Source organism: Rhodoflexus sp., assembly GCF_053489755.1.
This window is the reverse complement of record NZ_JBRCHD010000035.1, coordinates 1-55,402: the sequence shown is the minus strand read 5'-3', so window position 1 is coordinate 55,402 and position 55,402 is coordinate 1. Positions and strand designations below refer to the sequence as shown.

63 protein-coding genes are annotated in these 55,402 nt (G+C 46.4%); 22 read left to right on the top strand and 41 right to left on the bottom strand.

The features are described from left to right. A partial coding sequence (locus ACWIP2_RS07800; RefSeq protein WP_448519356.1) for a PD-(D/E)XK nuclease domain-containing protein occupies positions 1 to 808 on the top strand: 808 nt, incomplete at its 5' end. Here the strand turns inward: ACWIP2_RS07800 and ACWIP2_RS07795 are convergent. Beyond that, the gene (locus tag ACWIP2_RS07795) at positions 805 to 2,130 is read right to left on the bottom strand and encodes a neutral/alkaline non-lysosomal ceramidase N-terminal domain-containing protein (protein WP_448519355.1); all 1,326 of its coding nucleotides are present in this window, start codon (positions 2,128 to 2,130) and stop codon (positions 805 to 807) included. The genes ACWIP2_RS07800 and ACWIP2_RS07795 overlap by 4 nt on opposite strands. 413 nt (positions 2,131 to 2,543) lie before the next feature. Here ACWIP2_RS07795 and ACWIP2_RS07790 point away from each other — a divergent pair, with 413 nt between their 5' ends. The 5 genes from ACWIP2_RS07790 (at position 2,544) to ACWIP2_RS07770 (ending at position 7,880) form a co-directional block, all read left to right on the top strand. Then, positions 2,544 to 2,888 (top strand): TM2 domain-containing protein, encoded by a 345-nt coding sequence (locus ACWIP2_RS07790; protein WP_448519354.1) that lies wholly within the window; start codon positions 2,544 to 2,546, stop codon positions 2,886 to 2,888. After that, the gene (locus ACWIP2_RS07785) at positions 2,878 to 3,279 is read left to right on the top strand and encodes a DUF2752 domain-containing protein (protein ID WP_448519353.1); all 402 of its coding nucleotides are present in this window, start codon (positions 2,878 to 2,880) and stop codon (positions 3,277 to 3,279) included. Before ACWIP2_RS07790 ends, ACWIP2_RS07785 begins: the two co-directional genes overlap by 11 nt. Before the next feature lie 64 nt (positions 3,280 to 3,343). Continuing rightward, positions 3,344 to 3,511, top strand: a complete 168-nt coding sequence (locus ACWIP2_RS07780) for a hypothetical protein (RefSeq protein WP_448519352.1) — start codon at positions 3,344 to 3,346, stop codon at positions 3,509 to 3,511. A gap of 197 nt (positions 3,512 to 3,708) precedes the next feature. Further along, positions 3,709 to 6,282 carry a TonB-dependent receptor gene (locus ACWIP2_RS07775; RefSeq protein WP_448519351.1) on the top strand — a complete coding sequence of 858 codons (2,574 nt, stop codon included), beginning with the start codon at positions 3,709 to 3,711 and terminating at the stop codon, positions 6,280 to 6,282. 59 nt (positions 6,283 to 6,341) lie between these two features. Then, positions 6,342 to 7,880, top strand: a complete 1,539-nt coding sequence (locus tag ACWIP2_RS07770) for a glycosyltransferase family 39 protein (protein WP_448519350.1) — start codon at positions 6,342 to 6,344, stop codon at positions 7,878 to 7,880. A gap of 9 nt (positions 7,881 to 7,889) precedes the next feature. Here ACWIP2_RS07770 and ACWIP2_RS07765 read toward each other — a convergent pair whose 3' ends face one another. Beyond that, positions 7,890 to 8,351: an Lrp/AsnC family transcriptional regulator gene (locus ACWIP2_RS07765; protein WP_448519349.1), complete on the bottom strand. Its 462-nt coding sequence runs from the start codon at positions 8,349 to 8,351 to the stop codon at positions 7,890 to 7,892. 128 nt (positions 8,352 to 8,479) lie between these two features. Here ACWIP2_RS07765 and ACWIP2_RS07760 point away from each other — a divergent pair, with 128 nt between their 5' ends. After that, positions 8,480 to 9,679 carry an aminotransferase class I/II-fold pyridoxal phosphate-dependent enzyme gene (locus tag ACWIP2_RS07760; protein WP_448519348.1) on the top strand — a complete coding sequence of 400 codons (1,200 nt, stop codon included), beginning with the start codon at positions 8,480 to 8,482 and terminating at the stop codon, positions 9,677 to 9,679. A gap of 149 nt (positions 9,680 to 9,828) precedes the next feature. Further along, a complete protein-coding gene (locus ACWIP2_RS07755; RefSeq protein WP_448519347.1) occupies positions 9,829 to 10,230 on the top strand; it encodes a DUF983 domain-containing protein in 402 nt (133 codons plus the stop codon). A 149-nt stretch (positions 10,231 to 10,379) separates the two neighbouring features. Here the strand turns inward: ACWIP2_RS07755 and proS are convergent, their stop codons facing one another. Beyond that, entirely contained in the window at positions 10,380 to 11,867 is a 1,488-nt protein-coding gene (gene proS / locus ACWIP2_RS07750) for a proline--tRNA ligase (protein ID WP_448519346.1), read from the bottom strand. A 296-nt stretch (positions 11,868 to 12,163) separates the two neighbouring features. On the opposite strand from proS, the gene ACWIP2_RS07745 reads away from it, so the two are divergent. From ACWIP2_RS07745 to ACWIP2_RS07715, 7 genes are all read left to right on the top strand, one after another. Then, positions 12,164 to 15,286: an efflux RND transporter permease subunit gene (locus ACWIP2_RS07745; protein ID WP_448519345.1), complete on the top strand. Its 3,123-nt coding sequence runs from the start codon at positions 12,164 to 12,166 to the stop codon at positions 15,284 to 15,286. Further along, positions 15,279 to 16,412 carry an efflux RND transporter periplasmic adaptor subunit gene (locus tag ACWIP2_RS07740; RefSeq protein WP_448519344.1) on the top strand — a complete coding sequence of 378 codons (1,134 nt, stop codon included), beginning with the start codon at positions 15,279 to 15,281 and terminating at the stop codon, positions 16,410 to 16,412. The genes ACWIP2_RS07745 and ACWIP2_RS07740 overlap by 8 nt, the downstream gene beginning before the upstream one ends. A 393-nt stretch (positions 16,413 to 16,805) precedes the next feature. Further along, positions 16,806 to 17,534, top strand: a complete 729-nt coding sequence (gldF, locus tag ACWIP2_RS07735) for a gliding motility-associated ABC transporter permease subunit GldF (protein ID WP_448519343.1) — start codon at positions 16,806 to 16,808, stop codon at positions 17,532 to 17,534. A 78-nt stretch (positions 17,535 to 17,612) separates the two neighbouring features. Continuing rightward, positions 17,613 to 18,140, top strand: a complete 528-nt coding sequence (locus tag ACWIP2_RS07730) for a heme NO-binding domain-containing protein (RefSeq protein WP_448519342.1) — start codon at positions 17,613 to 17,615, stop codon at positions 18,138 to 18,140. A gap of 47 nt (positions 18,141 to 18,187) precedes the next feature. Continuing rightward, positions 18,188 to 19,588, top strand: a complete 1,401-nt coding sequence (radA, locus tag ACWIP2_RS07725; protein ID WP_448519341.1) for a DNA repair protein RadA — start codon at positions 18,188 to 18,190, stop codon at positions 19,586 to 19,588. A gap of 215 nt (positions 19,589 to 19,803) precedes the next feature. Then, positions 19,804 to 20,571, top strand: coding sequence for a LysM peptidoglycan-binding domain-containing protein (locus ACWIP2_RS07720; protein WP_448519340.1), 768 nt, complete (start codon positions 19,804 to 19,806; stop codon positions 20,569 to 20,571). Between the two features lie 41 nt (positions 20,572 to 20,612). Then, positions 20,613 to 23,915: a hypothetical protein gene (locus ACWIP2_RS07715; RefSeq protein ID WP_448519339.1), complete on the top strand. Its 3,303-nt coding sequence runs from the start codon at positions 20,613 to 20,615 to the stop codon at positions 23,913 to 23,915. Between the two features lie 72 nt (positions 23,916 to 23,987). Here the strand turns inward: ACWIP2_RS07715 and ACWIP2_RS07710 are convergent, their stop codons facing one another. The 3 genes from ACWIP2_RS07710 to ACWIP2_RS07700 form a co-directional block, all read right to left on the bottom strand. After that, positions 23,988 to 24,932, bottom strand: a complete 945-nt coding sequence (locus tag ACWIP2_RS07710) for a lipid A-modifier LpxR family protein (protein WP_448519338.1) — start codon at positions 24,930 to 24,932, stop codon at positions 23,988 to 23,990. Positions 24,933 to 24,948: 16 nt separating this feature from the next. After that, positions 24,949 to 25,740: an ion transporter gene (locus ACWIP2_RS07705; protein WP_448519337.1), complete on the bottom strand. Its 792-nt coding sequence runs from the start codon at positions 25,738 to 25,740 to the stop codon at positions 24,949 to 24,951. 171 nt (positions 25,741 to 25,911) lie between these two features. Beyond that, positions 25,912 to 26,064 (bottom strand): hypothetical protein, encoded by a 153-nt coding sequence (locus ACWIP2_RS07700; protein ID WP_448519336.1) that lies wholly within the window; start codon positions 26,062 to 26,064, stop codon positions 25,912 to 25,914. A gap of 92 nt (positions 26,065 to 26,156) precedes the next feature. Between ACWIP2_RS07700 and hutH the strand changes: the two genes are divergently transcribed. Beyond that, the gene (gene hutH / locus ACWIP2_RS07695) at positions 26,157 to 27,719 is read left to right on the top strand and encodes a histidine ammonia-lyase (RefSeq protein ID WP_448519335.1); all 1,563 of its coding nucleotides are present in this window, start codon (positions 26,157 to 26,159) and stop codon (positions 27,717 to 27,719) included. A 141-nt stretch (positions 27,720 to 27,860) separates the two neighbouring features. Here hutH and ACWIP2_RS07690 read toward each other — a convergent pair whose 3' ends face one another. Continuing rightward, on the bottom strand, positions 27,861 to 28,253 hold the full coding sequence (locus ACWIP2_RS07690) for a DoxX family protein (protein ID WP_448519334.1): 393 nt from the start codon (positions 28,251 to 28,253) through the stop codon (positions 27,861 to 27,863). 112 nt (positions 28,254 to 28,365) lie between these two features. Between ACWIP2_RS07690 and ACWIP2_RS07685 the strand changes: the two genes are divergently transcribed. Continuing rightward, the gene (locus ACWIP2_RS07685) at positions 28,366 to 28,701 is read left to right on the top strand and encodes a DUF3276 family protein (protein WP_448519333.1); all 336 of its coding nucleotides are present in this window, start codon (positions 28,366 to 28,368) and stop codon (positions 28,699 to 28,701) included. An 84-nt stretch (positions 28,702 to 28,785) separates the two neighbouring features. Next, complete coding sequence (locus ACWIP2_RS07680; protein ID WP_448519332.1) at positions 28,786 to 29,523, top strand: polyprenol monophosphomannose synthase; 738 nt, start codon at positions 28,786 to 28,788, stop codon at positions 29,521 to 29,523. Positions 29,524 to 29,525: 2 nt separating this feature from the next. Here ACWIP2_RS07680 and ACWIP2_RS07675 read toward each other — a convergent pair whose 3' ends face one another. Further along, positions 29,526 to 29,933, bottom strand: a complete 408-nt coding sequence (locus ACWIP2_RS07675; RefSeq protein WP_448519331.1) for a DUF1573 domain-containing protein — start codon at positions 29,931 to 29,933, stop codon at positions 29,526 to 29,528. Between the two features lie 60 nt (positions 29,934 to 29,993). On the opposite strand from ACWIP2_RS07675, the gene ACWIP2_RS07670 reads away from it, so the two are divergent. After that, the gene (locus ACWIP2_RS07670; protein WP_448519330.1) at positions 29,994 to 30,443 is read left to right on the top strand and encodes a hypothetical protein; all 450 of its coding nucleotides are present in this window, start codon (positions 29,994 to 29,996) and stop codon (positions 30,441 to 30,443) included. Here the strand turns inward: ACWIP2_RS07670 and ACWIP2_RS07665 are convergent. Both ACWIP2_RS07665 and murA read right to left on the bottom strand, forming a co-directional pair. Further along, positions 30,432 to 31,214 carry a nicotinamidase gene (locus tag ACWIP2_RS07665; protein ID WP_448519329.1) on the bottom strand — a complete coding sequence of 261 codons (783 nt, stop codon included), beginning with the start codon at positions 31,212 to 31,214 and terminating at the stop codon, positions 30,432 to 30,434. The two genes, ACWIP2_RS07670 and ACWIP2_RS07665, sit on opposite strands and share 12 nt — an antisense overlap. A gap of 51 nt (positions 31,215 to 31,265) precedes the next feature. Then, positions 31,266 to 32,585 (bottom strand): UDP-N-acetylglucosamine 1-carboxyvinyltransferase, encoded by a 1,320-nt coding sequence (gene murA, locus ACWIP2_RS07660; RefSeq protein WP_448519328.1) that lies wholly within the window; start codon positions 32,583 to 32,585, stop codon positions 31,266 to 31,268. A 169-nt stretch (positions 32,586 to 32,754) separates the two neighbouring features. On the opposite strand from murA, the gene ACWIP2_RS07655 reads away from it, so the two are divergent. Both ACWIP2_RS07655 and ACWIP2_RS07650 read left to right on the top strand, forming a co-directional pair. Next, entirely contained in the window at positions 32,755 to 34,089 is a 1,335-nt protein-coding gene (locus ACWIP2_RS07655) for a hypothetical protein (protein WP_448519327.1), read from the top strand. Between the two features lie 105 nt (positions 34,090 to 34,194). Beyond that, positions 34,195 to 35,370: an acetyl-CoA C-acyltransferase gene (locus ACWIP2_RS07650; RefSeq protein WP_448519326.1), complete on the top strand. Its 1,176-nt coding sequence runs from the start codon at positions 34,195 to 34,197 to the stop codon at positions 35,368 to 35,370. Between the two features lie 62 nt (positions 35,371 to 35,432). Here ACWIP2_RS07650 and gldD read toward each other — a convergent pair whose 3' ends face one another. The 27 genes from gldD to rplP all read right to left on the bottom strand — a co-directional run bounded on the left by gldD (position 35,433) and on the right by rplP (position 50,193). Next, positions 35,433 to 36,002, bottom strand: a complete 570-nt coding sequence (gene gldD, locus ACWIP2_RS07645; RefSeq protein ID WP_448519325.1) for a gliding motility lipoprotein GldD — start codon at positions 36,000 to 36,002, stop codon at positions 35,433 to 35,435. A 10-nt stretch (positions 36,003 to 36,012) separates the two neighbouring features. Continuing rightward, positions 36,013 to 37,362: a gliding motility-associated protein GldE gene (gene gldE / locus ACWIP2_RS07640; RefSeq protein ID WP_448519324.1), complete on the bottom strand. Its 1,350-nt coding sequence runs from the start codon at positions 37,360 to 37,362 to the stop codon at positions 36,013 to 36,015. Positions 37,363 to 37,384: 22 nt separating this feature from the next. Then, positions 37,385 to 37,849, bottom strand: a complete 465-nt coding sequence (locus ACWIP2_RS07635; RefSeq protein WP_448519323.1) for a single-stranded DNA-binding protein — start codon at positions 37,847 to 37,849, stop codon at positions 37,385 to 37,387. A gap of 31 nt (positions 37,850 to 37,880) precedes the next feature. Continuing rightward, a complete protein-coding gene (gene mutY, locus ACWIP2_RS07630) occupies positions 37,881 to 39,005 on the bottom strand; it encodes an A/G-specific adenine glycosylase (RefSeq protein WP_448519322.1) in 1,125 nt (374 codons plus the stop codon). Positions 39,006 to 39,017: 12 nt separating this feature from the next. Then, positions 39,018 to 39,431, bottom strand: a complete 414-nt coding sequence (locus tag ACWIP2_RS07625) for a hypothetical protein (RefSeq protein WP_448519321.1) — start codon at positions 39,429 to 39,431, stop codon at positions 39,018 to 39,020. An 84-nt stretch (positions 39,432 to 39,515) separates the two neighbouring features. After that, the gene (rplQ, locus tag ACWIP2_RS07620) at positions 39,516 to 39,989 is read right to left on the bottom strand and encodes a 50S ribosomal protein L17 (RefSeq protein WP_448519320.1); all 474 of its coding nucleotides are present in this window, start codon (positions 39,987 to 39,989) and stop codon (positions 39,516 to 39,518) included. Between the two features lie 8 nt (positions 39,990 to 39,997). Then, positions 39,998 to 40,987: a DNA-directed RNA polymerase subunit alpha gene (locus tag ACWIP2_RS07615; protein WP_448519319.1), complete on the bottom strand. Its 990-nt coding sequence runs from the start codon at positions 40,985 to 40,987 to the stop codon at positions 39,998 to 40,000. Positions 40,988 to 41,042: 55 nt separating this feature from the next. After that, positions 41,043 to 41,645, bottom strand: a complete 603-nt coding sequence (rpsD, locus tag ACWIP2_RS07610; RefSeq protein WP_448519318.1) for a 30S ribosomal protein S4 — start codon at positions 41,643 to 41,645, stop codon at positions 41,043 to 41,045. An 84-nt stretch (positions 41,646 to 41,729) separates the two neighbouring features. After that, on the bottom strand, positions 41,730 to 42,128 hold the full coding sequence (gene rpsK / locus ACWIP2_RS07605) for a 30S ribosomal protein S11 (protein ID WP_448519317.1): 399 nt from the start codon (positions 42,126 to 42,128) through the stop codon (positions 41,730 to 41,732). Between the two features lie 16 nt (positions 42,129 to 42,144). Then, a complete protein-coding gene (rpsM, locus tag ACWIP2_RS07600) occupies positions 42,145 to 42,525 on the bottom strand; it encodes a 30S ribosomal protein S13 (RefSeq protein WP_448519316.1) in 381 nt (126 codons plus the stop codon). Between the two features lie 26 nt (positions 42,526 to 42,551). Further along, on the bottom strand, positions 42,552 to 42,668 hold the full coding sequence (rpmJ, locus tag ACWIP2_RS07595) for a 50S ribosomal protein L36 (RefSeq protein ID WP_189586007.1): 117 nt from the start codon (positions 42,666 to 42,668) through the stop codon (positions 42,552 to 42,554). Between the two features lie 24 nt (positions 42,669 to 42,692). Then, positions 42,693 to 42,911 (bottom strand): translation initiation factor IF-1, encoded by a 219-nt coding sequence (gene infA, locus ACWIP2_RS07590; RefSeq protein ID WP_448519315.1) that lies wholly within the window; start codon positions 42,909 to 42,911, stop codon positions 42,693 to 42,695. A gap of 8 nt (positions 42,912 to 42,919) precedes the next feature. Further along, positions 42,920 to 43,693 carry a type I methionyl aminopeptidase gene (map, locus tag ACWIP2_RS07585; protein WP_448519314.1) on the bottom strand — a complete coding sequence of 258 codons (774 nt, stop codon included), beginning with the start codon at positions 43,691 to 43,693 and terminating at the stop codon, positions 42,920 to 42,922. A gap of 9 nt (positions 43,694 to 43,702) precedes the next feature. Continuing rightward, a complete protein-coding gene (gene secY, locus ACWIP2_RS07580) occupies positions 43,703 to 45,055 on the bottom strand; it encodes a preprotein translocase subunit SecY (protein ID WP_448519313.1) in 1,353 nt (450 codons plus the stop codon). Positions 45,056 to 45,072: 17 nt separating this feature from the next. Next, positions 45,073 to 45,519: a 50S ribosomal protein L15 gene (gene rplO, locus ACWIP2_RS07575; protein ID WP_448519312.1), complete on the bottom strand. Its 447-nt coding sequence runs from the start codon at positions 45,517 to 45,519 to the stop codon at positions 45,073 to 45,075. 32 nt (positions 45,520 to 45,551) lie between these two features. Beyond that, positions 45,552 to 45,734 (bottom strand): 50S ribosomal protein L30, encoded by a 183-nt coding sequence (rpmD, locus tag ACWIP2_RS07570; RefSeq protein ID WP_448519311.1) that lies wholly within the window; start codon positions 45,732 to 45,734, stop codon positions 45,552 to 45,554. A gap of 5 nt (positions 45,735 to 45,739) precedes the next feature. Beyond that, the gene (rpsE, locus tag ACWIP2_RS07565; RefSeq protein WP_448519310.1) at positions 45,740 to 46,258 is read right to left on the bottom strand and encodes a 30S ribosomal protein S5; all 519 of its coding nucleotides are present in this window, start codon (positions 46,256 to 46,258) and stop codon (positions 45,740 to 45,742) included. A gap of 11 nt (positions 46,259 to 46,269) precedes the next feature. Further along, positions 46,270 to 46,620 carry a 50S ribosomal protein L18 gene (rplR, locus tag ACWIP2_RS07560; protein ID WP_448519309.1) on the bottom strand — a complete coding sequence of 117 codons (351 nt, stop codon included), beginning with the start codon at positions 46,618 to 46,620 and terminating at the stop codon, positions 46,270 to 46,272. Positions 46,621 to 46,640: 20 nt separating this feature from the next. Further along, the gene (rplF, locus tag ACWIP2_RS07555) at positions 46,641 to 47,198 is read right to left on the bottom strand and encodes a 50S ribosomal protein L6 (protein WP_448519308.1); all 558 of its coding nucleotides are present in this window, start codon (positions 47,196 to 47,198) and stop codon (positions 46,641 to 46,643) included. Positions 47,199 to 47,211: 13 nt separating this feature from the next. Then, positions 47,212 to 47,607, bottom strand: coding sequence for a 30S ribosomal protein S8 (rpsH, locus tag ACWIP2_RS07550; protein WP_448519307.1), 396 nt, complete (start codon positions 47,605 to 47,607; stop codon positions 47,212 to 47,214). A gap of 94 nt (positions 47,608 to 47,701) precedes the next feature. Beyond that, positions 47,702 to 47,971 (bottom strand): 30S ribosomal protein S14, encoded by a 270-nt coding sequence (gene rpsN / locus ACWIP2_RS07545; RefSeq protein WP_448519306.1) that lies wholly within the window; start codon positions 47,969 to 47,971, stop codon positions 47,702 to 47,704. Positions 47,972 to 47,980: 9 nt separating this feature from the next. Further along, entirely contained in the window at positions 47,981 to 48,532 is a 552-nt protein-coding gene (gene rplE / locus ACWIP2_RS07540) for a 50S ribosomal protein L5 (RefSeq protein ID WP_448519305.1), read from the bottom strand. Then, entirely contained in the window at positions 48,525 to 48,875 is a 351-nt protein-coding gene (gene rplX / locus ACWIP2_RS07535; RefSeq protein ID WP_448519304.1) for a 50S ribosomal protein L24, read from the bottom strand. The genes rplE and rplX overlap by 8 nt, the downstream gene beginning before the upstream one ends. 22 nt (positions 48,876 to 48,897) lie before the next feature. Continuing rightward, complete coding sequence (rplN, locus tag ACWIP2_RS07530; protein ID WP_448519303.1) at positions 48,898 to 49,266, bottom strand: 50S ribosomal protein L14; 369 nt, start codon at positions 49,264 to 49,266, stop codon at positions 48,898 to 48,900. A gap of 18 nt (positions 49,267 to 49,284) precedes the next feature. Further along, positions 49,285 to 49,542, bottom strand: a complete 258-nt coding sequence (gene rpsQ, locus ACWIP2_RS07525; protein WP_448519302.1) for a 30S ribosomal protein S17 — start codon at positions 49,540 to 49,542, stop codon at positions 49,285 to 49,287. 16 nt (positions 49,543 to 49,558) lie between these two features. Beyond that, positions 49,559 to 49,753, bottom strand: coding sequence for a 50S ribosomal protein L29 (rpmC, locus tag ACWIP2_RS07520; protein WP_448519301.1), 195 nt, complete (start codon positions 49,751 to 49,753; stop codon positions 49,559 to 49,561). 14 nt (positions 49,754 to 49,767) lie between these two features. Further along, complete coding sequence (rplP, locus tag ACWIP2_RS07515) at positions 49,768 to 50,193, bottom strand: 50S ribosomal protein L16 (protein WP_448519300.1); 426 nt, start codon at positions 50,191 to 50,193, stop codon at positions 49,768 to 49,770. Positions 50,194 to 50,681: 488 nt separating this feature from the next. On the opposite strand from rplP, the gene porX reads away from it, so the two are divergent. Further along, positions 50,682 to 52,235, top strand: coding sequence for a T9SS response regulator signal transducer PorX (gene porX, locus ACWIP2_RS07510; protein ID WP_448519299.1), 1,554 nt, complete (start codon positions 50,682 to 50,684; stop codon positions 52,233 to 52,235). A 145-nt stretch (positions 52,236 to 52,380) separates the two neighbouring features. Here the strand turns inward: porX and ACWIP2_RS07505 are convergent, their stop codons facing one another. The 4 genes from ACWIP2_RS07505 to ACWIP2_RS07490 all read right to left on the bottom strand — a co-directional run bounded on the left by ACWIP2_RS07505 (position 52,381) and on the right by ACWIP2_RS07490 (position 55,170). Continuing rightward, complete coding sequence (locus ACWIP2_RS07505) at positions 52,381 to 52,569, bottom strand: Txe/YoeB family addiction module toxin (RefSeq protein ID WP_448519357.1); 189 nt, start codon at positions 52,567 to 52,569, stop codon at positions 52,381 to 52,383. A 53-nt stretch (positions 52,570 to 52,622) separates the two neighbouring features. Next, positions 52,623 to 52,868 (bottom strand): hypothetical protein, encoded by a 246-nt coding sequence (locus ACWIP2_RS07500; RefSeq protein WP_448519298.1) that lies wholly within the window; start codon positions 52,866 to 52,868, stop codon positions 52,623 to 52,625. A 150-nt stretch (positions 52,869 to 53,018) separates the two neighbouring features. Continuing rightward, positions 53,019 to 53,384, bottom strand: a complete 366-nt coding sequence (locus ACWIP2_RS07495) for a co-chaperone GroES (protein WP_448519297.1) — start codon at positions 53,382 to 53,384, stop codon at positions 53,019 to 53,021. Positions 53,385 to 53,529: 145 nt separating this feature from the next. After that, positions 53,530 to 55,170, bottom strand: a complete 1,641-nt coding sequence (locus tag ACWIP2_RS07490) for a sodium/sugar symporter (RefSeq protein WP_448519296.1) — start codon at positions 55,168 to 55,170, stop codon at positions 53,530 to 53,532. Between the last annotated feature and the right edge of the window lie 232 nt (positions 55,171 to 55,402).

Genomic DNA, 55,402 nt, shown 5'->3' with positions numbered 1-55,402 from the left:
AGGCATGAGCCGCGAGGCGATGATAGAAAAAATCCGCTGGTGGTACAACGGCTATTTGTGGGGCGGCAAAGAAACGGTTTACAACCCTTTTTCCATCCTGAATCTGATGTCGCAGCAGCAATTTGGCAACTTTTGGTTTGCCACCGGCACGCCAACTTTTTTGGTCAAGAAACTGCGCGAAAAGTTTACTTACAATCTGGAAGAGGTACAACTTTCTGAAATTCAGTTAGGCAACTTTCAGGTGGAAAATGTGGACGAAATGGCGCTGCTGTTCCAGACAGGTTATTTGACGATTCGGGAAAAGTTTGGCTCTACCTATGTGTTGAGCTATCCCAACGAAGAAGTGCGTCATGCCTTGTTGGAGTGGATGCTGGCGGATTTTAGCAACTATCGCAGCGTACACGGTGTGATTCTCAACATGGTGCGCTACCTGCAAAAGCGCGACTATGAACAGTTTCAAGATGCGCTCAATACGCTGTTGGCAAATATTCCCTACGAGCAATTCATGGAACGCTACGAGGCGTTTTATCATGCGATATTCTTCATGGCCTTCTCATTGATGCAAACCTACACGCAAACCGAAGTCCAGACTGCCAAAGGCAGAATTGACGTGGTAGTTCACACGCCTGAGGCTTTTTTTGTAATAGAGTTCAAAGTAAACGGCAGCGCGGCAGAGGCAATCGCTCAAATCAAAACCAAAGGCTACTACCAAAAATATGTGCACCAAAACAAGGAAGTCATCCTCATTGGTCTGGGCTGTGCGGATAAGGCAGTGAAAGAAGTAATTGTGGAAACACGCGCGGACTAATTGCTGTTCTGTTTCTCGATGATGCGGCTGAGCAATTCCTGAAAAAAAGCGCCTCTATGAGGCCCTACCCAGTTCATCTCTCGCACTTCAGGCGCGTATTGTCCATAATACTCATCGGGAGTGATATAGCCGATGTAGCCGCCGTTGAAACTGGTTACAACCAACTGTAAATTTTTAGCGGCAGCCTTTTCCATTAGCTCGGCGGCAAATTCGCCCGAAATATCGCAAGGCACGCCAATTAGCAATATCCTATCCAATCGCATTATAGACAGATACAATCGCTGCTCACCGAACAGCCACTTAAAAACCGCAGGGCGGATAATAATATCATCTGTGATACGCAATTGAGGCTCGCCTACTGAAATTGGAATTTGCCAAGCGCTTATTGTTCGCAAAGTATCGGCTGAAATACTATCCAGCAGCCGAATGGAACGCGCCGCAAGCTTTTTGCCCAAATCACGGGCAAGGTCGTAGCTGTCCAATCCCCAGTTATAGTTAGGCACATGGCTGGCTACCATGCCGGAGCCGAACAGAGCGAAGTTTACCTTTCCGCTTTGTTCTAACGAATCGGTAAAGTAGCCGGGATAATCGCGGCTCAGGTCGTGCAAGCGCGGATGCACACAAATGGCATGGGCTTGGTAAGCGGCGATGAGAGCCGAGTTGCTGTCAGACCGCAGCAATCTGATACAGCGCAAATAACCGTCTATGGTCGCTTTTGGCTTCTTGGAAAGCCGATTGCTCATCAGTTCAGGGGCGTTGGTTTTGCCAAATCCGATGCTCGCCAACGGTTTGGCGTTCGCTTGCGCTGCTTTTAAGGCCGCAATAACCTGCGCGGTGATCATCTCTACGATTTCGCGGCGATAGCCGCCAGCCATCAGCCTACCTGCGATGCGGTCTGCCCAGCCGCCAATGCTGCTGTGCGTGTGTGTGGCGGTCAGCAACAGATTTTTAAAAGCAATTCCCGTTTGTGTCTGCACATTTATGTATAATTCATCGGCAACGGCAGGCGGAAATACCAGCAAATCTGCACTCACAAGGGCATACCACTGCCCGCCGCTTTGCCAAACCACCGCTTGCACATACACCGAGTCGTGGATACCCTGAAAATCACCGCGACTGATGCCATAGCCCGCCATAGGAGCAGCCACAGCAGGTACAATTGGGCGACGCGCCCAGCCTGCCCAAACATCGGTTGCCGCTGATGTTGTCCAGTCGGTTTGATTGATCGCCTGTATTGTTGTCTTATAAAAATCTTGTTCGGAATAGTGTCTCCTGTCTATCGGCACAAAAAGCGCTACAGCCAACAGTGACAGGGCTAACAAAGTGTATAAAATGCCGCGAAAAAGCCTTCGTAACAAAGTGAGAAAGAAGCATGATTTGCCACAAAAATACAAAAGCAGAGCAAAGCCCTGCCTTTATACAAATAACTTGACGATGAAGCGATTTATTAACGTCTCATATCTACTATTGGCAACGACAGTGCCGATACTTTTAAAAACTTGACTATCAGCATTTTAATAAACATACTTGCCATGATAATATTCGTATAGTTGTCCACAATCAGCACAAGGGTTGTCCGCTAATGAACAGCAAACAGTTTATGTTGCTTACAGTCTGACCCTGTGGGTCTGATCGTTAAGTAACATAAGAATATATTTTTTACTCCGACTCTTGCAAAATTGCATAATAAACCTACATTTGAGGATAACGTCTAACTTTAATCAAATAATCACCTATGGATGCACAGCAGGTTGACATGTTTTTGATGACACATGGAAAGTATTTTGAAAGTCATCAACTTCCCCAAGTAAAATCTTTGCTACTTAATGCTACTGACCAGCAATTTCAGAGAGCTCAGTTTTCTGAGTATAAAGATCCTACAACAATGCTTATCCTTTCAATATTTGTAGGTGTCTTAGGCATAGACCGTTTCTTAATTGGTGATACAGGGTTAGGAGTTGGCAAACTGCTTATTTGTGGTGGATTATATATATGGTGGATTGTTGATATTTTTTTAATATCAGGCGTTACAAGAGAGAAAAATCTTATAAGATTGCAACAGTCTCTAAATGGTTATTAATAACAAGAGAAAAATAGCTATTTTAGCTATTTGCTGTGCAGGGTATATCTTTTTGTGGCTTAAGGACACTTTTCATATTTCATATGGAGGCTGTACAATAAAGTATGTTACAGGTATACCCTGTCCCTCTTGTGGAACTACTCGCTTCATACAATCTTTGATACAAGGTGGTATCATGCAGGCACTTTATTACAATCCGTTAGGTTTTATTTCATTAGCTTTAATCATAGCAATACCTCCTGTAATCCTCTATGATTTCATCTTTGGAAAAAAGCTGTTTGATAAATTGTATAGCCAAATAGAAAATATAATCAGATCAAAAAAAGTCGCCACAATGCTTATTTTTATGATTATTTGTAACTGGATTTGGAATATTTATAAGTATGCTTAATCAAAATCATATCTCACGAAGGATATTAAATAAAGTTCAGCATTATCTCAACACTTAAATATCTATGATTGCTATCAAAGTATTCCCACCGCTTCTAATGCTGGCTATCACCATAGCTGGTATCGTATTGATTATTAATCGTTTACGAAGAAACACATCAGAAAGCAAAGTGCTGGCAGGCATTGTAGGAGTGGTTTTAATAGTTTTATGGTTTATATGGTATAAGCTGTAATTCGTCATAAAAGTCGCCGCCGTTTTGGCGACAAATGGGCAAAAACCGTTGTTGTGCAGGAATAATTAGGAATCAAAGTAATTTGCTCTACGTGAGGTTGCTCTGTCGCCAGCCTCACTTTTTTTTATTTTTATGCGCTTTTATTTTTTGTCAGAACTTTACATTTTTAACCAAAATTTATATCAACCATTTTAGTTATGAAAAATCTCTCATTATTCATTCTATTCATCGGCTGTCTTCTGTCACTGGGCGAAGCCTATGCGCAAGAATTGAAAGGCAAAGTAGTTGGCGCGGGAAATGAGCCGCTGCCGGGTGTGTATGTCAGCGTATTAGGTGCCAATAAAAATACGGTTACCAATACGGAAGGCACGTACAGTTTATCTATCAAGCCGGGCAACTACCGCGTACGTTTCAGTTTTGTGGGCTATGCTGTGCAGGTCAAAGACGTAACGGTTACCGCCGAGGGCGCTACGCTGGACGTTACGCTGGAAGAAGACGTTACCCAACTCTCCGAACTGGAAATTGTAGGCACGCGCAGTTTAAACCGCACCATTACCGAAACGCCCGCGCCTGTAGATGTGATTGATATTAGCGCCATTACAGCTAAGACAGGTCAGTTAGACATCAACCAACTGTTGCAATTTGTCGCGCCTTCATTCAATTCCAACCGCCAGACAGGCTCGGACGGTACCGACCACGTTGATCCGGCATCACTGCGCGGCCTTGGCCCCGACCAAACGCTGGTACTTATCAACGGCAAGCGCCGCCATCAGTCTTCGCTAGTAAATATTTACGGCACACGCGGACGCGGCAACACAGGTACCGACCTGAACACCATCCCTGCCGCTGCCATTGAGCGCATCGAAATTCTGCGCGATGGCGCCGCAGCACAATACGGCTCCGATGCTATTGCAGGCGTTATCAACATCGTACTCAAACAATCTACCAACGAACTGACGGTCAATGCCAACGCTGGCGTGCATCAGGCAAAATATCGTTTTGACGACAAAAACTTTGACGGATTGAACTACAACATCAATGCAAACTATGGCTTTTCACTCGGGCAGAAGGGATTCGTCAATCTGACAGGTGATTTGAACTTCCGCGACCATACCAATCGCGCCAATACGAACCCCGACGATTTGGCGCGCCGCGAGTATGGCGACCCACGCGCCAGAAACGCGGCCTTGTACCTCAATGCGCGTTTGCCTGTGAGCAACAAAAGTTATTTATATGCTTTTGGCGGCTCCAATATGCGCAAGGGTGAAGCCTACGCATGGACGCGCTTTGCAGACAGCGAGCGCAACATTCCCTCTATTTACCCCAACGGTTTTGACCCTATTATTGGCGCCGATATTACCGACCATGGCTACACGCTTGGTTTCCGCACGCTTGCCAAAGCATGGGATATCGACCTGTTTGCCACCTACGGCCACAACCGATTCATGTATTCGGTAAGCAATACGCTCAACCGTTCGATGGGCACGGCAACGCCCCGTGAATTTGATGCAGGGGGCTTTGGTTTAGGACAGTTCAACAGTGGCGTTAAATTCAACCGCTATTTCAAAAATACTTTTAAAGGACTCAACCTTGCTTTTGGAACGGAATTCCGCGCTGAGAATTACAACATCGTGGCAGGTCAGCGTGAGTCGTGGGATAACTACAATCCGGTATTCCCAAGCGGTTCGCAGGGCTTCCCGGGCTTTCGTCCTGCCGACGAAGTGAACGCCAGCCGCAATAACATTGGCGTATTTGCAGATGTAGAGGCCGATATTACGCGCTCGTTTATGATGGGCGCGGCTTTGCGCTTTGAAAATTACAGCGACTTTGGCGGCACGCTGAACGGCAAACTTGCCTCGCGCCTTGCATTGAGCGAAAAAGCGGCTATTCGCGGCACGCTAAGCACAGGTTTCCGCGCGCCTTCGCTACCACAGATTTATTTCAATTCTACGGTTACTAACTTTATCAATGCGCAACCTGTAGAAGTGTTGATTGCCCGCAACAACAGCCCCGTAACGCGCGCGCTGGGCATCCCTCCGCTCAAACAGGAAACTTCGGTCAATGCAAGTCTGGGGCTTACGCTTACCCCCTTAGATAATCTTACTTTCACCATTGACGGCTACTATGTAAAAATTGATGACCGCGTGGTGCTTACCGGTCAATTTAGCGACGATGACCCCGAAATTGGCGCCGAGTTGCAGCGCCTGCGCGTAGGTAAAGCGCAGTTTTTTACCAATGCCATCAGCACTACCACTCGCGGATTAGACGTTGTAGCTTCGCATACGGCAAGTATCGGCAAAGGCAGACTCTTATCTACTCTTGCCATGAACTTTAACCGATTAGATATTGACCAAGTAAAAACCAATGACAAACTGGCAGGCAAAGAGGATATTTACTTCGACCTTCGCGAAAGGTACTTCGCCCGCGCCGCCGCACCCAATTCTAAAATTAACCTGACTTTTGACTATACCACAGGCAAGTTGGGCGCTTTGCTGCGCTTTGTACGATTTGGCGAAGTGGTACTTGCCAACTGGAACTACGACGAGAACGATTTAGATGTTTACTCACCCAAAGTAACTACCGACATGGCGTTGCGCTATACTTTTAGCAAAGGTGTAGCTTTGGCCATAGGTGCAAATAATATCTTCAACGTTTATCCCGACCGCTCGCTGCCCAGCCTGACCGAATCGGGCGGAGCATGGGATCCCGTACAAATGGGTAATAACGGCGCTTTTTATTATGCGCGTCTGAATGTCAAGATTGTCAAATAAACTTAACCGCCGCTCTACCCGACGGCATTTAAATCCGTCGGGTTTTATACCATTATCCGATGCCAATCTCCATTCGTTTGCAGGCTGTCTTTGTTGTGCTTTTAGCTATAGCGCTCTATGCCAACACTTGGCGACACGGTTATGCTTTGGACGATGTCGCTACTATTGAAGCCAATAAATTTGTCCAAATGGGATGGGCGGGCATCCCTGAAATGTTTCGCCATACGCTTTGGTTCGGCTATGACGGCTACGAAAGCGTAAACAGCTATCGCCCTTTGGCACATATGACTTTTGCGGTGGAATTTGCGCTGGCAGGCAGTTTGCGCCCCGACCTTAGCCATGTGGTTAATACGATGCTTTATGCGGTTGTTTGCTTGTTGCTGTGGATGTTTTTGCGTCGTTTGTTTGGACAATGGGAATCGTTGGCGTTTTTTGCAAGTCTGCTTTTTGTCGTTCATCCGGTTCATACCGAAAGCGTCGCTAACTTGAAAAATCGCGATGAGTTATTGGCGTTGTTTTTTGGGCTGGCCGCGGCGCTGATGTTTTTGCAAGCCCAAGAAAAAGACAAACGGTACATCGGAGCGGCGGCGCTATCGTATGCCTTAGGACTTCTTTGTAAAGAAAGTTTAGCAGCTTGGATATTTATTTTTACACTTATTTTATTCTATGACCCTAAGTTGGTGGCAAGCAAAAAAAATTTGCTTGCCACGACGGCTATTTTCACACTGACATTTACCTTCGTATGGTGGGCGCGCAATCTAATTACAGCCAAAGTAATTCCACAACCCCAATCCGACTATTGGAATAATCCTATTTTGTTGGCTGACTCTTGGATAACCGCACTGGGAACAAAACTCTATGTATTGGGCAAGTATCTACAACTTTCCCTTGCGCCACACACGCTAACAAGCAGCTACTTCTATAATGACCTGCCATTGCTGCCCGTTTGGAGTTGGCAAAGCATACTTTCGCTCGCGGTTCATGCTTTTTTGGCTTATGCGATGTTTGGCTATTTGCTTCGTCGCCATCCGTTGGGATTTGCCATAGCCTTTTACGGCATTACGCTGGCGATGTTTAGCAATTTTTTTATGTTTTATTTCTATACCGCCGCTCTTAGCGAGCGCTTTTTGCTAATTCCATCTATTGGCGCATGTATAGCGGGCGGCTATGCGCTGCAAAAATTATCAGAAAATAATCGCTCATTAGCCTTAGTCTTGCTGGGATTGATTACAGCGGCGGCGGCTTTAAAGACCATCGTACGCAATCGCGCATGGGCGGATAGCTTCACGGTGGCGCAAACCGATTTGCAAGTTTCGCCGCAAAGCTATTTGCTGAACGCTACCATGGGGCTGGAATTGTACAAAAAAGCCGAAGCGCAAAACAATGTGTATTTGTTGCGGCAAGCCATTCCTTATTTTGAAAAAGCCGTGCAATTAGATGCCGAAGACCCCAACATTTGGGAATATTATGGGCGCTCGCTTGCGCTTTTGGGCGAGTATCGGCAGGCTGCTCACTGCTTTGAGCAAGCGCTTCGGATTAATCCGCGCGCGATGCACCTGCGCACGCTTTTAGAACAAGCTTATCGGTTGCAACGATAGAAATAAGCGTCAAATAGCAAAAGCTGTCGTCTGTTTGATCACAGACATTACAAAGCTGCTTTTCACATGGCTAATGTGTGCTATTTTGGTCAATTTGTTAGTCAGAAACTGCTCGTAGGCTGCTATATCGCGCACCATTACTTTGAGCAGGTAGTCTTCCTCGCCTGCAATGTGATAGCATTCCATCACTTCAGGCAGGCGCATCACCTCCTCGCGCAGCCCTTGCAACACTTCGCTCTTGTGCTGCGAGAGGCGAATGGTCAAAAATACAATCAAACCTTTGCCAACTTTTTGCGGCTCCAGCAGGGCAACATAGCCGCGAATGAAGCCGCGCCGTTCCAGTTTTTTCACCCGTTCAAACACAGGAGTAATCGTCAAGTCCAGCGCTGCTGCCAGTTCTTTGTGCGTCATTCGGGCATCGGCTTGCAGCATCTGTAAAATTTTTAGGTCTATCGCGTCTAATTCGTCCATTTTTAGAATTAATTTCTGTTAAAACTGAAATAACAGGATTTTTTCCTGCTTCAAAAAATCAAAGCAGGATTTTTATTTGCTTTGTTAAACATTCGTAACGATTCCTCACCGGTAAACAACACACAACTATGCAAAGCCAAGACCCAGCCATGCGCCTGCAAGACCTCCAATATTTCGGCGAATTTGGAGGCGTAAATCCTTCTATTGAAGATTCGGCGACCTACACCTTCCTCAATGCAGGAAAAATGGAAGAAATGTTTGAGAAAGAGTTGGCGGGCTGCTATCTCTACTCGCGCCACTGGAACCCGATGAACCGCTACCTTTCCGACGCACTGGCGGCAATGGAAGGAACGGAAGCCGCACAGGTAACCGCATCGGGCATGGCTGCTATCAGCGCCACGCTAATGCAACTTTGCAGCAGTGGCGATGAAATCGTCTGTGGGCGCATGGTCTATGGCGGCACTTACGCGCTGCTCAAAAACTTCCTGCCGCGCTTTGGCATCACTACGCGCTTTGTGGACATCACCAATCCCGATAAAATTCAGGAAGCTATCAACGAGCGCACGAAACTCATTTACTGCGAAACGGTAAGCAACCCGCTGCTGGAAGTCGCCAACATTCCTGCGCTGGCGCAACTGGCACGCGAAAACGGGCTGCAATTGGTCGTGGACAATACTTTTGCCCCGATGCTGGTTTCCCCTGCCCAACTGGGTGCGGACGTTGTTATACACAGCCTCACCAAATACATCAACGGCACCAGCGACACCGTAGCAGGGGCTATCTGCGGCAGCAAAGCCTTTATCAGCAGCCTGAGCGATGTAAACTTTGGCGCAACCATGCTACTCGGCCCTGTGATGGACAGTATCCGCTCGGCGAGTGTACTCAAAAACCTGCGTAGCCTGCATGTCCGCATGAAGCAGCACAGCAACAATGCGGCATACCTCGCCCAATCTTTTGCCGATTTGGGCATCCGCACCATCTATCCCGGCTTGGTTTCACATCCGCAACACACACTATTCAGCCGCCTGATGAACCCAGGCTACGGCTACGGCGGTATGGTTGTAATTGACATGGGCAATAAACAAGCCGCCTACAGCCTGATGGAAGCCATGCAGGAGCAAAAAGTAGGGTATCTGGCAGTAAGCCTGGGATTTTTCCGCACCCTGTTCAGCTCGCCGGGCAGCAGCACTTCTTCGGAAATCCCTGAGGCAGAGCGCCTGCAAATGGGGCTTACCGATGGCTTGGTGCGCATTTCGGTTGGATTAGACAACGACATGGCAGATATTTTCCAACGCATCACCCGTTGCTTAGAGGCTGTAATAATATGACTTCAATTAGCCGTTCTCAATTTATTTTTGTTAATTTTGCTTTTGGTTGATGCGCGACAGCGCTGTTATCACATCAAACAGACATGAGTGATCGTTAGCGATGACTCCGGTAGGCAAAAGTAAATTAACATACTAAAAACTAAGCAGCTATGGCTTCTCTAACTTACTGGCAAGGATTAGTACAGGGCAAATGCCCAAGATGTCGCAAAGGCAACATGTACAAACACAGCATATTCAATCCTACCAAATTCACGGATATGTATACCAATTGCCCCGTTTGCGACTTAAAATTTGAGGTTGAACCGGGTTTCTTTTACGGCGCTATGTATGTAGGTTATGCCATTAGTGTTGCAACCATTATTACTGTTTTTACGGCAATCAATATCCTCTATCCGAAGGCAAGCCTGAGTACTTTTATTATTTCGACCGTCGTCGCCATTATACTGATGATACCTGTCAACTTCCGCTACTCGCGCATTATGATGCTGTATTTTTTTGGTGGTGTGAAGTATGAAGAGTATATCGCAGAGAAAAGCCCGACAAATCTTTGAGATCTATCGGGTTTTGATATATGATGTGCGTTTGCCGAACAAGTAATCAGTCAAATTAAATTAAATGTATTGCACCCTTAGATAGTTACTTTGCTGAATATCAATTGCTTGTACATGCTAACGGGCATGCTACAATCTATCGAACTACTTTAATAAGCCCGCGCAAACAATACGCGCTCTTTGGAAGGCTTGCCTGTGAGGATGCATGTGCCTTCTTCCTGCGGATTGTTCAATGGAATGCAGCGGATCGTCGCTTTGGTTTCCGTTTTGATGCGCTCTTCGGTTTCGCCGGTGCCGTCCCAGTGCGCGCTGACAAAGCCGCCTTTCGTATCCAGTACTTCCTTAAACTCTTCGTAGCTGTTCACAGGCGTAATCATGCTGTCGCGGAAAGTTTTCGCGCGCTCATAAATAGATGCGTAGATGGTTTCCAGCATTTGCGGCACGTACTGATAGATGCTGTCCATACTAACAATTTCCTTAGTTTTGGTATCGCGGCGGGCAACTTCTACCGTGTTGTTTTCTAAATCTTTCGGACCGATGGCAATGCGCAGCGGCACGCCTTTCAGTTCCCACTCGGCAAATTTAAAGCCCGGCTTGTGCGTGTCGCGGCTGTCGTGTTTTACAGAAACGCCCATTTTGCGCAACTGTTGCGCAATTTCGGCAGCTTTGGTATTCACGGCGTTCATTTCTTCCTCGCTGCGATAGATAGGTACAACTACCACCTGAATAGGCGCAAGATTCGGGGGCAGCACCAGACCGTCGTCGTCAGAATGCGCCATAATCAGCGCACCCATCAAGCGCGTACTAACGCCCCATGAAGTACCCCAAACTAAGTCTTGCTTGCCTTCTTTGGTTGTAAAGCGCACATCAAATGCTTTGGCAAAATTTTGACCCAAAAAGTGCGAAGTGCCTGCCTGCAATGCCTTGCCGTCTTGCATCAGCGCTTCAATGCAGTAGGTATCAACCGCGCCTGCAAAGCGCTCATTAGGCGTTTTTACACCTTTGATAACAGGCATCGCCATGTGTTTTTCAGCAAATTCTGCATAGATGTTCAGGATTTGAACGGTTTCTTCAATCGCTTCTTGCGCGGTGGCGTGCGCCGTATGTCCTTCCTGCCAGAGGAATTCCGCCGTGCGCAAAAACAGGCGCGTGCGCATTTCCCAGCGGACTACGTTCGCCCACTGGTTGATAAGCAGCGGCAGATCGCGGTAGCTCTGAATCCAGTTGCGATACGTGTTCCAGATAACCGTTTCAGAAGTCGGGCGCACAATCAGTTCCTCTTCCAATTTTGCCTCCGGGTCAACGATTACGCCGCTGCCATCGGGCGCATTTTTGAGGCGATAGTGCGTAACAACGGCACATTCTTTGGCAAAACCCTCTACGTGCGAAGCCTCTTTGCTTAGGTACGATTTAGGGATAAACAGCGGAAAATAGGCGTTTACGTGTCCGGTATCTTTGAACATTTTGTCCAGCGTATCGCGCATTTTTTCCCAGATGGTAAAGCCGTAGGGTTTAATCACCATACAACCCTTGATAGAAGAGTGTTCGGCAAGGTCTGCCTTTTTCACCAGTTCATTGTACCAGCCCGAATAATCTTCGCTGCGTTTAGGCAACGCTTTATTATTATTGTTGCTCATGTGTAAGCGCTTTCGTTGATGCAAAACTAAGGCGCAAAGTTAGGTTTTGAAGGGCAGATGCTCAAATAGGCAAGGGAATTAGTAAATAGGCGATTGCCTATAATCACGTTTTACGCCGACAAGTCGTTTGTGATACACGAACAACGGCATTGTAGGCAACCAACTAATCAAGACTAATTTCAAATTGCGCTATTTTTTGTAGCGCGGATGCGGTTGTTTGTAAATTAGCCGCCGCTTGTAACAACGACTTTTTGCAAATCGCAAATCGTCAATCACAAATCCTCAATCGCAAATTCATGGATGCAATTATTGCATTTTCGGTGCGCAACAAGCTGATTATCGGCTTGCTGACGCTGATTTGGGTGATTTGGGGCGGCTATTCGGCTACCAAAATTGCGCTGGATGCCGTGCCAGATATTACCAACAATCAGGTGCAGGTGATTACCCAATCGCCGTCACTTTCCCCGCAAGAAGTAGAAAAATTTATCACATTTCCCATAGAGTTGGCAATGGCAAACTTGCAGCGCAAAGTGGAGATTCGCTCTATTTCGCGCTACGGGCTGTCGGTTGTTACCATCGTTTTTGAGGAAGGTATGGACATTTTGCAGGCGCGCCAATTAGTGGCAGAACAAATGCGCCTTGCCGAAGCCAATATCCCACCCGAATTCGGCAAACCTGAAATGATGCCGATTACCACAGGCTTGGGCGAAATTTATCAGTACGTATTGCAGGTAAAGCCCGGCTATGAAAGCCGCTATTCGCCCATGGAACTGCGCACCATTCAGGACTGGCTGGTGAAACGCTATCTGGCAGGCATTCCCGGCATTGCCGATGTGAGCAGCTTCGGCGGCTTTGTGAAGCAGTACGAAGTTTCCGTGCTGCCCGACCGCTTGCGCAGCTTCGGTCTTACGCCGTCTGACTTGTTCCGCGCTTTGCAGGCAAACAACCAGAACACGGGCGGCAGCTATATGGAACGCGGTCAGCGGGCATTTTACATCCGCGCCGAGGGGCTGGCGCAAGGCATCGCCGATATTGAAAAAATCGTGGTTACGCGCAAAGGCAACCTGCCCGTGCTGGTGCGCGATGTAGCCAATGTGCAGCTGGGCTTTGCGCCGCGATTCGGGGCAATGACCAAAGACGGCAAGGGCGAAGTCGTAGGCGGCATTACGCTGATGCTCAAAGGCGCGAACTCTTCCGAAGCAATCGCCAAGGTAAAGGCGCGGGTGGCGCAGGTGCAGCAAATTATGCCCGAAGGCGTGCGGATAGAACCCTACTTAGACCGCAGCGTGCTGGTCAATAAAACCATTCGCACGGTGGCGCAAAATTTGGCGGAAGGCGGCTTGATTGTCGTGGCGGCGCTGGCGCTGATGCTGGGCAACCTGCGGGCGGGGCTGGTCGTCGCCTCCGTGATTCCGCTGTCGTTCCTGTTTGCGCTGGGAATGATGGATTTGTTCGGCGTCTCCGCCAACCTGATGAGCCTTGGCGCGATTGATTTCGGGCTGATTGTGGACGGGGCAATCATCATCGTAGAGGCGATGATGCACCGCCTGCACAGCAGCGGCTTGCCCGAACGCCTGACTGAGGAACAAATGGACGATGAGGTGATTCGTACCGCCGCTCAAATTCGCCGCTCCGCCGCTTTTGGCGAATTGATTATCTTGATGGTTTACCTGCCGATTCTGGCGCTGACAGGCATAGAGGGCAAAATGTTCAAGCCAATGGCGCAGACCGTGGGCTTTGCCATTTTCGGGGCGCTGCTGCTTTCGTTTACTTACGTGCCGATGGCTTCCGCGCTGTTTCTGTCCAAACATACGGTCAAAAAAGTTAATTTTTCTGACCGCATGATTGAGTGGCTGCACGGCTTCTACCGTTCGGCGCTTTTGCTGGTTTTGCGCCAAAAGGTTGTTTTTCTAACGCTGATTGTGGGAATATTCGCAGGCTGTTTGTGGTTGTTTTCGCGCATGGGCGGCGAGTTTATCCCAACGCTAGATGAGGGCGACCTTGCCTGTCAGCAGGTGGTTCCCGTAGGCACGTCGCTTTCCGAAAGCGTGCATACTTCATTGGAAATGCAGAAAATTCTGATGAAACATTTTCCCGACGAAGTAAAAACAATTGTCAGCAAGACGGGCGCGGCGGAAATTCCCACCGACCCAATGGGCGTGGAAGATTCGGATATTGCCATTGTGCTCCACCCCCGCGCGCAGTGGAAAAAGGCAAAAGAGCGCGAACAACTGGCAGAACTGATGAAAGCCAAATTGGGCGAATACATGCCTTGGGTAAACTATGAATTTACACAGCCCATTCAGTTGCGCTTCAACGAACTGATGACGGGCGTAAAAAGCGATGTGGCGATTAAAATTTTCGGCGAAGATTTGGATGTGCTGGCAGAGAAAGGCGCACAAGCCGCCCAACTCATCGCCAAAATTCAGGGCGCAGGCGATGTGCGCGTAGAACAAACCGAAGGAATGCCGCAGGTTGTGGTGCGCTACAAACGAGACAAAGTGGCGCAATACGGACTTTCCATTGAAGAGTTGAACCGCACCGTACAAATTGCCTTTGCAGGGCTTTCCGCAGGTACGGTTTACGAAGGCGAAAAGCGTTTTGATTTGGTAGCAAGGCTGCCGCAGGATATGCGCCACCAACTCAACGACATTGCCAACCTGTACGTAAACCTGCCCGACGGCAATCAGGTGTTGCTCAAAGAAGTGGCTGAAATTGTGGAAGAGCAGGGCGTTTCGCTTATCACCCGCGAAGACACGCGCCGCCGCATTGTAATTGGCGTAAACGTCCGCAACCGCGATGTGGAATCGTTCATTGGCGAGGTGGAAAAAACCCTGGCAAGCCGCCTCAAACTGCCGCCCGGGTATAGCGTTGTCTATGGCGGGCAGTTTGAAAACTTGCAGGCAGCCAAAGAACGCCTAAGCGTTGCCGTGCCGGTTGCGCTGGGGCTGATTCTGATATTGCTGTATTTCACTTTTTATTCTATCAGGCAGTCGCTGCTGATATTTTCCGCCGTTCCGCTGGCGGCTATTGGCGGCATTCTGGCGCTCTGGCTGCGCGATATGCCTTTCAGCATTTCGGCAGGCGTGGGCTTTATCGCGCTGTTTGGTGTGGCGGTGTTGAACGGCATCGTACTTATCGGGCAGTTCAATCGACTCAAAAAAGACGGCGTCAGCGATGTCCGAAGCCGCGTGTTGGAAGGCACACACATCCGTTTTCGCCCAATTCTGACCACAGCGCTGGTAGCCGCGCTGGGCTTTTTGCCTATGGCGACATCTTCACAAGCAGGCGCGGAAGTACAAAAACCGCTTGCCACAGTGGTAATTGGCGGATTGATAACCGCCTTGTTATTAACTTTACTGGTATTGCCTGTTCTGTATGAGTGGGAAGAAAAAAACAATCAATCTGACCATGCGTAACGCTATTTATTTACTGTTCCTGATGATGGGCTGTACCTCTCAGGAAACAACCGCTACCGAAGAAAAGCCCGCTAATGAACCGACTAACTCTGTTACTATCAGTCTGCAACAAGCTACGCAGGCAGGGCTTGTGTGGGATACGCTCAAACTGCGCAACATCGGTATAGCGGTAGCTGCCAACGGCACGCTGGAAGCGCCGCCTTCTGAAAATATTTCCATTACGGCAGTAATGGGCGGCATTGTCAAAAAAACCGACTTGCTGACAGGTATGTTTGTTAAAAAAGGCGACGTGCTGGCGGTCTTGGAACACCCCGACTATATCCGCTTGCAGCAGAGTTATCTGGAAGCCCGCAACCAACTAACCTATGCGGAAAAGGAACTGCGCCGTCAGGAAGAATTAGTGGCTGCTAACGCTACCGCCGCTCAAAAATTAGAAGCGGCGGAGAACGCCTACAACGCCGCCCGCATACAGGTGCGGGGGCTGAGCAGTCAGTTGGAAATGCTGGGCGTTGATATGGCTGCGCTTGACAAAGGCGACATACAAGCGCAAATTTCCATCAAATCGCCTATTAGCGGCAACGTTACCCAAGTGGGTATTAACACAGGTAAATTTGTGGCTGCCAATGAAATGCTTTGCAAAATCGTCAGTCAGGAACATTTGCATATAGTGCTCAAAGTTTTTGAGCGCGATGTGATGAAGGTGCGTGTGGGGCAGCCCGTAACCGTGCGCGTCATGGGAGCAGATAAGACCTACAACGCCAAAATTATTCTGGTAAACCACGCCTTTGACAATGCGACCAAAAGCGTGGAAGTACAGGCGCATTTTGACCGCGACGATAAGATGCTCAAACCCGGCATGTTTGTGGAGGCGCAGATCCACACCGACGATGTCCCTTCCGAATCGTTGCCTGATGATGCCCTCATCAACGAAAACGGCAAATGGTACGCTTTCGCATTGGCGGCTCAAACAGCCGACAAACTCACGTTCGGAAAAGTTTTGGTAGAAAAAACCGCTTCTGAAAATGGTTTTTCAGCCATTACCGTACCTGCCCAGTGGAAAGGCAAGCCTTTTGTGCAGTCGGGTGTGTACTACCTTACTTCTATTATGGGAAAGGAGAGTGAGTGATTTTGTCGTATCTTAGCGGGGTGAATTGAGCAGCCTCCAACGGTTGTTTGTGTCCCCACGAACGACCATTGGGTGAAAAGGTAGTGTATTTGTAGGCAATTATTTAGTTGCTTGTGAGCAGCGTGCAACGGGACACAAGCAACGGCGATGAGTGTGCTTCGCCGTCGTTTGTGTCCTAACAAACGACAACTATAGCATAGCATAAAATAGTAGCTCGTGGGGACACGAGCTACGGCATAGCAACGGCGATGAGTGTGCTTTGCCGTCGTTTGTGTCCTAACAAACGACAACTAGCATATCATAAAATAGTAGCCCGTGGGGACACGAGCTACGGCATAACCAAACCCGACAGGTTTTGGAAACCTGTCGGGTTTGTGGAAACATTCAAATACGATGTGGACAATATTTAAAAAAGAACTGAACAGCTTTTTTGGCTCGTTGGTTGGCTATTTGGTCATCAGCATTTTTCTGGTGGGCGTGTGGCTGTTTGTGTGGCTGTTTCCCGATACAAGCATCCTTAGCTATGGTTATGCAAGCATGGACGGATTTTTTAACACCGTTCCGTTCGTATTTCTGTTTTTAGTACCCGCAATTTGCATGAGAACCTTTGCCGAAGAAAAGCGCAACGGCACGCTGGAATGGCTCTTGACCAAACCTTTGAGCGATTTGGAAATTGTTTTGGCAAAATACCTAGCCGCATGGGCTTTAACAGGAATCGCGCTGCTGCCGACCTTGGTCTATTACTATTCCGTGTATGAATTGGGTTCGCCTAAGGGGAATATTGATACGGCGGCTGTTATTGGCTCTTACTTGGGGCTGTTCTTATTGGGCGGCGTTTTTGCCGCTATCGGCGTTTTTGCATCCTCACTGACGGATAGTCAGATAGTCGCATTTATTTTGGCGGTCTTCTTCTGCTTCTTTGCCTACTTTGGGCTAGGCGCAGTGGCTTCGCTGGATTTGTGGTCAGACAGCGCCGTTATTCTGGCGCAATTGGGGCTGGACTATCATTACAGCGCGCTGGGGCGCGGGCTGATAGATTCGCGCAACGTGCTCTACCTGCTAAGCGCCGCCTTTATGTTTAATTATTTGACGTGGCTGGTTTTGCGCAGCCGCAAATGGTAAGGTATGATTTTTGCGATGTGTTACCAACATTATTGCTTCTCTCTCTTTTTTTGGTAGCTGTTTTAACTTATTTTTTTTATGAAGGGAACAATTCACAACTGTTTGGGCGAAATGGTTCGCGCTAAATATGGCACAGAGGCGTGGCAAAAATGCCTGACTTATGCGGGTATGCCCTATAATCGCCGATTTTCTATGGTAGAAGATGTAGGCGAGATAGAATCCCTGCAATTGATTACATCATCAGCACAATCTCTGGGCGTGTCTTTGCAACAATTATTTGATGAGTTTGGCGAATATTGGTGTTGCACCTATGCGCCCGCTAAATATTCCTACTTCTATATCAAGTTCCGCAATGCAAAAGAAATGATTTTGCAGATGGATAGAGTACATGCCAATGTAGGCAGCAATTTTGCCAATGCAAAACCGCCCCGTTTTTTCTACAAATGGGAAGATGAAACACAAAAGCATCTGATTGTTACTTATCAGTCAGAACGTAATCTGATTGATTTGTATATCGCTCTTGCCAAAGGTGTCGGAAAGTATTTTAATGAGCCTTTGACATTAGAAAAACTATCTGAAAAACAAGTGCGGATTACTTTCGCATAAGCGTATAAAGAAGCAATTTTGTCAGACGGGCGAAACAGCTTCTTCTTATGGCTTCTAAAATTAAAACCTCTTATTTCTGCCAAAACTGTGGCTATCAATCGGCAAAATGGATGGGTAAATGTCCGTCTTGCCAACAGTGGAACACCTTTGCCGAAGAAATTATCGCCAAAGAAGATAAGGCTAAACCCGCCTGGCGCAGCGAAAGCAGGCAATCGGTTGCGCCTAAACCCAAACCCATTGCAGAGATAGACTATACCGAACAGCCGCGCCACATCACCCCCGATAAGGAACTGAACCGCGTACTGGGCGGAGGCATCGTACCGGGCAGCATCGTGCTGATTGGCGGCGAACCCGGCATCGGAAAGTCCACGCTATTGCTGCAAATTGCCTTGAACATGCCCCTGAAAGTGCTTTATATTTCGGGTGAAGAAAGCGAGCAGCAAATTAAGATGCGCGCCGAGCGGATTGAACTGCCCGAAAATAGCGCTATCAATACGGCAAGAAAAAGCGAGTGCTTCATCTTGACAGAAACCAATACGCAGCATATTTTCAAACACATCGAGCGGTTAGAACCCGAACTGCTGATTGTGGATTCCATTCAGACGCTGGCTACTTCGCACATTGAGTCGGCGGCGGGCAGCGTTTCGCAAGTGCGCGAATGTACCGCCGAACTGTTGCGCTATGCCAAAGAAAGCGGCACGCCTGTGATGCTCATTGGGCATATTACCAAAGAAGGTACGCTGGCTGGTCCCAAAGTGCTGGAACACATGGTGGACACCGTGCTGCAATTTGAAGGCGACCGCCATTTGACGTACCGCATTTTGCGCACCATCAAAAACCGCTTTGGTTCTACCTCCGAACTGGGCATTTATGAAATGCGCGCGAGCGGGCTGCGTGAAGTTGGGAATCCTTCGGAAATATTGCTTTCACAGCGCGATGACCACCTGAGCGGCATTAGCATCGGCACGACGCTGGAAGGCAACCGCCCATTGCTTATAGAAGTGCAATCGTTGGTGAGCGCCGCTACCTACGGAACGCCGCAACGCAGCAGCACCGGTTTTGATGCCAAACGCCTCAATATGTTGCTCGCAGTGCTGGAAAAGCGCGGTGGCTACAGGATTGGCTCGCAGGACGTGTTTCTGAATATCGCCGGTGGTTTCCGCGTAGAAGACCCTGCCATTGACCTTGCCGTGTGCCTTTCTATTGTCTCTTCGTATGAAGACATTGCTATTCCGCCGCATACCTGTTTTGCGGGCGAAGTCGGGCTGGGCGGCGAAATCCGCGCCGTCAGCCGCATAGAAAACCGCATCGCCGAAGCCGAAAAATTAGGCTTTCAACAGATTTTTATCTCCCGCTACAATACCAAAGGGCTGGAAATGAGCCGTTTCAAAATGAAAATCCATCCCGTTTCGCATGTAGGGGAAGTCATTCAACGACTTATAGCATAGCTTTAACAAAATTATTTCAACCCTTTTATTTGCAGTTAGTTAGCTTTTGGCTAACTTCGACATATTGCTTGTTGATACCGTTCAAAAACAGTTGAAGCCGTTGCCGTTGCTTGTGTCCCCACAAGCAACACACATTCATTAGTTGTTCGTAGGGATACGAACAACAGCAATTTTAGTATGTTGTTTGTTAATACCGTTCAAAAACAGTTGAAGCTATGAAACCCTGCGCACTATTTTGTTTGTTTTTTGTCGCTTTGCTGTGGATTCATTTGCCGTTGGAGGCGCAAAATCCATCTAAAAAAACTAAGTACACTGTTAAACGAGGAGATACAGTTACAGGTATCGCCCGCAAGTTCGGGATGAAGCCGCAGGAGGTGCTAACGCTGAACAACATCAAAAACCCCAACAGCATCCGCGAAGGGCAAGAAATTATCGTTATTGATAACCAGCAATTAGCCGCTGCGCCTGCCGTTCCTGTGGTGGCTGCCGCTGCTGCGCCTGCCAAAAGCACAACGGTGGAAACGGTTCGCTACCATGCGGTTACACAAGGCGAAACGCTGAGCAGCATTGCCCGCAACTACAACACCACAGTTGCGAACCTGATGCAGTGGAACAAACTTACGGCTGATAACACAGGCTTGAAACCCGGACAAAAACTTATCGTTGGCGACTTGAAAAACGAGATAAAATCAGACAATTTCCTGCCCGGCAAAGGCAGAATAGTCAACGAGCGCGGCATGGGCATGCTCATTAGCGGCGTAGATGCCAATATCAGCGTCGCGCTGCACCGTACCGCACCCGAAGGCAGTGTAATCCGCGTTTACAATGAAAGCACCAAACGCGCAGTTTTGGTCAAAGTTATCGGCAAAATCCCCAATGTAGATAGCGACAAAAAAGTCATTGTCAAACTTTCCAAAGGAGCATGCCGCGCACTGGGAACCATGAACGCCCGCTTTCCCGTAGAGGTGACTTACGAAAAGTAAGGCAAAGATCAGTAGATTTGTGTAAACCATAATTCCTACTGATGAATATCTTCCGCAAACGCTTCTGGTTAGTCGGTATTACAGGCGTGTTATTTTTAATGACTGCTGCGCCAATAATTATCATTCATTTCTATCAGGATAAAATCCGCGATTACATCGTAGCCGAGTTAGGCAGGCAGTTCAAAGGGCGCATTGAACTGGCGGGTTTTAAAGTAGCGCCTTTTGCCAATTTTCCCTACATATCGGTTGATTTGCAAGGCTTGCAATTCTTCGGCAGCGCCGCCGATACTGTTCCCATTTATCGCTTTCAGGATTTATACGTTGGCTTTGACGTAGCCTATCTGATGCGTGGCAAGCTGAACATCAAACAGTTACGTGCGGAAGAGGGCGAATTGAACATCGTTATTGCCGAAGACGGTAGCATCAACCTGCTAAAAGCCAAAAAATCAAAAGAAGAACAGGAAACAGCGGACAGCACTGACAACACGCTGAGTTTAGACCTGAAAAAAGTCCGCCTTTCGGAAATCCGCCTCAAAGTAGATGACCGCGAGAGTAATAAGTTCACCAACCTTACTATTGGCGATGCAACGGGTAGTTTTCGCTATGTGGAGCAAATCGTTGATTTCCGGGCAGATGCCATTGCCGAACTGACCGAATACACCAACGGCAAAACCACACTTTTCCGCAATAAGTATTTTGAAATCCACAACGACCTGAGCTATGACCTCACTCGCGACTTTCTGGACATACGACCGGGTAAACTGGCGCTCAAAAGCGGCGAACTGAACTTTGGCGGCACGATTGACTTTGCCAACGACATGGACTTAAACCTCCAATTTGATGGGCGCAAAGACAATTTTGACCTCTTTGTTTCGCTCGCGCCGGAGGCAGTAGTAGCGGCGATGGAGCAGTTCAGCACACGCGGCGATATTTACCTGAAAGCCAGCATTACGGGCAAATCGCTACATACTGCGCCACATATTGACGTGGAAATGGGCTGCGCCAACACCTTTTTTGCCCGCAAAGACACCAAACGCGATGTAATCCGCGATTTGGCATTCAAAGGATTCTTCAACACGGGCAAGGATAACACCCTGCAAACGTCGGTTTTCTATCTGGAAAGCCTCTACGGTGCGCCTGAAAACAGCTTCATTAAAGGCACTTTGCGCGTGGAAAATTTTGAAAATCCACTGATTAACATGGATTTTCACGCCGATATAGACCTGCGCTATCTCCCCGATTTCATTCCTACGGGTGCTTTGCAGCGCAGCAGCGGCAAGGTAAAAATGGATATTACCTTGCAGGAATATGTAACGCCCGATAATGTGCTGGAAGTTGCCAGCCAGTTGCAAGACGGCACAGCCAGCCGCATTGCTTTTGAGAACGTCAGCCTCAAACTCAAAGATTATCCCAACGCGATTGAGAGTATCAACGGCAATATCACATTGGAAGGCGATCACCTGAAAACCAAGCAATTACGCGCCAAAATAGGCGACAGCGATATGGAATTTTCATTAGATTTGGACAACCTGCTGCACTTTTTACATGGCGACGATGTTCCCGTAGCATTTAGCCTAAAAGCCGATGCCCGCAAGTTGGTGCCGGGGCAGTTGGTGCCGCTTGATAAGCGCCCTGCCTTGGACAGCGTTTTCGCCGCAGTCTGGCGCGACGAAATTTATGACTTTCACGCCGAGTTGGACATCAGAACCACTTCGCGCACGTTAGACACCTTCCACTACCTGCCTACGCTGGCGGTGGATTTCCACGATTTCCGCTTCCGCTCTAAGCTGTACCCCAACGAGATCAAAGAAATCAGAGGCGTTTTTGACATCAACGACCAACACATCCGCCTGAAAGATTTTATTTTCCATGCAGGCGAAAGCCGTATGTATGCCACTGCCGAAGTCGCGCCCGTTGCACCGTTGCGTGTGCCTTCGCGCAAAGAGTGGGTCAATTTTACGGCAGATGTTCAAAGTCCCTATTTTGATGTGAAAAAATTGGTTTCCTACGACGGCAAATGCCTGCTCAACGACCAGATTGAGCGCGAAGAAATCCATAAATTGGACTTTAAAGGCAGCGGGCGTTTCTGGGCAAACGTATTCAAGGAAACGGGCTTTGTTTCCGAACTGAATATTGACCGCCTGCTGTTCCGCATCAACGAACTGCCGAAGGTGGAGCGCGTGTCGGGCAAAATCACCACCGATACGCTGGGTAGTATCCAAATCAAGAACTTTACCGCCTCTGTCGGCAAAACCGACATTCGCACCACGCTCAATTTGCTGCATTTTCTGGACAATGACCTGAAAAACAAGCAGATTAAAGGCTCATTTGAAGCCAATTTGATTGATACGGACGAGTTGACGGGCTATAAAGAAGCTGCCACAAGGAGTTCATCGGCGAATACTGCCGCTGCAGCCACTCCTGCCAAAAACAAATACGAAGACAGCCTGAATATATTTGCCTTTGAATTTCCGACGATGAGTCTGGATGTAAAAATCAGCAAGTTTATCCATCACAAATACCTGATTCAGAACATCAAAGGGCGCGTCCGCACGACTCCGCAAGGCTATGCCTATTTAGACAGTATGCGATTTGACGCTGCCGATGGGCAACTAATGGTACATGGCTACTTCAACGGCTCCAACGCAAAGGATGTGTACCTGACAGGCGACCTACGCATGGATCGCATCAACCTGAACAAGCTCTTGTATAAATTTGATAACTTCGGGCAGGAGTACTTAGTAAGCGAAAACCTACGCGGCATCCTGAGCGGAACGGTCAACACCACCGCCCGTATGCACCCCGATTTTACGGTTGATGTATCTAAAACACGGGCGCGTGCCGAGCTGACCGTACAAAACGGCAGGCTGTTGCGCTTTGCTCCGCTGCGTGCGATGGCGACTTTCATGGGCGAGCGCAATTTGGAAGATATTGCCTTTGGCGAACTGACCAACACGCTGGAAATCAAAGACGGAAACGTGCATATCCCTGCCATGAAGTTGGCTTCTACCATTGGCTACATGTACATCAGCGGCAAACAAAACTTTGATGACCAGTTGCAAATGGACTACGAAATCCGCCTGCCGTTGAGTTTGGTCAAAGAGGCTTCATGGAATTTTATGAAAAGCCGCCTGTTTGGCAGAGGCAGAAGAGCTGCGGCAGCAGCTAATGACAGCGAGGCAACCGCCGCAAATGTGGATGAAATTCCTTCGGACGAAGAATTGGTAGAAGAAGAGCGCGAAATCATAGACAGCCAGCGCGGACTAATTCGCCGCTATATCAACGTGCGCGTTGCCGGAACTACTTCCGACTTCAAAATCAATCTGGGCAGAAGGCGAAGGTAAAACTTATTCCCTTCTAATTCACTGATAGGGCGCATATTTTGTGGTATCTGTCCGCCTATGCGTTTCTTTTAGCTAAAAGCGCACTGCCAAATCCATAGTAACCCAGTTATGCACAAGCGCACCGCGAAATTCAGGCGTGGCAAAAGTGTGATGCAGCCCGATGCCAAATTTGCTGTGTGCAATCATAAAGCCGCTTTTCAGCAGTCCTATCGCGCGGTTGATGGGTTGTTGCAAGCGTTCAACGCTATTTTGCAACCCAAAATAGCCGCCCTGCAAAGTAGCGTCATAGGCGCGCAGCATTACTTGTGGATTGATGAACACATACGCCTGCAAACCCTCGCCCGGGCGATTTTTGGAAGCCAGCAGCCAGTATTCGGTAAAGGGAATCAATTGCCCGATGCGGTAGTGCAGCCCCGCGCCTGCCTCTACGCGCAGCAAGCCCACCGAGCCGATTGCTTGCCAGCGCAACTCCGAGCTTTTGCGCATCCGCAGCGCCTTTTCCAGCAGGTAGTTGCCCTGTACAAAAACGGCAGTTCCCAGTTGGTTTCCCCAGCCCTGCACCTGTACGGCAGGCATAATCTCGTGAAAGGCTTTCTGTACTGCTTCGCCGAACGAAGGTCTGCCCATTACTCCCGCTTGTATGGAAACTGTTTCCCGCAACTGATTCTCTGCATCAACGACAACGCGAAAAACGCCGACTGAAAGATGCCCAGCGTAGGGTCGGTCGTTGGGCAACGGTTCAAGGCTTTTCAGGTCGTTGGGCGTGAAAATATGCTGCTGTATAGTTATGCCTTGCCATGCAAGTACTACTCTCTTGCTGAAAGGTGTCAGTTTTTGCAGCGGCAACCGGTTAAAAACAGGAGCTGCATAGGCAAATTGCAAGCCGCTGGTATAGTAGCGGTCGGTTTGGAAAAACACATCATTAGCAGCGCTGAAATGCAGGTAGTGGTCGTTGGCTTGTGCAAATACGCCCCGAGCAGCCAGCAATAACCCCATCAGGCAAACGTACAGTTTCATGCCCCCAAATGTGGCGTTAATGATGCGCTTTGTCAATTTCTTTCCCGCAGTGCGGGCAAATATGCGGCTTCTTTTTGTTGCGCTTGCTCAGTTCTTCCGAAAAGCCCGATGCCAGCAAACCGGCAGGCAATGCAAAAAGTCCCACGCCGATAATGGCAATCATGCCGCCCAGAAATTTGCCAAGCCCTGTAATCGGGTAAATATCGCCATAGCCAACGGTGGTCAGCGTAGCAATTCCCCACCACATGGTCTTTAGAATGCTGGCAAACTGCTCGGGCTGTGCATCGTTCTCCACGTAGTACATCAGCGCAGAGGTAATCAGCAACATGAAAAACATCAGAATCGTAGAGACAGCCAGTTCCTCTTTCCGGTCTTTGAAAACATTGGTTATCAGCGTCAAAGCCTTTACATAACGCACAATTTTGAAGATACGGAAAATGCGCAACACACGCAGGATACGCAACATGCGCAAGTCCAAACCTGTAAATGCCAGATAAAACGGCATTACAGACAGCAAATCAATAATGGCTATCGGATGCAATGCATAGCGCAGGTTGCCCCTGAAAGGTTGGCGATAGGCAGGATTTTCGTTGGCAGTCCAAAGGCGCAGGACGTATTCTACCGAAAAAATCACAACAGAGATCAACTCAAAATCATCAAAAAATGCCTGATAAGGCTCACCTATGGACGGCTCGGACTCTAACACAATGGCTACGACATTAGCTATAATCAACGTGAGCAGCAAAACGTTGAGTACGCGTCCGGCTTTCCCTACTCCCGATAACAGGTCATATACATATTTTCTCATAGCCATCGGCACATCATGAAGGGCGTGTTACATTTTCATAACTGATTGCAAGGTAAAAAATCCAAAGACTTCTGACAACAGCATAGGCAACGAAAAACCCTTAACAAGCGGGCTGTCAAGGGTTCGTTCATTACACTTTGCGCAAAATGTAAGTGGAAAGCGGAGACTTGATTAGGCTTTTTTTGCTGCAAATGAGGCTTTGATAGCTTCAATATCTACATTCTTAATCGTAGGCAGCTTGGTAAGCAACTTAATATTTGCTATGCGCTGGTTAGCAGCGTTTGAGTTGCGTCTGTCTTTCCGCTTCAATCTGGTAATGCCCATGGTTGTAACGATTTAAATGAGGCGCAAATGTAGCTCATTTTTGGCTTTCCGCGTATTTTTGAGCGATTTTTTTACATCACATCCCTGTTCATATGTCTGTTTTTCGCTTTGGTGAAGATACCCTTACCCCTTCTATTGCCCTACAAATCGCAAGGGGAAACTGCAAAGGCATCGTTTCCGATACTGTCAGGCAGAAAATTGAAGCCAGCCGCGCCGCCGTGGACAGCATGGTAGCTGCAGAAAAAGTGATTTACGGCATCAATACGGGTTTCGGTCCGCTTTGCACGACCATTATTTCACCTGAGCAAACAGCGCTGTTGCAATTCAACCTCCTGCGCAGCCACAGCGTTGGCGTAGGCAAGCCCATTGCCGATGATATTGCCAAACTGATGCTCATTCTGAAAGTGCATTCGCTTGCGATGGGCTTTTCAGGGATTTCCATGCAGGTAATTGAGCGCATTTTGCTGCACATAGAACAGGACGCAATTCCATTAGTACCCGCGCAGGGTTCTGTAGGCGCTTCGGGCGATTTGGCTCCGCTGGCGCATCTTTTTTTGCCGTTGGTCGGGCTGGGGCATGTCAGTTGGCAGAACAAAACGTTGCCTGCCGAAGCGTGGCTGCAACTCATGCAACTGCCGCCCGTACAGCTCCAAGCCAAAGAAGGACTCGCGCTGATTAACGGCACGCAGTTTATTGCCGCACACGCCGTCAAAGTGGTAGAAAAACTGCACAACTGCTTGGAAAGCGCCGATATTGTCGGTGCGATGACGCTGGAGGGCGTGCTTGGCTCGGTCAGCCCTTTTGATGAAAAACTGCACCGCATCCGACCCTTCGTGGGAACGCAGCACGTAGCTTTTCGCCTTCGTACCCTGCTCAAAGATTCGCCGATGGTTGCCTCACACGCCAACTGCGGGCGCGTGCAAGACCCTTATTCTATCCGCTGTATGCCGCAGGTGCATGGTGCTTCGCGTAACGCGTGGTTACATCTGAAAGAAATGGTCATCACAGAAATCAATTCCGTAACCGACAATCCTATTATTCTGGACAACGAACGAGCTATCAGCGGCGGCAATTTTCACGGGCAACCGCTGGCGCTGCCGTTAGACTACGCTACACTGGCTGCTGCCGAATTAGGCAATATTTCCGACCGCCGCACCTATTTGCTGCTGGAAGGCCCCGCTGGGCTGCCTGTGCTGCTCATGCGCAATACAGGCATCAACTCGGGCTTTATGATTCCGCAGTACACCTCCGCCGCGTTGGTCAGCGAAAACAAATCGCTGTGCTTCCCGGCAAGCGCCGACAGCATCCCCACCTCGCTGGGACAGGAAGACCACGTCAGCATGGGCAGCATCAGCGGACGCAAAGCGCTGCAAGTGATTGACAATCTGGAAAATATTTTGGCGATAGAGTTACTCTGCGCCGCACAAGCCGTTGATTTCCGCCGTCCGCTGCACTCTACGCCGCTGCTGGAAGCCTGCCACAACTTAGTGCGCAGCCGAATAGACCACGCCGAAAGCGACCGCCTTTTCTATAACGATATTTTGCAGGCACAGGAAATTATTCGGGAGCAGTTGCTGCCCCAAACTGTTGCGCAGGCTGCCGAAGCGCATCAAATGAGTTTGGAAAGCCCTTGGGAAGAGTTTTTTGGGTTTTGATTATCCCAACTTTTGCGAAGGCTGATTTTGCGGATTTCGCAAATTAATGCAGCTTTTTGATTGTTTTTTAATCGGGAAAGAAGCATTACATGAAAATCCGCGTGCATCTGCGCCATCTGCTTACACAGGTGTTTCTAAAACTCAGCGCTGGCGCACATACCACGCCCAGAAAATGAGCAGCGGATGAATGACCAGCATGCGCACCCAAGAGATCCACGGAGGGACACAAAGCCCCGTCTCTATGCAAGATCCAAGCTGGATAAAATAGATATGAGAAGGAATAAAGGCAATGAGCAATGCTATGATACCCCACGAAGCCCATTTTCTAGTTGGCGCTGTGAGTAGTCCAATTCCAAGCAATATTTCGGCAATGCCCGCCAATAAATTGATAGTGTAGGGATAGGGCAGATAATCCGGAATCAGCGGGTAGTAAAACTCAGGCATGACAAAGTGATTCAGTCCGGCCAGCACAAAAAAAGCAGCCAACAAATTACGCGCAATGTATCGCCGATTATCGTCCCATTCATTTGTCATGTGCTAAATCTAATACGAAATCGCCACAACACGCATTTTTTTTTGCTCTTTTTTTGTATCATAATAGAAACGCTTATCTTTGAAAAGCTAACCCAAAACATGAATTAGGAAAGTGGAAGAATTCAAAGACAACGGTGAAATTTACTCACAACGCATCAGAGCAGGTAAGCGTACGTATTTTTTTGACATCAAATCTACTCGTAGCAATGATTACTACATTACCATCACCGAAAGCAAAAAGCGAGTTACACCCGATGGGTTCGTTTTTGACAAACACAAGATATTCCTCTACAAAGAGGACTTTTTCAAATTTGCCGAGGCGCTGAACCAAGCCATCGAGCATATCAAAACTGATCTGATGCCCGAAGTTGATTTTAGTCAGTTTGAGCAAACAGAAATAGAAGAATCGCTGAATGGTTTGTCAGAAGACAGCTTGAAGTGGGACTAAATTGTTAGTAATTAATACAAGTACAACAGCGCGGCATTTTGTTATTGTGCCGCGACTGTATTTTTTTGCAAAAAATTCAGCGCAGTGTCCGATTCACTCATCATTATCCCAACCTACAACGAACTTGAAAATATCGAGCCTATGATTCGCGCAGTCATGGGCTTATCTTTTTTACCTGACTTGCTCATCGTAGACGACGGTTCGCCGGACGGCACAGCTAACAAAGTAAAAGAATTGCAGGAAGAGTTTCCGAGCAGGCTGCACTTAGAGCAACGCAAGGAAAAATTGGGTTTGGGAACTGCTTATATTCATGGTTTTCGCTATGCACTTGCAAGGCATTATGAATATATTTTTGAAATGGATGCTGATTTTTCGCACAATCCTGAAGATTTACCACGCCTCTACAGCGCCTGCGCCGACGAAGGCTATGACCTTGCCATTGGTTCACGCTACATCAACGGCGTAACAGTGATCAACTGGCCCATCGGACGCGTGCTAATGTCCTATTTTGCCAGCACCTACGTGCGTCTAATTACGGGTATGAGTATCATGGACACAACAGCAGGATTCAAGTGCTATCGCCGCAGTGTACTTGCCAATATAGATCTGGATAAAATCAGGTTCATCGGCTATGCCTTCCAGATCGAGATGAAATTTAATACATGGAAGTTAGGCTTCAAGATCAAAGAAGTGCCGATTATTTTCAAAGACCGCGAGAAGGGCGTTTCCAAAATGTCCAGCAAAATATTTAAAGAGGCTTTTCTGGGCGTATTGCAAATCAAAATCAACAGTTGGTTTCGCACCTATCATCGAAAATCATAACACTACGGCACAACATTCGCCCGAATCAGCAGACGCTCTATCTCATTTTTGGCATTGGACAAAACGGTAACAATTTTGTTTTGCGGCCCCATGCGGTCGGCAGCGTTGAACTGTACGACAATCGTCCCTTTTTCGCCGGGTAGAATTGGCTGACGCGGCCAGTTAATAACGGTACAGCCACAGGTCACGCGCACATCAGCCAGCACAAGCGGCGCGCTGCCCATATTGACAAACTCAAAAGGGTGGGTTACAATTTTACCGACTTTAACATCCCCAAAATTGTGTTCGCGGCTTGTAAAGATGAGCTGCGAAGTCTTATCTGTAGGTGTTGCAGCATTATTTTGCTCAGACTGAGCGAACGCTGCCACACTAAAAAACAAGGCGATCAGCAGATTTATACAGTTTTTCATCTAATTTAGGCTAATGCTGTTGCAAGGCAACAAATATCAGGCAAATAAAGTGCGAAAAACATGGATACCGGTAATTATCTCACGCGATTTTTTATTGATTATCAACGAGCAAGCCATACCCAACTCAGCCGCGAACAGTTTATTACCCTGCTAACCTTTTTCCCTACGCTGCTGGTGGTGGGCGCTGATGAGCGTATTGACAACGAGGAATGGATTTTTGTTGAGCATATTGCCAAAGCGATGGCTGATACTTTCCGTGAGGAATTTCCCGACGATGATGCCCGTTTGCAACTGAAAGAACGCTTTCTCGCCGACTTAAAATTTCTCACAGCGCACATGCAGGTGTGGAAAGAACCGTTCTTGCAAACTCTTCAAAAGTATTTGCAGGAACTGCCCGATATAGCCGATCAGGTGTTGGATGTGCTTTATCTTTTTGCCGATGCCTCTGAAGCAATATCCGAACAGGAAGCGCGTGTTATTAACGACATCCGCAAACAGTTAGGCATTTAGTGAATCGGCAAAACGGATACCTTTTGCCTTCGCTTCAGCATAAATCGGCTCTCCCAAATGTCCCAAGCCTGTTACATCGCTCATGCAATCGGTCAGCACAATCATTTTTTGCGCCAGCGCGGGAGCATAATCCATCGCCTGTTTGAGGCTTGTTGCTACACAATGCGACTTTGCCTCTCCTGCCAAATACACATTGTCGTATTGCATCAAGTCGTTAATCAATTGGATATTTAATTGTGTTTCGGGTCGGTCTGCCACAGGAATTTGAGCCTGAAAAATGCCGAAATGCTCTGTTAGCGGATAAGCGCCTTTCTCAATGGTTCGGTATTGTTTTCCGCTTGCCGCCCAGAAGCGAAGCGCCTCCATCAGGGTATCGTCTATCGCGCCGCCTTTAGCGTGCATCAAACAATGTTCTGGCCAGATAAAGTGCGGAAACTGTCCTTGTGCTTCCAAATCGGTCAGGTATTGTATTGCCTTTTCAGGTTCAAATTGAGCAATCCACTGGCCTGCTTCTACTTCGGCCAAGGTAATTTGGGTAAATGGCGGCGGCGGATTGCCCTGCCTGTCGCGCCAGAAGTTGGGATGCGAAATATCATTGACCGAATGGCTGTCTATCGTTACAAAAATTTGCGATAGCTCGTCGCTTTTGCGGGCAATAAACCGACTTAGCCTTTGCATGTCTTCCACCGCGCCGGGTACAAACAGCGCACCTTGCGGGTTGCAAAAATCGTATTGCGGGTCAATAATCAGTAGGGCATTGTTCGCTTTCATGAGTATGAGAATTTAGTGTTTGCAATACATAACGTATTTTTTACACTAAGTTTATGTCAATCGCTTAATGTTTGCGCCCAGTTCATTGAGGCGTTTGTCAATGTGCTGATAGCCGCGGTCAATCTGTTCGGCATTGTGGATGAGGCTTGTGCCTTGCGCCGAGAGCGCCGCAATGAGCAGCGAAACTCCCGCGCGGATGTCAGGCGAAGTCATTTGAATACCCCGCAGCGGATACTTTCTGTCTAAGCCAATCACCGTAGCGCGGTGCGGGTCGCAAAGGATAATCTGCGCACCCATGTCAATCAGTTTATCCACAAAAAACAGGCGGCTTTCAAACATTTTTTGGTGAATCAGTACCGTTCCTTTGGCTTGCGTAGCTGTAACCAACACAACGCTCAACAGGTCAGGCGTAAAACCCGGCCACGGCGCATCGGCAATAGTCAGGATAGAGCCATCAATAAATTTATCAATATGGTAATGTTTCTGGGCTGGAATGTGGATGTCGTCATTGACAAAAACCATTTGAATGCCCAAGCGCTGAAATACGGTCGGAATTAGCCCCAACATGTCCACACGGGCATTTTTAATGGTAATTTCAGAAGCGGTCATGGCGGCCATGCCGATGAAGCTGCCGATTTCAATCATATCGGGCAGGATGGTGTGTTCTGTTCCGTCGAGGCTTTCCACGCCGTCAATTGTCAGCAGGTTAGAACCAACGCCCGATATTTTTGCGCCCATGCGGTTGAGCATCGCGCAAAGCTGTTGCAAGTAAGGCTCACATGCTGCATTGTAAATCGTTGTTCTGCCTTTAGCAAGTGCGGCGGTCATCACCACGTTGGCTGTGCCTGTTACCGAAGCCTCATCCAATAGAATGTAAGCCCCTTTGAGTTGCGTGGCATCAATATGATAAAAGTTGTCGTCGGCATCGTAATTGAAGCGCGCGCCGAGCTTTTCAAAGCCGAGGAAGTGCGTGTCCAGCCTGCGCCGCCCAATTTTGTCTCCTCCGGGTTTAGGTATCTTGCTTTTGCCGAAACGCGCCAGCAACGGGCCGAGAATCATAATGGAGCCGCGCAAAGCAGCCCCTTTTTTGCGAAATTCGTCGCTTTCCAAATAATCAATGTTCACATTTTTAGCCGTGAATCGGTAGCTCCTGCCCGCCGGCTGTTCGCCAATAAATTCTACTTCCACGCCTAAATCAATCAGCAGTTCAATCAATTTATTTACATCCAAAATATCGGGAATATGGTGGACGGTTACAGGTTGGGGAGTGAGCAATACTGCACACAAGATTTGTAAGGCTTCATTCTTTGCGCCTTGCGGAACGATTTGACCCTTTAGTTGAGCGCCGCCGCTTACTTCAAAAGTTGCCATTTATGATGATGTTGTTGTCTGTCAAATTATTTTTCTCCGCGCCAATTCGTGTGATGTGTCTCACATCTGCTTTTTGGGAATTAACCATGATTACAATGCGCAAAAATCGGTAAAAGTAAGCAAGTGTTCCGATGAATTGGGGTAAATTAGAAACAAAAAACGATGGCATATGAAAACAGTTCTTCTACTAACGCTCATCATATTTTTACAGCCTGTAACAGTTGTTGCGCAGTTGCTCTCCAAAAAACCAGATGCTAAAATCAACCTACAGCCACAAGTTACTTTTCAAACCATTGAGAACATCAGCGGCAATTATTGTCAAGTAAATTACAGAGATAAAGCCGAAGACGCGGTAGGTCAGTTTATGCTCAACAGACTTAAACCTACTAATATCCGCTTTGCCATCCCCATCAAGCAATGGGAGCCTCAAAACGATAACCGGTCGGCTTCTGAAATTTATTGGCCCGGATTCAAAGATGTCGGCGTTACCGAGTCGCTGTTTCGGATGCTCAAAAGCATGAAAAAACAACACGGCGTTAAAACCTTCACCGGCAGCATTTGGGACTTACCCGATTGGATGGTTAGCAATCCGGCGGATAAACAACAACGCAGAGTTAAACCTGAGATGTATGCCGAAGTTGCCGAAAGCATCGGCACATTTTTGCGCCATGCCAAAGGCAAATATGGCGTTGAAATTAACTACATTTCTTTTAACGAAGCCGATGGAGGGTATCAGATGCTGTTTTCTGCCCAAGAGATGATAGCCTTTATCAAAGTCGCCATGCCTATCATTGAAAAAATAGGCGTTTCGGTAAAATTCTTGACAGGCGATGTTCACAGAACCGATGCCGCCGTGCCTTATGCAAGCGAATTATTGGCTGATGAAAGCATCCGAAAATACTTAGGACCAATTTCATATCACAGTTGGTGGTCTGATACGCTTGCAGATACTGAATTTGAAAAAATTGCCAGCTTAGCCAAACAATATAATTTACCTGTTTGGTGTTCCGAAGTAGGCTACGATGCCTTTTTGTGGAAAACGCCTGAGGCGTTCCCCACTTGGCTCAATGCTTGGGAGATTGCTAAAATTTATCACCGCATATTGCGATACAGTGGCGCAGTAGTTACTCACTATTGGACTTTTCAAGACAACTTTCCGATGGTTTCCGCCGATACGCTTACCGCCTATCCCATTTTTCAGTACACAGAACGCCTAATTAAATATTTCAAACCCGGCATAATCATTATTGATGCCACTACGAACGACCCTGATTTGTGGGTGTTGGCAGGAAAAGACACCAAAGGTAAAATTTGCATGCAAGTTTTGAATATTTCCAATTGGTCTAAAGAGGTGGAAATAGGTAACTGGAAAGCCAAAGAAGCGGCCGCAACTCTCTCTTCGGCTGCTGCTTCATCTTTTGATACGCAAACTGTTAAGGTAAAATCAGACAAATTTAGGATGAACTTGCCGTCTCGCAGCATCACTTTTTTAGCCATGCCTTAGAAAATGCTCGGCTTGCATAATATTTTTCACCAAATCCTTTGTGCGAAAGATGCATATCATTAGATTTGCATGAACACCTAATTCAGACACCTCAAACCGGTAATTATGGACGCATATATCATAGCAGGCTATCGTACAGCCGTAGGAAAGGCCAGTCGCGGCGGTTTTCGTTTTACCCGTCCCGATGATTTGGCAGCTGATGTAATTAAGCATCTGGTCGCTTCTATACCCAATTTTGACGCTTCACGCGTAGATGACCTCATCGTAGGCAACGCCGTGCCAGAGGCAGAACAGGGCATGCAGATGGCGCGCATGATTTCGCTGCTGTCGCTGCCTATCAACGTGCCGGGCGTTACCATCAATCGTTACTGTGGTTCAGGCGTGGAAGCTATCGCTATGGCGACGGCTAAAATCAAAGCCGGTCATGCGGATTGCATCATCGCCGGCGGGACAGAGTCCATGTCGCTGGTGCCTACTACCGGTTGGAAAACCGCTCTGAACTGGAAAATTGCCGAAAAAAATCCTGAATACTACTTAGGTATGGGACTCACCGCCGAGCAAGTGGCCCAAGATTTCAAAATCACTCGCGAAAAGGCCGATGAGTTCTCTTATTATTCCCATCAAAAAGCAATTGCCGCTATTCAGGCAGGCAAATTCAAAGATGAAATAGTACCGATAACTGTTGTAGAAAATTACGTAGCCGAAAGCGGCAAGAAGAAACAACGCCAGTTTGTGGTAGATACCGATGAAGGCCCTCGCGCCGATACCTCTATGGAGGCGCTTGCTAAACTAAAACCGGCCTTTGCAATGGGCGGACAGGTAACAGCCGGTAACTCCTCGCAAACTTCCGACGGAGCAGCTTTTGTGATGGTTATGTCGGAGCGCATGATGAACGAACTCGGATTGAAACCCATTGCTCGCATGATAGCTTATGCTGCCGAAGGTGTAAACCCTCGCATCATGGGCATTGGCCCTGTAGCCGCCGTTCCTAAGGCTTTAAAACAGGCAAGTTTGAAGTTGAGCGATATTCAATTAATTGAACTCAATGAAGCATTTGCTGCGCAAACACTGGCAGTTATGCAGGAATTGGACTTGAATCCTGACATTACCAATGTTAATGGCGGTGCCATAGCACTGGGACACCCACTTGGCTGCACAGGCACCAAATTGTCCATCCAGTTGTTCAACGAGATGCGTCGCCGTAATCTGAAATATGGTATGGTAACAGCCTGCGTAGGCGGCGGACAAGGCGTAGCAGGCATTTATGAGTTGCTCAATTAACGGCATAAATTCTGTTCTTCTGATAAAATAGCCCCTGTATCGCTCAAAAATACGGGGGCTGTTTATTTCAAGCGGTCAGCCACTTTCGGATTCCATCGCAAGGTATTGATGATATGCACCATATCTTGTGTCGTATAGCGAATCAATGGCGCTAATGAATCATTTTTTTGAGAAGTAGGAAAATAGAGCGACGTTCTGAAAAAATGCTTCACCGAATCAGTTACGTAAAACTGAAAGGTAGTAGGTACGTCGCCTTCCAACTGATACATGACCGCTGTCATGCCATTAGGCGTTTTGGTAATAATTTCTTCAATAGACTCGGCGCGAATGTTGTGTTTCTGTGCCAGTTTATAGCAATCGTTTACATAGTCGCGCAAATCTTTCGGCTCGCGGATACGCTTGTACGATACATCAATGTTAGCCGTCAGTTCAGGGTAGTAAATTTCCATCCAGAAACGCTCTGCCATAAACGAAGTGTCGTTCATTAATTTTGCATGGGCAGAATATTCGAAAATATAGGGTAGTGAATCGGGGGTGAGTACGTATTGGTGGGGTGGCAGTTCAATATAGTGAAAACCCTTAGGTTTAGGCTTAAAATCCTGTTCTTGCTGGCAAGCACCAAACACCCACATACACAGCAAGCTAAATACTACTGATCTGTGCTTCTTTTTTGATGAATACTCTGACATTTTTTATGCGCTTTTTATCTACAGACATTACCGTAAAAATGAAATTCTTAAACCGTTTTTTCTCTCCTACGCGCGGCATTCGAGCAAAAAGCTCCAGCAATAAGCCTCCAAGCGATTCACTATCGCCGCGTACTTCATCAAAGATATCTGCATCTACATCCATCAGACGGCAAAAATCAATTAGCAATGTACGCCCTTCAAAGAAATAGGTGTTATCATCTACTTTCTTGTAAGTAACATCTAATGTATCAAACTCATCGTTGATATCGCCTACAATTTCTTCTATGATGTCCTCCAGTGTGATAAGTCCCGCTGTGCCGCCGTATTCATCTACTACAATAGCCATGTGGACGCGCCGTGCCTGAAAATCTTTCATCAATTGGTCAATGCGCTTATTTTCGGGAATAAAAAAAACATCGCGTCGTACCAGTTGCTGCCAGCCGAAGTCGTCATCTCGGTCTATGTGTTGCAGCATATCCTTCACATACAAAATACCCTCGATTTTATCAATCGTCTCTCTGTACACGGGCAGGCGGGAATAACCCATTTCATTGACGTAGGCGAGTAACTCGTGAAATTTCCAGTCTATATCGGCAGCGCAGATATCTATGCGCATCTGCATGATCTGCCGCACGGTAATCGTACTGAAATTAACGATACCTTTCAGTATTTCTTTCTGCTCGTCGCTGGTTTGATCTGAAGTAGTAGTGATCTCAAGTGCCTCATTCAACTCTGCAATGGATACGTCGTAGCCTCTATTTTTGATACGCTCCTCTACCAATCGGCTCATTTGAAGCAAGAGAGCAGACAAAGGACTAAAAATTTTGCTGAGCCACAAGATTGGTGTAGCTGTTAGGATTGCGAAACTAAGCGCCCGCTGATTTGCATACACTTTAGGAATTACCTCGCCAAAAAAAACGATCATAAAAGTAACTACCAGCGTTAAGACAGAAACCGCAAGTGCTGCATCGGGGCCGCCCTTGCCTATAATATCCATCATCATATAAGTAGAGAGCGTAACCATGCTGATATTTACTAAGTTGTTCAATATCAGCACAGTAGCCAGCAGTTTGCGCGGATCGCTCAGCAAAATTGCAATATCGCGCTCGGCTTGTAATTCGCTGTTGCGGCAGGCAGAAAGTTGCTGCGGTTTGAGCGAAAAAAATGCGACTTCAGAGCCTGAGATGAGAGCAGAACAAACTAAAAGAAGGCATAAGATTATGCCTTCCACAGAGTACATAAGCCACACAGAACCTGTCGCTACCAATGGCATCTGGTCAAACAAATCGGATATTGTTTCCAAAGCGGCGCTAAGCTATCTAAAACTAAAACGGTAGTTCGTCTTCTGTTGATGAACTATCAGTTTTGATCGCGGCAGCAGATTTCATTGGTGTCTCTTTGGGCTGCGTTTTGTATGCAGATGGCTCTTCAGGCAGTGGTATTTCGCCACGCCCGCCACTTGTCTCGTTGCGACTCGTCAGAATCTGCATGGTATTTCCCACGATTTCGGTAATGTATTTTTTTATACCATCCTGCTCGTATTCGCGTGTAGTAATTTTACCTTCTAAATATATCCGCATTCCTTTCTTGAGATACTTTTCTGCCACTTCTGCCAAACCTCTCCACAGGACAATATTGTGCCACTCGGTCTTATCAATTCGCTCGCCGTTGTCGTCCTTGTAAGACTCGGAAGTAGCCAGTGAGAAAGTTGCTACAGGAATCCCATTTGCAGTATGTCTCACAACAGGATCTTTGCCCAAATTACCTATGAGGATAGCCTTATTGATCATATGTTTTGCTGTCTTTTGTTGGATAAAATTACTAAAAAAAAACCTTTTGCAAATAGTTAGCTATCAAAACAGGCTTAGGCAGCTCATGCAAATCGGCAAAGGTATGGACTTTTAACACATCTGTTGCACATAACTGTTGCCAGAACGCGGTTGATTCAACTGTTAGATGTACAAACTGCACTTGCAGGATTTGATGCGTCAGTTGGTGTTTGTACTTGTCTGAAATAGCCTTAATGCGCAGCGGCAGATCGCCAACCGGATTCCCTATCGCAAGTCCTTGCAAAGGCAATAAGTCTGCGATCTGCGTGTAAATCAATTGCGCAAGCGGATCTGAGGCACGCTCTGCTATCTCGACCATTGGAAAGTCGTATAATCCTTGCCATATATCACCTGTGCCTCGCTCTTTGAGGAGTACATGTTTATCGTATTCCAGCAGGAAATAGACAAACTGCCGCTGTTTGATTTTGATTTTCTTTTCTTTAACAGGCAACTGCTGCTGCATTTGGTGCAAACGCGCATAACAATGCTGTTCAAAGATACACGTGTTGCAACTTGGAGCAACGGGCGTGCAATGCGTTGCTCCAAACTCCATGATTGCCTGATTATATATCGAGGGTGCTACTGCGGGATAATTTTTCAGCAATAATTCCTGCGCATATTGTGCAAAAAACTGCTTGCCTTTGTGCGAGGCAATGTCTTCGGTGATTCCGTACAAACGAGACAGTACCCGATACACATTGCCATCTACCACCGCTACAGGCTCATCAAAGGCAAAAGAAGCAATGGCTGCTGCCGTGTAAGGACCAATGCCTTTTAGCCCAATCAACTTGGCATACGATTGAGGGAACTTTCCAGCATACTGTGCTGCAATCATCCGGGCAGTTGCGTGCATATTGCGCGCCCGCGAATAATAGCCCAGACCTTGCCATAAACGCAAAACTTCCTGTTCAGAAGCGGCGGCAAGTTCTTGTACAGAGGGGTATCTGTTTACAAATTTTTCATAGTAGGGGAGTCCCTGTGCAACGCGGGTTTGTTGCAAAATGACTTCCGAAAGCCAGATTAAGTAAGGATCTTTAGTAGCGCGCCAAGGCAGGTCGCGTTTATGGAGTTCATACCAGTCAACGAGCGGCGACCCGAAATTAAAGGTCGTTGTCATATGCTGCAACTGCTATTCTTGCTTGATCCACTTAACAGGAATAGTCTTATTTTCGTGATTAATTGCCGTACCGCTCAGCAGCAAAGGCGACTTAAGTAATTTGAGATCATATTGAATATTTGCCGATCCGGTCTGATACTTATTATCGCGTATTTCCACCTGCATCCGCAGATGCTTGCCATCATATCCTACGCCACTGATGATATAGTTAGCGCGTCCTTTACAGGTAACAGCAAGTTTATCGCCACCCAGATATGCGATCTGGTACACATCGTTATACTGCACATCCTCCGATCCCCATTCTTCTTTCCACGAACCGGCAAGTCGCTGATAATCTTTCTTGATACTAAGGGTTCGGCACGAGACAGCGGTCAGCATCAATAGGAAAAGGAATGTTATCGGCCATGAATATGATGAGTTTTTCATAGTTTCTTGTAACGTGTACTCAAAATAAGAAGGATTTGACATATTGCCAAATCCTTCTTGTGCGTCATGTGATGCTTGATTGCCTTACTCAGCGGCAGGTGTTTCGAGCGTAGTAGTTTCTGCGGTATCTGTGGCAGATGTTTTTTTGCGCCCGCGACGAGTTTTCTTCGTAGTAGTTTTCTCTCCCGCAATCATTACGCTGTTGTAGTCCACCAATTCCATCATACACATATCAGCATTATCACCCAGACGAAAATCTGTCTTCAGGATGCGTGTGTAGCCTCCCGGGCGATCAACTACTTTGCGTGCAATCTCATCGAATAGTATGCGCACTGCATTTTTGTCTTGCAAATAAGCAAAAGCCATCCGACGGGAGTGTGTAGTATCTGTCTTTGACTTGGTGATCAAAGGCTCTATGAACTTACGCAGAGCCTTAGCTTTGGCAACTGTTGTATTGATTTTTTTATGAACAATCAGCGAAGCTGCCATATTGGAAAGTAACGCTTTGCGATGCGATGCGGTACGCCCCAAGTGGTTTATTTTTCTTCCGTGTCTCATGGTAATAATTAATCTTCGTCCAATCTGTATTTTGTTACGTCCATGCCGAAACTAAGATTTTTCTCATCAATGAGTTGCTCAAGTTCTGTCAATGATTTGCGTCCGAAATTGCGGAACTTCATCATATCAGAGATCTCCAACTGTACCAAATCGCCGAGCGTTTTGATGTCAGCAGCCTTCAAGCAGTTGTAAGCACGCACCGACAGATCCAAATCTGCAAGTGAAGTTTTCAACAGTTTGCGCATATGCAGATACTCCTCATCTACAGTTTCTTCCTCTTCCTGCTTGGGAGATTCAAAAGTAATTGTCTGATCTGCAAAAAGCATGAAGTGTTTGATAAGAATATTTGCTGCGCCCTTCAGTGCATCTTCAGGATGGATAGACCCATCGGTCTGTATTTCAAGTAAGAGACGCTCGTAATCAGTTTTTTGCTCCACGCGGGTGTTCTCAACGCTGTATTTCACATTGCGAATAGGCGTAAAGATAGCATCAATCGGAATGTAGCCAAAACTGTTATCTGCTACTCTATTTTCTTCAGCAGGAACATATCCACGTCCTTTGTCTAAATGGATATCCATTTCTAAAGAAACAGAAGGATCCAGATGACAAATAACGTGCTCTGGGTTGAGTATCTGAAACTGTTCTGTAGCACTGTTGAAATCGCCGGCAGTCAGCACTGACTTTCCTTTCACAGTAACTGTGAATTTGAGATCAGGATTATCTACCAGTCGCTTGAAACGAACCATTTTCAAATTCAGAACAATCTCAGATACATCTTCGACAACACCTTCAATGGTTGAAAATTCATGGAGCACACCATGTATTTTAAGGCCGATAATTGCGTAACCTTCCAATGAAGAAAGGAGGATGCGACGCAGAGCATTACCAATAGTAACCCCATAACCTTTTTCAAGAGGTTTGAATTCAAACAGACCGTGAAAATCGTCTGCCTTCTCCATCACCACTTTATCGGGCATTTGAAATGCTAAAATGGACATAGTTTACTCCTTACTTGTTTTTTGTTAAGCAACCTGATAACCAAAGAAAGTAATGTTATTTTGAATAAAGTTCAACGATGAGTTGCTCTTTAATGTTTTCTTGAATTTCTTCGCGCTCTGGCAGGTGAACAAATTTGCCTGTAAGTTCGGCAGCGTTCCATTCCAACCAAGGAAGTCTGTTTACGCGGCCGGTAACAGATTTGGTAATGACCTCCAGTGTTTTTGATTTCTCGCGCACAGCAATCACATCGCCAGGACGCAAAGAATATGAAGGAATATTTACCACCTCACCATTCACGGTAATATGTTTATGAGAAACTAACTGACGTGCAGCGCGGCGCGTAGGAGCAATGCCTAAGCGATAAACGATATTATCTAAGCGCGCTTCTAAAAGACGCAGCAAATTAGTACCGGTAACACCACCTAAACGAGATGCTCTCTCAAAAGTACGGCGGAATTGGCGCTCTAATACACCATAAATGTATTTCGCCTTCTGCTTTTCCATCAACTGGACAGCATATTCTGAAGACTTGCGCTTTTTTCCTCTACCGTGCTGACCTGGAGGATAATTTTTGTTTTTCAGTGCTTTACAAGGACCAAAGATAGGCTCGCCATAACGTCTTGCTATCTTTGATTTGGAACCTGTATATCTTGCCATTGGATTGTAAAAATTTTTGTTTCAATGTTGCATCTTACCGGGAAAGTAAGATTCAGCAATTCAACATTATTAAACATTAGAGAATTATACACGACGCTTTTTAGGAGGACGGCAGCCGTTGTGCGGCAACGGGGTAACATCTTTAATAAGTGTTACTTCGATACCTGAACTTTGAATGGTTCTAATAGCTGATTCTCGACCTGCACCGGGACCTTTAACAAAAACCTCTGCTTTGCGCATACCCAAATCGAAAGCTACTTTCGCACATTCTGCTGCTGCTGTTTGAGCTGCATATGGGGTGTTCTTTTTAGAACCCTTAAATCCCATTTTACCGGCAGAAGACCAGGAAATTACTTGGCCTGAATTGTTGGTAATAGAGATAATGATGTTATTGAAAGACGCTTTGATATGAACCTGACCAACGGGTTCAACCTGAACCACGCGCTTTTTGGCTTTGTCTTTTCTTTTAGATTGAGTTGCCATAATATTACAAGCCTAATTATTTCTTAGATGCTACTTTCTTGTTAGCTACCGTTTTACGCTTACCCTTGCGTGTGCGGGCATTGTTCTTTGTTTTCTGACCTCTTACAGGCAGACCTTTACGGTGGCGCAAGCCACGGTAACAACCAATATCCATCAGGCGCTTGATACTCAACTGTACTTCAGATTTGAGTTCTCCCTCTACCTTAAACTCGCCGTTGATTATATCGCGAATGGCTTTTGATTCTGCATCATTCCATGTAACAACTTTTCGATTGATGTCAACGCCGGCTTTATTCAAAATTTTCTTGGCAGCAGATCTGCCAATACCGTAAATGTAGGTAAGAGCAATCTCACCACGCTTGTTGTCTGGAATATCAACTCCGGAAATTCTTGCCATGATTCTTCAGAATGAATAAATCTTAATTAACCTTGTCTTTGCTTGAACTTAGGATTCTTTTTATTGATCACGTACAACTTACCCTTGCGACGGATCACCTTGCATTCAGCACTACGCTTTTTAATAGATGCTTTGACTTTCATGGTCGTGTGAATTAAAGTGCTTTATTACTTGTAACGGTAAACAATTCTTCCTTTCGTAAGGTCGTATGGAGACATTTCCAACTTGACCTTATCACCCGGTAAAATACGAATAAAGTTCATGCGCATTTTACCTGAAATATGGGCAATAATCTGATGGCCATTCTCGAGTTCTACCCGAAACATCGCATTGGACAATGCCTCTACTATTGTTCCGTCTAACTCAATATTCGATTGTTTTGGCATAATATCGGTTAAAATTTGAACAACTGCTCAATATATTCAAAACTGGTTAGAACTTGTACCTCGTTGTTGTAAAGTGCGACTGTATGTTCGAAATGTGCAGAAGGTTTTCTATCTCTGGTTCGGATCGTCCAACCGTCTGCTTCGTGTACTACATCCCGCTTTCCAAGGTTAATCATAGGTTCAATGGCTAACACCATTCCATTTTGGATTTTTACACCTGATCCTCGCTTGCCATAGTTAGGCACTTGCGGATCTTCGTGTAGGGCTTTGCCTAACCCATGTCCTACCAACTCCCGAACTACTGAAAAACCGTGTGCTTGAACATAACTCTGTATCGCAAAACCAATATCTCCAATGCGGTTACCAACTGCCATCTTAGCTATTCCTTCATAAAGAGACTGCTTAGCAACTTTCAACAGTTTCATTACTTCTGCACTGACCTCTCCTACAGGATACGTAAATGCACAATCTGCATGATAACCATTCATGTACACACCGCAATCAATGGAAATAATATCGCCCGATCGCAAACGGTAATCATTTGGTATGCCATGTACGACTGTTTCATTGACAGAGATACACAAAGATGCAGGAAAACCATTGTAGTTGTAAAATGAAGGAACTGCACCATTATCTCTAATATACTCCTCTGCAAGTTTATCTAACTCTTTCGTTGTAACACCTTCTCTTACTAATTTAGCCACTTCCCCGTGTACTTTGCTCAGCAAAGCACCACTTTGCCTAATTCCTTCTAAGTCAGCAGCGTTTTTATAGTAAATCATAAAAATGTGTTAAGCAACAGCAACATTACCTGCCCGACCTTTCACTTTGCCAGTCTTCATCATGCCCTCGTAGTGGCGCATTAACAGGTAGCTTTCAATTTGCTGAAGGGTATCCAGAATAACACCAACCATAATCAAAAGTGAAGTGCCGCCATAAAACTGCGCAAACTCCATATTGACACCGGCTATGCTGGCAAAAGCTGGCATAATGGCAATAACAGCAAGGAAAACAGCGCCGGGTAATGTAATTCTGTCAATGATATGACTGATGTAATTTGAAGTATCCTCTCCCGGTTTTACCCCCGGAATAAAACCTCCATTGCGCTTCATTTCATCGGCTAATTGCGTCGGATTAACCGTGATAGCAGTGTAGAAGAAAGTAAACACGATAATCAAAACGGCAAACAACAGATTGTACTGCCATGAAGTAAAGTCTGAGAATGTCGTAGCAATGTAATTAGCCCAGTCGTAGCGATCGGCAAGCGTTGAGGCCAACAAAGACGGCAAAAACATTAAGGACTGCGCAAAGATGATTGGCATTACACCTGCAGAGTTGATCTTCAGTGGCAAATAAGAACGCTGTGCACCGAGCATAGATAGCTTCTTACTTCTTGCTCCCGCACCTGCAATTTGCTTAGCATATTGTACAGGAATGCGACGCACAGCTTGAGTAATCAATACAACTGCCATTACTACAAAGAACAGCGCGACCAATTCCAACACAAATAGCAACAAACCTGCCGAACCACGTGAAGCACTCTCAGCAACAATTGCAGCAGGGAAACGAGAAACAATACCAATCATAATTAGCATCGAAATACCATTGCCGATACCTTTTTCAGTAATTCTCTCACCCATCCACATACAGAATATGGTGCCTGATGTAAGGATGATCATAGAACTAATGGTAAATGCTGTTCTATCAATCACAACAGCTTCGGGCTGTGGTTGAATGATTGTCCCTGCAATGTAAGCTGAAGACTGAACCAATGTGATTAATATTGTCAAAAGACGTGTAATCTGATTCATCTTCTTGCGTCCTGACTCTCCTTCTTTTTGCATCTTTTGGAAGTAAGGAACAGCTACAGTAAGCAACTGTATAACGATAGATGCAGAAATGTAGGGCATGATTCCAAGTGCAAAAATTGATGCTCTGGAAAATGCCCCACCCAGTAAGGTGTCTAACAGACCTAAAATACCTGCAGAGGAACCGCCGCTTGAAAGCATCGCCGGATCTAAGCCGGGTAACACTATGTAAGAACCTAAACGAAAGATCACCAAAAAGCCTAAGGTGAATAAAATTCTGTTTTTAAGTTCCTCAATAGAGAAAATATTCTTTATGGTAGTGAAAAACTTATTCATGAGCGGCGATTGATTAATTAGAGCTTGATAACTTTCCCACCGGCTTTCTCAATATTTTCGACTGCAGAAGCAGAAAACGAATGAGCTGTTACCTCAACTGCAGATGTAAGTGTTCCCTTACTCAAAATCTTAACTAAATCTTTCTTGGCAACCATTCCATTCTGATACAGAAAGTCAAGAGTAATGGAAGTAGTTCCTGTTTTGTCCACAATAGCTTGGATGTCTCCTAAATTGATCGCTTTGTATGCTATGCGATTAGGATTTTTGAAGCCAAACTTTGGAACACGGCGTTGCAAAGGCATCTGACCGCCCTCAAAGCCTAACTTTTGGCTGTAACCTGAGCGAGACTTAGCACCTTTATGACCACGTGTGGAAGTACCACCTTTGCCGGATCCATGACCACGACCTAAGCGCACTTTCTTGAAAACAGAACCTTTTGCAGGCTTTAATTCATGTAGTTTCATTGTAATCTTTCGATTAAAGCACTCTGAAATGACTATTTAACTTCTTCAACGCGAACCAAGTGCGCTACAGTACGAACCATACCCAGAATCTGAGGATTTGCCTCTTTTTCTACTGTGCGGTTGATCTTACCCAAACCAAGAGAGATAATCGTATCTTTTTGGTTTTGCGGACGCTTAATGGTGCTTCTGATTTGTGTAATTCTGATCTTTGCCATGACTACTATCCGTTAAACACCTTAGATAATGAAACGCCTCTTTGCTGGGCTACTGTTTTGGGATCGCGCATCTTACACAATGCGTCAATAGTAGCTTTTACCACATTGTGTGGATTAGAAGAGCCTTTTGATTTTGCTAATACATCAGTGATACCGGCCGACTCCAATACTGCGCGCATTGCACCACCTGCAATTACACCCGTACCTGCCGCAGCAGGCTTTAATAACACTTTACCTCCACAAAATTTACCTTCTACAGCATGAGGTACAGTACCTTTAATTACAGGAACCTTGACAAGGTTTTTTTTAGCGTCATCAATTGCTTTTGTAATTGCATCAGTTACCTCGTTAGCCTTGCCCAAGCCATAGCCAACTACACCTTTGCCGTCACCTACAACTACGATAGCTGCAAAGCTAAAACGACGACCACCTTTTACGACTTTAGCCACGCGATTGATTGCCACTAACTTATCAGTCAGTTCGATTTCGCTAGCTTTAAAACTTCTAATATTTGCCTGATACATCGTTCTATTTTTTAGAATTTGAGACCTCCCTCGCGAGCACCTTCTGCCAGAGATTTAACATTGCCATGATATAAATAGCCGTTACGATCAAATACGCTCCGGCTGATACCTTGCTGAATAGCGCGTTCTGCCAGTTTTTTACCTACTTCTTTGGATAAGGCAACATTTATTGAACGCTTGTCGCTTATTTCACGAGAGGATGCACTTGCTAAAGTTACACCTTTTTCATCGTCAATCAACTGAGCGTAGATAGCCGTATTACTGCGAAATACAGTGAGACGGGGCACACTCGCCGTACCACTGATACGGGCACGGATGCGCTTCTTAATTTTTTGTCTTCTGAGTTCTTTCTGATTTCCCATTGTATTGTCAGGTCAAAAGACTATTTCTTAGCAGCAGCTTTACCAGCTTTGCGGCGAATAGCTTCGTTAACAAACTTAATACCTTTTCCTTTGTATGGTTCCGGTTTGCGGAATGAGCGCAATTTAGCTGCGATTTGTCCCACTAATTGCTTATCAATTCCTTCCAGCGTTACTACGGGAGGCTTACCTCTCAGCGTTTCTGCACTTACTTTTACTTCATTAGGAACCGCGAAAACAATATTATGAGAGTAGCCAAGACTCAACTGCAATAACTGTCCATTGGCTTCAGCTTTGTAACCTACACCTACCAGCTCCATTTGCTTTTTAAAGCCTTCATTTACACCGATTACCATGTTGTTTAGCAGCGAACGATACAAACCATGCAAGGCCTTGTGGCGCTTTTGATCGGTTGGACGCTCCACAAGCAACTCGTTACCTTCTACTTTAACAGTTATATCAGCATCTACTCGCTGAGAAAGCGTACCTTTAGGGCCTTTAACTGTTACTGTATTATCGGCAGCAATATCCACTGTTATTCCTGCGGGAAGTACAATTGGTTTTTTTCCTATACGCGACATAGTCGTATCAGTTTTAGTACACGTAACAAATTACTTCTCCACCTACGTTCAGTTCTCTTGCTTCTTTGTCTGTGATTAGACCTTTAGAAGTTGAGATTATTGCAATACCAAGACCATTCAATACGCGAGGCAGTGTATTAGACTTGGTATATTTGCGTAAACCGGGCTTACTCACACGCTCTAAGTGAACGATTGCCGGTTGTTTAGTTACAGGGTGGTATTTCAGTGCGATTTTAATCACACCTTGCGGTCCTGCTTCCTCAAACTTATAACTTTGGATATAACCTTTGTTGTATAACAACTTAGTGATTTCCTTCTTCAGTTTTGATGCAGGTATCTCTACCACCCGATGATTAGCACGGATGGCATTTCTCAATCTTGTCAGATAGTCGGCTATTGGATCAGTCATTGCCTTATAAATTTTGCTTTCGTTGATGGCTTTCGCCTAACAGAAAGGTATGATTCTACTTTAAAAATAAAGGTTAAACCAGACAAACTTGTAATTACCAACTTGCCTTTGTTACACCCGGTATTCTACCGTCAGATGCCATATCGCGGAATAAAACACGCGAGATACCGAACTTACGCATATAGCCACGAGGCCTGCCGGTAATTTTACAACGATTGTGTAAGCGAACTTTAGAAGAGTTGCGCGGTAGCTTATCTAATGCTTCCCAGTCGCCTGCTTTTTTCAACTCTTCTCTCTTCTTTGCGTATTTAGCTACCAAATTGGCTCTTTTTCTTTCGCGTGCCTTTACAGATTCTTTTGCCATGCTAAGCGATTATTTTTGATTTTTAAATGGCATACCTAGTGCTGCTAACAGTGCGCGGCTTTCTTCATCGGTCTGAGCAGTAGTAACAAAAGTGATGTCCATACCGGAAATCTTGTTAACTTTGTCAATACTGATCTCAGGGAAGATAATTTGCTCTTTCACACCAAGCGTGTAGTTGCCGCGACCATCGAAACCGCTGTCGCTAATACCGCGGAAATCGCGTACACGGGGAAGTGCTACTGTTGCCAGACGATCTAAGAACTCATACATACGGTCACCGCGCAATGTTACACGAGCACCAATCGGCATATTCTCACGTAACTTAAAGTTTGAAATTGCTTTACGCGACTTTGTAGGTACAGCTTTTTGTCCGGCAATAGATGTAAGTTCTTCCACGCCAATTTCTACCAGTTTCTTATCTGCTACCGCTTGACCAATGCCTTTGTTGATACAAATTTTAACTAACTTAGGCACTTGCATTACTGATTTGTATGCAAATTTTTCTTTCAGCGCAGGGACTACCTCATTAAGGTACTTCTCTTTTAATCTCGGTTTAGCCATTGTTCTTGATGGTTTCGCCTGATTTTTTTGAATATCTTTCCAATTTACCGGCTGCATTCTTGCGGCGACCGATGCGTGTAGCTTTTCCTGTTTTAGGATCAACGAGCATTAGGTTGCTAATATGAATGCTAGCCTCTTTTTCTACAAATCCACCTTCAGGATTTTGGTTAGAAGGTTTTACAGCACGCTTTACAACGTTCAGACCTTCCACGATAGCACGCTGCTTTTCTACCAGCATTTTGGTAATTGTTCCGGTTTTACCTTTTTCATCTCCGGCAATCACCATTACCTGATCTCCACGACGAACGTGAAACTTCTGAGGCTTTGGGGCGGTTTTCTTCATTGTCTTGTCCTCCTTATGCTGATTAGAGTACTTCAGGGGCTAACGAAACGATTTTCATAAATTGCTTCTCGCGCAACTCGCGCGCTACCGGTCCGAAGATACGAGTACCGCGGGGTTCGTCCTGATTGTTCAGAAGAACAACAGCGTTATCATCAAAACGGATATAGGAACCGTCCTTACGGCGAACTTCTTTCTTTGTACGTACAATTACTGCCTTTGCAACTGTGCCTTTCTTCACACTGCTTGAAGAAATGGCAGACTTCACAGTAACTACTACTTTGTCTCCTATGCTCGCATAACGTTTGCGGGTGCCGCCCAAAACGCGGATTACCAGAACTTCTTTAGCCCCGCTATTGTCAGCTACATTGAGCCTTGACTCTTGTTGTATCATTGCTCTTCTCTTTTGAGATTACTTCGCTCTTTCGATAATTTCAACTAAACGCCAGCGTTTCAACTTGCTAAGCGGGCGGGTTTCCATAATTTTTACGGTATCCCCTTCTAAACACTCGTTGCGTTCATCGTGAGCAACGAATTTGGTCGTTTTCTTCATGAACTTGCCGTAAGCAGGGTGCTTCACGCGGCGCTCTACCGATACGACAATGGATTTGTCCATCTTATTACTTATCACGACCCCTGTACGGGTTTTTCTCAGGTTTCTTGCTTCCATTTTGTATGGCTCCGATTTATTTACCTTTTTTAGCAGATAAAATGGTGTTCAATCTTGCAATTTCACGCTTGACATTGCGTAATTGCATTGGGTTTTCTAACTGAGAAACAGCATGTGAAAAACGCAATCTGCGCAGCCTTGCACTGGCTTCCTGAATTCTGTTTTCTAAATCTTGCACAGAAAGTTTATGTAATTGAGCGTACTTCTTCATAGTTGTTACGCAGATTATAGATTACCTTTTAGTTCGTTTGCAACCACAAATTTGGTAGTGATCGGCAACTTTTGTGCGGCCAGGCGCAGCGCTTCTTGTGCCAAGGCAATATCTACACCACCTGCCTCAAATAAAATAGTACCCGGTTTCACAGGGGCTACCCAGTATTCCGGCGCACCTTTACCTTTTCCCATACGCACCTCTGCAGGCTTCTTAGTAACAGGTTTGTCAGGAAATATGCGAATCCATACCTGACCCTCGCGTTTCATGGCTCTTGTCATGGCAATACGAGCCGCTTCTATCTGACGCGCTGTAATCCAGCCGGGCTCTAAGGCTTTAATACCGAATTCGCCAAAAGCCAAAGTATGTCCGCGATGCGCTACGCCTTTCACGCGACCTTTTTGCTGCTTTCTGAATCTTGTCCTTTTCGGTTGTAACATGGCTACAAACGTTGTTTATCTATTACTTCAACGCGGCATTCGCCGTTTTGATAAAAATTTAAGCCCAGAAGAATCTCGTGCCTTGAATTATCAAGGCGCTACGAAATGCGAGCGATAAGTCTAAAAACTAAAACTTGATTTGTCTAACAGGACTTTTGCTCGTGTCGCTTACAAGCAGAGTTTCCTATCGCTTACGATTTGGGACTGCAAAGATAGCTCACTATTTCTACTATCCAAACATTGCCTGAAATATTTTCAAGAAAATGAGGCAGATATGAAATTTTAGCACCAGCCTCCGCACGATGCCATACACCTACACCATAACAAGCGAATTGGATATAATCAACCCAAAATGTTAATTTACCCTAAAATATGACCATAGACAGCCATTTTGCGTATAATATAAGAACTTCTTATGCCTACTACATGACACACGCTTTTACGCCAGCGTTTTCTACATTTTAACTACTTAAAAAACAAGTATTTATATGCATCGATACAACATACTCTGGGCTGATGACGAAATTGATTTGCTCAAACCGCATATCCTCTTCCTTTCCAAAAAAGGCTATGACATTACGCCCGTGAACAGCGGCGCAGATGCGCTGGAAAAGTTCGGGGAGCAGTCTTATGACGTGATTTTTCTGGATGAAAACATGCCCGGCATGAGTGGGCTGGAAGTTCTTTCACAAATTAAAACCATTCGCCCGCATATTCCGGTGGTGATGATTACCAAAAACGAAGAGGAAACCATCATGGAGGAAGCCATCGGCTCCAAAATAGACGACTACCTCATCAAGCCCGTCAATCCTAATCAAATTCTGCTGTCCATCAAAAAACTGCTTGACCAGAAGCGCATCATCGGCGAAAAAACCACTCAAAGCTACCAGCAGGATTTTCGCAACATTATGATGGCTTTCAGCGAGGAAATGAACCACGACGAGTGGGCAGAAGTCTATAAAAAGCTGATTTACTGGGAGCTGGAAATGGAAAATACGGGCAACCCAAGTATGGCAGACGTACTGAAAATGCAAAAAGAGGAAGCCAACGCCAACTTTGCCAAGTTTATCATGCGCAACTACGAGCAATGGCTCAACAATGCAGACATTGACAAACCGATGATGTCGCATCAGTTGCTGCGCAAGAAACTATTCCCCAAACTGACCAACGAGCCTACGTTCTTCTTCCTGATAGACAACCTGCGCTACGACCAGTGGAAGGTACTGGAGCCGCTGCTGGCTGAATATTTCAACTTGGAGCAGGAAAGCACCTACTACTCAATCCTTCCGACAACAACCGCCTTTGCCCGCAATTCTATTTTTGCCGGAGTGCTGCCTGTGGAACTGGAAAAAATCATCCCGAACTTTTGGCAGGACAACGAAGACGAGCGTGCAAAAAATAACAACGAAAAGGAGTTTTTACAGTACCAACTGAAACGCAACCGTCTGGAAAACATCAAGTTCAGCTACCACAAAATCATTCACCAGAGCCAAAGCAAGGCGCTGGTGGAAAGTTTCAGCAACCTGCTGCATAACCAACTGAATGTGGTAGTCTATAACTTCGTGGACATGCTCTCTCACGCCCGAACCGATACGGAAATGATTCGCGAATTGGCTCCTGATGAGGCGGCGTATCGTTCTATCACCAAATCGTGGTTTCTGCATTCGCCGCTGGTGGATATGGTGCGCAAGATTGCCGAGAAAAAATGCCGCCTGATTATCACGACCGACCACGGGACTATCCGCACCACGAAGCCCTACAAAATCATCGGCGACAAAAATACCAATACCAATTTGCGCTACAAGCAGGGCAAAAATCTGGACTACGACAAAAAGAACGTATTCGTATGCCGCAAACCGGAAGTGCTGCACCTGCCTAAACAGAACGTATCTACCTCATACGTATTTACGACGGAGGACTACTTCTTTGCCTATCCGAATAACTACAATCACTACGTAAAGTACTACAAGGATACCTTCCAGCACGGCGGTATCTCATTAGAGGAAATCATTATTCCGTATGTAGAATTGATGCCGAAGTAGGACATCTTACCAATGAGATTGAACGCAAATACAAGCGGATTTCACAGATAAGCTCGGTTTTTTATCCGTGTCAATCTGTGAAATCCGCCATAATCAGTGTTTAGATATTTGGAATGACTTATGTCGGGAATATGGCACTTTGCCGCTATTTGTCATAATGGAACTTGCAGGAAAGTATGGTGATAACTCCATCTTCCATTTTAATACGCCGCGACCAATAGCCGCTTAACTCATATTTCAGAGGTTCTGGCTGTCCGATTCCCTCAAATGGTGTTTTTGAAATTTCACGAAGCAGCTTCATAATTTTGGCAGCTATACGAGGATTTGTTTCAATCTAACTTTCAAATTGCTCAAATGCCGTTTCGCTAAACTGAATGACAGGCATTATTACTCGGCGTTATAGCTTTCAAAAAACTTTTCTGAATCAAATGATATTACTCGCCCCTCATTAATTTCCTTCATAGATTGCAGCAGGTGTTGTTTGTTAGCCTCCGAAGACAACAAATAATCCGTTTCGCCTACTGTATCCGCAATAACGGTCAAACGGATATGCCTCTGTCCAAAAAGTTCTTTCAGGCGATTGAAAAACTCAACATCCAATTCATCAATATCTAATTCAAAAGTAGCCCGCATATAATCTCTGATTTCTTATCCGGTACTAAAATACAAAAATAGCCTCCCAAAGACATGCTTTCGGAGACTGAAAATTATCGCATATACATGGACACTCTCTGTCGGGGCGGAGGGCGCGTACCTGACGACCCGATTCCGAAGTAGGAATAATCAAGCAAAAAGATCAGGGTCGCGTTCCAGCAGTAAAATTGCATGTTGCGGTACAATAAAATAACGCTGTCCGCCGTACATTAGCTCGTAGGCTGATTTTTGCAGAAACAAAGCCAAATCGCCTTCCTTTGCTTGTAAAGGAAGGTATTTTACTTTCTCTTCGGGCGCTTTCCATGGTTCATCTTCGTCGGTTGGTAGCGGAATCGGGATACCGGGTCCTACTTTTATTACATAACCACTCTGGATGCGCTCGTTTTCCTGTACGCTTGGCGGCAGGTATAGCCCACTTTCGGTACGATCGGCAGGCGATTTAGGCTTGATCAGCACACGATCGCCTACCACAATTATTTTATCTAAATTGTCCACAAAGAAACGGGTTGTTTACTGGATTGTATCCTATATTGAACAGCAATAGTTGTACAGTTTCATATTCTTCAGCTAAGGGCTGACAGGATGTCAGGAAATTGCCTCATGATGACCCTGTGCTGCCTGCCAATTTGAAGTTCCTATCCTACCAAAAAATAATATACAATGCCGCAATAGCCCCTGCAATCAGTGTCGCACCAATATTGAAAGTCGGGCTGGTGCGGAGCAGCGCCGCATCAATGGTGATGCCTTTCGGGTTGTCTTTGCTGCGGCTGTCCATCAGGCTAATAGCGATAATACCTCCTGCCAGCATGAGGAAAACAACTCCCATGCGGTCAATGAAAGGCAGCGCGGGCAGCAGTTGTTTGAGCAGCGCCGAGAGCGGAATCGTCGCAATAGCGGCGAACAGCGCGGCAGTGGCGGTGGTGCGCTTCCAGAAAAAACCAAAGAGGAAAATTGCCACCACGCCCGGCGAAACAAAGCCCGTGTACTCCTGAATGAATTGAAATGCTTGGTCTAAAGCGCCCAGCGCAGGAGCTACGAAGGCTGCCACCGCAAAAGCAATCAGCGCTACGATGCGCCCTGTTTTTACCAGATTAGCCTCCGAAGCGGTTGGATTGATAAAGTTTTTGTACAAGTCCATTGTAAAAATAGTCGCCGTGCTGTTTGCCATAGAAGCCAGCGAGGAGACAATCGCCGCAGCCAGCGCCGCAAATGCCAGCCCTTTCAGCCCAACAGGTAGCAGGTTCAACAGCGCGGGGTAGGCTTTGTCAGACTTGACAATGCCCGTCGCCGCGTCGGTCATAGCGGTGGTGAAAGCACCTGCGCCTCCTTCTTTCATCACTACCACATAAGCTGCAATGCCCGGAATCACTACGATCAGCGGCATGAGCAGTTTTAGAAAGCCCGCGAAAATGACACCTTTTTGCGCCTCGTCTAAACTTTTGGCAGCTAGCGCACGCTGTGTGATGTACTGGTTGCAGCCCCAATAGTTGAGGTTGGCAATCCACATGCCGCCGATGAGTACGCTCAGACCGGGCAAATCCAGATATGCATCTTTTTTACCGCCCGAACCGTCGGGAATCATCATTTGTCCTTCGGAAAAAATCATATGAAAGTGTTCGGGCGCTTTTTGGCGCAACGCTGTTAAGCCTGTCCAAACATCGCCGCCGCCTACCAAGTCAAGCGCGAGGTAGGTAGTCGCCAAGCCGCCTGCTACAAGAAACACGACCTGCACTACGTCCGTCCATGCCACCGCCATCAAGCCGCCATAAATAGAATAGACAATCGCCAGCGCGGAAAGCCCGATAACGGCGTAAATCATCGGCACATCCAGCACGGTGTGCAAAGTCAATGCACCCAGATAAAGTACAGAAGTCAGGTTCACAAATACATACACCAACAACCAGAAAACCGCCATCGTTGTCCGCACGCGGCTATCATAACGCGATTCCAGAAACTGCGGCATAGTATAAATGCCCGTTTTGAGGAATACGGGCAGGAAAAATTTACCCACCACGAGCAGCGTTGCGGCAGCCATCCACTCGTAGGTAGAAATAGCCAGCCCCATCGCAAAGCCCGAACCCGACATGCCGATAAATTGCTCGGCGGAAATATTGGAAGCAATCAGCGATGCGCCAATCGCCCACCATGGGAGCGACTGGCTCGCCAGAAAGTAATCTTTGGAATCTTTTTCGTGTCCTTTCTTTTCGCGGGAAACCCACAGCCCGATGGCTACAATGGTAATGCAGTAGGCAACAAATACGATGTAATCAATTTGCGTCATATCGTGTGAAGTTGGAATGTTTTTTCATTTCTGTACTTCACAACAATACGAAGTTTTCATTTGGCAGGCAAATTTTGGGTTTCACAGGTTTTACAACAAGCATTAGCACACGGATAAAAGCGGATTACGCTGAATAACGCAGATTTAATGAATAAAAACAGCGTTTATCCGTGTTATCTGCCCAAATCCGTGTACTCTTTGCATTTACACATGTATCGCTTGCGCTTCCTGC

Bases quoted from the DNA above. Each gene is read 5' to 3' on its own strand.
- ACWIP2_RS07765 (WP_448519349.1), bottom strand. From the start codon at position 8,351: ATGGACGAATTAGACGCGATAGACCTAAAAATTTTACAGATGCTGCAA.
- ACWIP2_RS07665 (WP_448519329.1), bottom strand. From the start codon at position 31,214: ATGAAAGCGAACAATGCCCTACTGATTATTGACCCGCAATACGATTTT.
- rpsM (WP_448519316.1), bottom strand. From the start codon at position 42,525: ATGGCAAGAATTTCCGGAGTTGATATTCCAGACAACAAGCGTGGTGAG.
- radA (WP_448519341.1), top strand. From the start codon at position 18,188: ATGGCTTCTAAAATTAAAACCTCTTATTTCTGCCAAAACTGTGGCTAT.
- ACWIP2_RS07785 (WP_448519353.1), top strand. From the start codon at position 2,878: ATGGTTATTAATAACAAGAGAAAAATAGCTATTTTAGCTATTTGCTGT.
- ACWIP2_RS07775 (WP_448519351.1), top strand. From the start codon at position 3,709: ATGAAAAATCTCTCATTATTCATTCTATTCATCGGCTGTCTTCTGTCA.
- ACWIP2_RS07670 (WP_448519330.1), top strand. From the start codon at position 29,994: ATGGATACCGGTAATTATCTCACGCGATTTTTTATTGATTATCAACGA.
- ACWIP2_RS07705 (WP_448519337.1), bottom strand. From the start codon at position 25,740: ATGAGAAAATATGTATATGACCTGTTATCGGGAGTAGGGAAAGCCGGA.
- ACWIP2_RS07635 (WP_448519323.1), bottom strand. From the start codon at position 37,849: ATGATCAATAAGGCTATCCTCATAGGTAATTTGGGCAAAGATCCTGTT.
- infA (WP_448519315.1), bottom strand. From the start codon at position 42,911: ATGCCAAAACAATCGAATATTGAGTTAGACGGAACAATAGTAGAGGCA.
- rplE (WP_448519305.1), bottom strand. From the start codon at position 48,532: ATGGCTAAACCGAGATTAAAAGAGAAGTACCTTAATGAGGTAGTCCCT.
- rplF (WP_448519308.1), bottom strand. From the start codon at position 47,198: ATGTCGCGTATAGGAAAAAAACCAATTGTACTTCCCGCAGGAATAACA.
- secY (WP_448519313.1), bottom strand. From the start codon at position 45,055: ATGAATAAGTTTTTCACTACCATAAAGAATATTTTCTCTATTGAGGAA.
- ACWIP2_RS07700 (WP_448519336.1), bottom strand. From the start codon at position 26,064: ATGGGCATTACCAGATTGAAGCGGAAAGACAGACGCAACTCAAACGCT.
- ACWIP2_RS07500 (WP_448519298.1), bottom strand. From the start codon at position 52,868: ATGCGGGCTACTTTTGAATTAGATATTGATGAATTGGATGTTGAGTTT.
- rpmD (WP_448519311.1), bottom strand. From the start codon at position 45,734: ATGGCAAAGATCAGAATTACACAAATCAGAAGCACCATTAAGCGTCCG.
- rplQ (WP_448519320.1), bottom strand. From the start codon at position 39,989: ATGAGACACGGAAGAAAAATAAACCACTTGGGGCGTACCGCATCGCAT.
- rpsQ (WP_448519302.1), bottom strand. From the start codon at position 49,542: ATGGAAGCAAGAAACCTGAGAAAAACCCGTACAGGGGTCGTGATAAGT.
- rplR (WP_448519309.1), bottom strand. From the start codon at position 46,620: ATGGGAAATCAGAAAGAACTCAGAAGACAAAAAATTAAGAAGCGCATC.
- ACWIP2_RS07740 (WP_448519344.1), top strand. From the start codon at position 15,279: ATGCGTAACGCTATTTATTTACTGTTCCTGATGATGGGCTGTACCTCT.
- ACWIP2_RS07625 (WP_448519321.1), bottom strand. From the start codon at position 39,431: ATGAAAAACTCATCATATTCATGGCCGATAACATTCCTTTTCCTATTG.
- ACWIP2_RS07650 (WP_448519326.1), top strand. From the start codon at position 34,195: ATGGACGCATATATCATAGCAGGCTATCGTACAGCCGTAGGAAAGGCC.
- murA (WP_448519328.1), bottom strand. From the start codon at position 32,585: ATGGCAACTTTTGAAGTAAGCGGCGGCGCTCAACTAAAGGGTCAAATC.
- ACWIP2_RS07730 (WP_448519342.1), top strand. From the start codon at position 17,613: ATGAAGGGAACAATTCACAACTGTTTGGGCGAAATGGTTCGCGCTAAA.
- hutH (WP_448519335.1), top strand. From the start codon at position 26,157: ATGTCTGTTTTTCGCTTTGGTGAAGATACCCTTACCCCTTCTATTGCC.
- ACWIP2_RS07615 (WP_448519319.1), bottom strand. From the start codon at position 40,987: ATGTCCATTTTAGCATTTCAAATGCCCGATAAAGTGGTGATGGAGAAG.
- rpsN (WP_448519306.1), bottom strand. From the start codon at position 47,971: ATGGCAAAAGAATCTGTAAAGGCACGCGAAAGAAAAAGAGCCAATTTG.
- gldF (WP_448519343.1), top strand. From the start codon at position 16,806: ATGTGGACAATATTTAAAAAAGAACTGAACAGCTTTTTTGGCTCGTTG.
- ACWIP2_RS07780 (WP_448519352.1), top strand. From the start codon at position 3,344: ATGATTGCTATCAAAGTATTCCCACCGCTTCTAATGCTGGCTATCACC.
- rpsH (WP_448519307.1), bottom strand. From the start codon at position 47,607: ATGACTGATCCAATAGCCGACTATCTGACAAGATTGAGAAATGCCATC.
- ACWIP2_RS07745 (WP_448519345.1), top strand. From the start codon at position 12,164: ATGGATGCAATTATTGCATTTTCGGTGCGCAACAAGCTGATTATCGGC.
- ACWIP2_RS07755 (WP_448519347.1), top strand. From the start codon at position 9,829: ATGGCTTCTCTAACTTACTGGCAAGGATTAGTACAGGGCAAATGCCCA.
- rpmJ (WP_189586007.1), bottom strand. From the start codon at position 42,668: ATGAAAGTCAAAGCATCTATTAAAAAGCGTAGTGCTGAATGCAAGGTG.
- ACWIP2_RS07790 (WP_448519354.1), top strand. From the start codon at position 2,544: ATGGATGCACAGCAGGTTGACATGTTTTTGATGACACATGGAAAGTAT.
- rpsE (WP_448519310.1), bottom strand. From the start codon at position 46,258: ATGTATCAGGCAAATATTAGAAGTTTTAAAGCTAGCGAAATCGAACTG.
- ACWIP2_RS07760 (WP_448519348.1), top strand. From the start codon at position 8,480: ATGCAAAGCCAAGACCCAGCCATGCGCCTGCAAGACCTCCAATATTTC.
- ACWIP2_RS07710 (WP_448519338.1), bottom strand. From the start codon at position 24,932: ATGAAACTGTACGTTTGCCTGATGGGGTTATTGCTGGCTGCTCGGGGC.
- rplP (WP_448519300.1), bottom strand. From the start codon at position 50,193: ATGTTACAACCGAAAAGGACAAGATTCAGAAAGCAGCAAAAAGGTCGC.
- map (WP_448519314.1), bottom strand. From the start codon at position 43,693: ATGATTTACTATAAAAACGCTGCTGACTTAGAAGGAATTAGGCAAAGT.
- gldD (WP_448519325.1), bottom strand. From the start codon at position 36,002: ATGTGGGTGTTTGGTGCTTGCCAGCAAGAACAGGATTTTAAGCCTAAA.
- proS (WP_448519346.1), bottom strand. From the start codon at position 11,867: ATGAGCAACAATAATAATAAAGCGTTGCCTAAACGCAGCGAAGATTAT.
- ACWIP2_RS07490 (WP_448519296.1), bottom strand. From the start codon at position 55,170: ATGACGCAAATTGATTACATCGTATTTGTTGCCTACTGCATTACCATT.
- rplO (WP_448519312.1), bottom strand. From the start codon at position 45,519: ATGAAACTACATGAATTAAAGCCTGCAAAAGGTTCTGTTTTCAAGAAA.
- ACWIP2_RS07770 (WP_448519350.1), top strand. From the start codon at position 6,342: ATGCCAATCTCCATTCGTTTGCAGGCTGTCTTTGTTGTGCTTTTAGCT.
- ACWIP2_RS07720 (WP_448519340.1), top strand. From the start codon at position 19,804: ATGAAACCCTGCGCACTATTTTGTTTGTTTTTTGTCGCTTTGCTGTGG.
- rpsD (WP_448519318.1), bottom strand. From the start codon at position 41,645: ATGGCAAGATATACAGGTTCCAAATCAAAGATAGCAAGACGTTATGGC.
- rpmC (WP_448519301.1), bottom strand. From the start codon at position 49,753: ATGAAGAAGTACGCTCAATTACATAAACTTTCTGTGCAAGATTTAGAA.
- mutY (WP_448519322.1), bottom strand. From the start codon at position 39,005: ATGACAACGACCTTTAATTTCGGGTCGCCGCTCGTTGACTGGTATGAA.
- rplX (WP_448519304.1), bottom strand. From the start codon at position 48,875: ATGAAGAAAACCGCCCCAAAGCCTCAGAAGTTTCACGTTCGTCGTGGA.
- rplN (WP_448519303.1), bottom strand. From the start codon at position 49,266: ATGATACAACAAGAGTCAAGGCTCAATGTAGCTGACAATAGCGGGGCT.
- porX (WP_448519299.1), top strand. From the start codon at position 50,682: ATGCATCGATACAACATACTCTGGGCTGATGACGAAATTGATTTGCTC.
- ACWIP2_RS07655 (WP_448519327.1), top strand. From the start codon at position 32,755: ATGAAAACAGTTCTTCTACTAACGCTCATCATATTTTTACAGCCTGTA.
- ACWIP2_RS07715 (WP_448519339.1), top strand. From the start codon at position 20,613: ATGAATATCTTCCGCAAACGCTTCTGGTTAGTCGGTATTACAGGCGTG.
- ACWIP2_RS07690 (WP_448519334.1), bottom strand. From the start codon at position 28,253: ATGACAAATGAATGGGACGATAATCGGCGATACATTGCGCGTAATTTG.
- ACWIP2_RS07675 (WP_448519331.1), bottom strand. From the start codon at position 29,933: ATGAAAAACTGTATAAATCTGCTGATCGCCTTGTTTTTTAGTGTGGCA.
- rpsK (WP_448519317.1), bottom strand. From the start codon at position 42,128: ATGGCAACTCAATCTAAAAGAAAAGACAAAGCCAAAAAGCGCGTGGTT.